Annotated in this window: 65 protein-coding genes and 1 other RNA gene (2 of these 66 running past the window's edge); 59 read left to right on the plus strand and 7 right to left on the minus strand. The window is 34.9% G+C overall.

Annotation, left to right across the window (positions count from 1 at the left end; all coding sequences use genetic code 11):
• From sleB to AQ616_RS06445, 36 genes are all read left to right on the plus strand, one after another.
• Window positions 1-17 carry the end of a spore cortex-lytic enzyme gene (gene sleB, locus AQ616_RS06275; protein WP_017796922.1) on the plus strand. The gene continues 808 nt to the left of window position 1, outside the view, so only the last 17 of its 825 coding nucleotides appear in the window; its start codon lies off the left edge, out of view; the stop codon is at window positions 15-17.
• Between the two features lie 15 nt (window positions 18-32).
• On the plus strand, window positions 33-1,376 hold the full coding sequence (gene ypeB, locus AQ616_RS06280; RefSeq protein ID WP_017796921.1) for a germination protein YpeB: 1,344 nt from the start codon (window positions 33-35) through the stop codon (window positions 1,374-1,376).
• 350 nt (window positions 1,377-1,726) lie between these two features.
• Complete coding sequence (locus AQ616_RS06285) at window positions 1,727-2,392, plus strand: flagellar brake protein (protein ID WP_069685298.1); 666 nt, start codon at window positions 1,727-1,729, stop codon at window positions 2,390-2,392.
• Window positions 2,393-2,483: 91 nt separating this feature from the next.
• A complete protein-coding gene (gene cmk, locus AQ616_RS06290) occupies window positions 2,484-3,176 on the plus strand; it encodes a (d)CMP kinase (protein WP_017796919.1) in 693 nt (230 codons plus the stop codon).
• 12 nt (window positions 3,177-3,188) lie between these two features.
• On the plus strand, window positions 3,189-3,770 hold the full coding sequence (locus tag AQ616_RS06295; RefSeq protein WP_017796918.1) for a lysophospholipid acyltransferase family protein: 582 nt from the start codon (window positions 3,189-3,191) through the stop codon (window positions 3,768-3,770).
• 118 nt (window positions 3,771-3,888) lie between these two features.
• Window positions 3,889-5,019, plus strand: a complete 1,131-nt coding sequence (gene rpsA / locus AQ616_RS06300; RefSeq protein ID WP_069685299.1) for a 30S ribosomal protein S1 — start codon at window positions 3,889-3,891, stop codon at window positions 5,017-5,019.
• A gap of 162 nt (window positions 5,020-5,181) precedes the next feature.
• A complete protein-coding gene (locus tag AQ616_RS06305; protein ID WP_017796916.1) occupies window positions 5,182-6,078 on the plus strand; it encodes a YIEGIA family protein in 897 nt (298 codons plus the stop codon).
• A complete protein-coding gene (locus AQ616_RS06310; protein ID WP_240490471.1) occupies window positions 6,075-6,266 on the plus strand; it encodes a capping complex subunit for YIEGIA in 192 nt (63 codons plus the stop codon). Before AQ616_RS06305 ends, AQ616_RS06310 begins: the two co-directional genes overlap by 4 nt.
• Before the next feature lie 85 nt (window positions 6,267-6,351).
• Window positions 6,352-7,662, plus strand: a complete 1,311-nt coding sequence (gene der, locus AQ616_RS06315) for a ribosome biogenesis GTPase Der (RefSeq protein ID WP_017796914.1) — start codon at window positions 6,352-6,354, stop codon at window positions 7,660-7,662.
• 19 nt (window positions 7,663-7,681) lie between these two features.
• Entirely contained in the window at window positions 7,682-8,716 is a 1,035-nt protein-coding gene (locus tag AQ616_RS06320) for an NAD(P)H-dependent glycerol-3-phosphate dehydrogenase (protein WP_017796913.1), read from the plus strand.
• A gap of 58 nt (window positions 8,717-8,774) precedes the next feature.
• Window positions 8,775-9,035, plus strand: a complete 261-nt coding sequence (locus AQ616_RS06325; RefSeq protein WP_017796912.1) for a stage VI sporulation protein F — start codon at window positions 8,775-8,777, stop codon at window positions 9,033-9,035.
• Window positions 9,036-9,301: 266 nt separating this feature from the next.
• Window positions 9,302-9,481, plus strand: coding sequence for a DUF2768 domain-containing protein (locus tag AQ616_RS19165; RefSeq protein WP_424474894.1), 180 nt, complete (start codon window positions 9,302-9,304; stop codon window positions 9,479-9,481).
• 19 nt (window positions 9,482-9,500) lie between these two features.
• Entirely contained in the window at window positions 9,501-10,229 is a 729-nt protein-coding gene (locus AQ616_RS06330) for a hypothetical protein (RefSeq protein ID WP_069685300.1), read from the plus strand.
• 183 nt (window positions 10,230-10,412) lie between these two features.
• Complete coding sequence (spoIVA, locus tag AQ616_RS06335) at window positions 10,413-11,891, plus strand: stage IV sporulation protein A (RefSeq protein ID WP_017796910.1); 1,479 nt, start codon at window positions 10,413-10,415, stop codon at window positions 11,889-11,891.
• A 358-nt stretch (window positions 11,892-12,249) separates the two neighbouring features.
• Window positions 12,250-12,522, plus strand: a complete 273-nt coding sequence (locus AQ616_RS06340) for an HU family DNA-binding protein (RefSeq protein WP_010650679.1) — start codon at window positions 12,250-12,252, stop codon at window positions 12,520-12,522.
• 100 nt (window positions 12,523-12,622) lie between these two features.
• Entirely contained in the window at window positions 12,623-12,847 is a 225-nt protein-coding gene (mtrB, locus tag AQ616_RS06345) for a trp RNA-binding attenuation protein MtrB (RefSeq protein WP_017796909.1), read from the plus strand.
• Between the two features lie 103 nt (window positions 12,848-12,950).
• Entirely contained in the window at window positions 12,951-13,676 is a 726-nt protein-coding gene (locus AQ616_RS06350) for a heptaprenyl diphosphate synthase component 1 (protein WP_240490476.1), read from the plus strand.
• A 14-nt stretch (window positions 13,677-13,690) separates the two neighbouring features.
• Window positions 13,691-14,407, plus strand: a complete 717-nt coding sequence (gene menG, locus AQ616_RS06355) for a demethylmenaquinone methyltransferase (protein WP_069685302.1) — start codon at window positions 13,691-13,693, stop codon at window positions 14,405-14,407.
• A gap of 37 nt (window positions 14,408-14,444) precedes the next feature.
• Complete coding sequence (gene hepT / locus AQ616_RS06360; protein WP_069685303.1) at window positions 14,445-15,416, plus strand: heptaprenyl diphosphate synthase component II; 972 nt, start codon at window positions 14,445-14,447, stop codon at window positions 15,414-15,416.
• A 77-nt stretch (window positions 15,417-15,493) separates the two neighbouring features.
• On the plus strand, window positions 15,494-15,940 hold the full coding sequence (ndk, locus tag AQ616_RS06365) for a nucleoside-diphosphate kinase (protein ID WP_017796905.1): 447 nt from the start codon (window positions 15,494-15,496) through the stop codon (window positions 15,938-15,940).
• 100 nt (window positions 15,941-16,040) lie between these two features.
• A complete protein-coding gene (locus AQ616_RS06370; RefSeq protein WP_017796904.1) occupies window positions 16,041-16,826 on the plus strand; it encodes a CheR family methyltransferase in 786 nt (261 codons plus the stop codon).
• Between the two features lie 97 nt (window positions 16,827-16,923).
• Entirely contained in the window at window positions 16,924-18,093 is a 1,170-nt protein-coding gene (gene aroC, locus AQ616_RS06375; RefSeq protein WP_017796903.1) for a chorismate synthase, read from the plus strand.
• A gap of 2 nt (window positions 18,094-18,095) precedes the next feature.
• On the plus strand, window positions 18,096-19,175 hold the full coding sequence (gene aroB, locus AQ616_RS06380) for a 3-dehydroquinate synthase (protein ID WP_017796902.1): 1,080 nt from the start codon (window positions 18,096-18,098) through the stop codon (window positions 19,173-19,175).
• A complete protein-coding gene (gene aroH / locus AQ616_RS06385; protein ID WP_017796901.1) occupies window positions 19,172-19,549 on the plus strand; it encodes a chorismate mutase in 378 nt (125 codons plus the stop codon). Before aroB ends, aroH begins: the two co-directional genes overlap by 4 nt.
• A gap of 2 nt (window positions 19,550-19,551) precedes the next feature.
• On the plus strand, window positions 19,552-20,646 hold the full coding sequence (hisC, locus tag AQ616_RS06390) for a histidinol-phosphate transaminase (protein ID WP_069685304.1): 1,095 nt from the start codon (window positions 19,552-19,554) through the stop codon (window positions 20,644-20,646).
• 8 nt (window positions 20,647-20,654) lie between these two features.
• Window positions 20,655-21,758, plus strand: a complete 1,104-nt coding sequence (locus AQ616_RS06395) for a prephenate dehydrogenase (RefSeq protein ID WP_017796899.1) — start codon at window positions 20,655-20,657, stop codon at window positions 21,756-21,758.
• 19 nt (window positions 21,759-21,777) lie between these two features.
• Window positions 21,778-23,067, plus strand: a complete 1,290-nt coding sequence (gene aroA / locus AQ616_RS06400) for a 3-phosphoshikimate 1-carboxyvinyltransferase (RefSeq protein WP_069685305.1) — start codon at window positions 21,778-21,780, stop codon at window positions 23,065-23,067.
• A 285-nt stretch (window positions 23,068-23,352) separates the two neighbouring features.
• Window positions 23,353-24,642 (plus strand): tetratricopeptide repeat protein, encoded by a 1,290-nt coding sequence (locus tag AQ616_RS06405; protein WP_017796897.1) that lies wholly within the window; start codon window positions 23,353-23,355, stop codon window positions 24,640-24,642.
• 372 nt (window positions 24,643-25,014) lie between these two features.
• Window positions 25,015-25,569 (plus strand): ReoY family proteolytic degradation factor, encoded by a 555-nt coding sequence (locus tag AQ616_RS06410; protein ID WP_017796896.1) that lies wholly within the window; start codon window positions 25,015-25,017, stop codon window positions 25,567-25,569.
• A gap of 145 nt (window positions 25,570-25,714) precedes the next feature.
• The gene (locus AQ616_RS06415) at window positions 25,715-26,173 is read left to right on the plus strand and encodes a YpiF family protein (RefSeq protein WP_069685306.1); all 459 of its coding nucleotides are present in this window, start codon (window positions 25,715-25,717) and stop codon (window positions 26,171-26,173) included.
• A gap of 156 nt (window positions 26,174-26,329) precedes the next feature.
• A complete protein-coding gene (locus tag AQ616_RS06420; protein ID WP_017796894.1) occupies window positions 26,330-26,842 on the plus strand; it encodes a QcrA and Rieske domain-containing protein in 513 nt (170 codons plus the stop codon).
• A 6-nt stretch (window positions 26,843-26,848) separates the two neighbouring features.
• A complete protein-coding gene (qcrB, locus tag AQ616_RS06425; RefSeq protein WP_017796893.1) occupies window positions 26,849-27,523 on the plus strand; it encodes a menaquinol-cytochrome c reductase cytochrome b subunit in 675 nt (224 codons plus the stop codon).
• Window positions 27,524-27,538: 15 nt separating this feature from the next.
• On the plus strand, window positions 27,539-28,312 hold the full coding sequence (locus AQ616_RS06430; protein ID WP_017796892.1) for a menaquinol-cytochrome c reductase cytochrome b/c subunit: 774 nt from the start codon (window positions 27,539-27,541) through the stop codon (window positions 28,310-28,312).
• Between the two features lie 69 nt (window positions 28,313-28,381).
• A complete protein-coding gene (lhaT, locus tag AQ616_RS06435) occupies window positions 28,382-28,957 on the plus strand; it encodes a lipoprotein heptaprenylglyceryl N-acetyltransferase LhaT (RefSeq protein ID WP_069685307.1) in 576 nt (191 codons plus the stop codon).
• Window positions 28,958-29,018: 61 nt separating this feature from the next.
• On the plus strand, window positions 29,019-29,285 hold the full coding sequence (locus AQ616_RS06440; RefSeq protein WP_017796890.1) for a sporulation protein YpjB: 267 nt from the start codon (window positions 29,019-29,021) through the stop codon (window positions 29,283-29,285).
• A gap of 55 nt (window positions 29,286-29,340) precedes the next feature.
• Window positions 29,341-30,021: a zinc metallopeptidase gene (locus tag AQ616_RS06445; RefSeq protein WP_017796889.1), complete on the plus strand. Its 681-nt coding sequence runs from the start codon at window positions 29,341-29,343 to the stop codon at window positions 30,019-30,021.
• Between the two features lie 50 nt (window positions 30,022-30,071).
• Here the strand turns inward: AQ616_RS06445 and AQ616_RS06450 are convergent, their stop codons facing one another.
• A complete protein-coding gene (locus AQ616_RS06450) occupies window positions 30,072-30,941 on the minus strand; it encodes a YitT family protein (RefSeq protein WP_069685308.1) in 870 nt (289 codons plus the stop codon).
• A 164-nt stretch (window positions 30,942-31,105) separates the two neighbouring features.
• On the opposite strand from AQ616_RS06450, the gene AQ616_RS06455 reads away from it, so the two are divergent.
• The 13 genes from AQ616_RS06455 (at window position 31,106) to nth (ending at window position 44,168) form a co-directional block, all read left to right on the plus strand.
• Entirely contained in the window at window positions 31,106-31,447 is a 342-nt protein-coding gene (locus tag AQ616_RS06455; RefSeq protein ID WP_017796887.1) for a nucleotide pyrophosphohydrolase, read from the plus strand.
• A gap of 3 nt (window positions 31,448-31,450) precedes the next feature.
• A complete protein-coding gene (dapB, locus tag AQ616_RS06460) occupies window positions 31,451-32,248 on the plus strand; it encodes a 4-hydroxy-tetrahydrodipicolinate reductase (protein ID WP_069685309.1) in 798 nt (265 codons plus the stop codon).
• 23 nt (window positions 32,249-32,271) lie between these two features.
• Window positions 32,272-32,694 (plus strand): methylglyoxal synthase, encoded by a 423-nt coding sequence (mgsA, locus tag AQ616_RS06465; protein WP_017796885.1) that lies wholly within the window; start codon window positions 32,272-32,274, stop codon window positions 32,692-32,694.
• A complete protein-coding gene (bshA, locus tag AQ616_RS06470; RefSeq protein ID WP_017796884.1) occupies window positions 32,691-33,821 on the plus strand; it encodes an N-acetyl-alpha-D-glucosaminyl L-malate synthase BshA in 1,131 nt (376 codons plus the stop codon). The genes mgsA and bshA overlap by 4 nt, the downstream gene beginning before the upstream one ends.
• A gap of 15 nt (window positions 33,822-33,836) precedes the next feature.
• Window positions 33,837-35,039 carry a CCA tRNA nucleotidyltransferase gene (locus AQ616_RS06475; protein WP_084822436.1) on the plus strand — a complete coding sequence of 401 codons (1,203 nt, stop codon included), beginning with the start codon at window positions 33,837-33,839 and terminating at the stop codon, window positions 35,037-35,039.
• Window positions 35,015-36,001, plus strand: a complete 987-nt coding sequence (locus AQ616_RS06480; protein ID WP_077596466.1) for a biotin--[acetyl-CoA-carboxylase] ligase — start codon at window positions 35,015-35,017, stop codon at window positions 35,999-36,001. Before AQ616_RS06475 ends, AQ616_RS06480 begins: the two co-directional genes overlap by 25 nt.
• Window positions 36,002-36,261: 260 nt before the next feature.
• Window positions 36,262-36,645, plus strand: a complete 384-nt coding sequence (gene panD / locus AQ616_RS06485; RefSeq protein WP_017796881.1) for an aspartate 1-decarboxylase — start codon at window positions 36,262-36,264, stop codon at window positions 36,643-36,645.
• A 66-nt stretch (window positions 36,646-36,711) separates the two neighbouring features.
• Window positions 36,712-39,531, plus strand: coding sequence for an ATP-dependent DNA helicase DinG (gene dinG, locus AQ616_RS06490; protein WP_069685311.1), 2,820 nt, complete (start codon window positions 36,712-36,714; stop codon window positions 39,529-39,531).
• Window positions 39,532-39,722: 191 nt separating this feature from the next.
• Window positions 39,723-40,238, plus strand: coding sequence for a hypothetical protein (locus tag AQ616_RS06495; RefSeq protein ID WP_069685312.1), 516 nt, complete (start codon window positions 39,723-39,725; stop codon window positions 40,236-40,238).
• Between the two features lie 17 nt (window positions 40,239-40,255).
• Window positions 40,256-41,440, plus strand: a complete 1,185-nt coding sequence (locus AQ616_RS06500) for a pyridoxal phosphate-dependent aminotransferase (RefSeq protein ID WP_017796878.1) — start codon at window positions 40,256-40,258, stop codon at window positions 41,438-41,440.
• A gap of 13 nt (window positions 41,441-41,453) precedes the next feature.
• On the plus strand, window positions 41,454-42,746 hold the full coding sequence (gene asnS / locus AQ616_RS06505) for an asparagine--tRNA ligase (protein WP_017796877.1): 1,293 nt from the start codon (window positions 41,454-41,456) through the stop codon (window positions 42,744-42,746).
• Between the two features lie 90 nt (window positions 42,747-42,836).
• Window positions 42,837-43,514, plus strand: coding sequence for a DnaD domain-containing protein (locus tag AQ616_RS06510; protein ID WP_017796876.1), 678 nt, complete (start codon window positions 42,837-42,839; stop codon window positions 43,512-43,514).
• Window positions 43,515-43,517: 3 nt separating this feature from the next.
• Window positions 43,518-44,168, plus strand: coding sequence for an endonuclease III (nth, locus tag AQ616_RS06515; RefSeq protein ID WP_017796875.1), 651 nt, complete (start codon window positions 43,518-43,520; stop codon window positions 44,166-44,168).
• A gap of 60 nt (window positions 44,169-44,228) precedes the next feature.
• Here nth and AQ616_RS06520 read toward each other — a convergent pair whose 3' ends face one another.
• Both AQ616_RS06520 and recU read right to left on the minus strand, forming a co-directional pair.
• Window positions 44,229-47,003 carry a transglycosylase domain-containing protein gene (locus AQ616_RS06520; protein ID WP_069685313.1) on the minus strand — a complete coding sequence of 925 codons (2,775 nt, stop codon included), beginning with the start codon at window positions 47,001-47,003 and terminating at the stop codon, window positions 44,229-44,231.
• A gap of 18 nt (window positions 47,004-47,021) precedes the next feature.
• Window positions 47,022-47,612 carry a Holliday junction resolvase RecU gene (gene recU / locus AQ616_RS06525; protein WP_069685314.1) on the minus strand — a complete coding sequence of 197 codons (591 nt, stop codon included), beginning with the start codon at window positions 47,610-47,612 and terminating at the stop codon, window positions 47,022-47,024.
• Window positions 47,613-47,699: 87 nt separating this feature from the next.
• On the opposite strand from recU, the gene AQ616_RS06530 reads away from it, so the two are divergent.
• From AQ616_RS06530 to AQ616_RS06570, 9 genes are all read left to right on the plus strand, one after another.
• The gene (locus AQ616_RS06530) at window positions 47,700-48,647 is read left to right on the plus strand and encodes a DUF2515 domain-containing protein (protein ID WP_017796872.1); all 948 of its coding nucleotides are present in this window, start codon (window positions 47,700-47,702) and stop codon (window positions 48,645-48,647) included.
• A 430-nt stretch (window positions 48,648-49,077) separates the two neighbouring features.
• Entirely contained in the window at window positions 49,078-49,290 is a 213-nt protein-coding gene (locus AQ616_RS06535; RefSeq protein ID WP_240490472.1) for a hypothetical protein, read from the plus strand.
• A 56-nt stretch (window positions 49,291-49,346) separates the two neighbouring features.
• The gene (locus tag AQ616_RS06540; RefSeq protein WP_017796869.1) at window positions 49,347-49,700 is read left to right on the plus strand and encodes a YppE family protein; all 354 of its coding nucleotides are present in this window, start codon (window positions 49,347-49,349) and stop codon (window positions 49,698-49,700) included.
• Window positions 49,701-49,765: 65 nt separating this feature from the next.
• A complete protein-coding gene (locus AQ616_RS06545; protein ID WP_017796868.1) occupies window positions 49,766-50,170 on the plus strand; it encodes a cytidine deaminase in 405 nt (134 codons plus the stop codon).
• Window positions 50,171-50,348: 178 nt separating this feature from the next.
• On the plus strand, window positions 50,349-50,669 hold the full coding sequence (gene gpsB / locus AQ616_RS06550) for a cell division regulator GpsB (protein WP_017796867.1): 321 nt from the start codon (window positions 50,349-50,351) through the stop codon (window positions 50,667-50,669).
• Window positions 50,670-50,731: 62 nt separating this feature from the next.
• Window positions 50,732-51,116: RNase P RNA component class B (gene rnpB, locus AQ616_RS06555), an RNA gene on the plus strand.
• A 152-nt stretch (window positions 51,117-51,268) separates the two neighbouring features.
• Window positions 51,269-52,396 carry a THUMP domain-containing class I SAM-dependent RNA methyltransferase gene (locus tag AQ616_RS06560; RefSeq protein WP_069685315.1) on the plus strand — a complete coding sequence of 376 codons (1,128 nt, stop codon included), beginning with the start codon at window positions 51,269-51,271 and terminating at the stop codon, window positions 52,394-52,396.
• Between the two features lie 161 nt (window positions 52,397-52,557).
• A complete protein-coding gene (locus AQ616_RS06565) occupies window positions 52,558-53,649 on the plus strand; it encodes a type III polyketide synthase (protein ID WP_069685316.1) in 1,092 nt (363 codons plus the stop codon).
• Window positions 53,646-54,158 carry an isoprenylcysteine carboxyl methyltransferase family protein gene (locus AQ616_RS06570; protein WP_017796864.1) on the plus strand — a complete coding sequence of 171 codons (513 nt, stop codon included), beginning with the start codon at window positions 53,646-53,648 and terminating at the stop codon, window positions 54,156-54,158. Before AQ616_RS06565 ends, AQ616_RS06570 begins: the two co-directional genes overlap by 4 nt.
• 393 nt (window positions 54,159-54,551) lie before the next feature.
• Here the strand turns inward: AQ616_RS06570 and AQ616_RS06575 are convergent, their stop codons facing one another.
• The 4 genes from AQ616_RS06575 to AQ616_RS06585 form a co-directional block, all read right to left on the minus strand.
• Window positions 54,552-56,240 (minus strand): b(o/a)3-type cytochrome-c oxidase subunit 1, encoded by a 1,689-nt coding sequence (locus AQ616_RS06575; RefSeq protein ID WP_017796863.1) that lies wholly within the window; start codon window positions 56,238-56,240, stop codon window positions 54,552-54,554.
• Window positions 56,240-56,743, minus strand: coding sequence for a cytochrome c oxidase subunit II (locus AQ616_RS06580; RefSeq protein WP_017796862.1), 504 nt, complete (start codon window positions 56,741-56,743; stop codon window positions 56,240-56,242). Before AQ616_RS06580 ends, AQ616_RS06575 begins: the two co-directional genes overlap by 1 nt.
• Window positions 56,744-56,761: 18 nt before the next feature.
• Window positions 56,762-56,896, minus strand: a complete 135-nt coding sequence (locus AQ616_RS19170; protein WP_017796861.1) for a cytochrome c oxidase subunit 2A — start codon at window positions 56,894-56,896, stop codon at window positions 56,762-56,764.
• 276 nt (window positions 56,897-57,172) lie between these two features.
• Complete coding sequence (locus tag AQ616_RS06585; RefSeq protein ID WP_011066143.1) at window positions 57,173-57,373, minus strand: cold-shock protein; 201 nt, start codon at window positions 57,371-57,373, stop codon at window positions 57,173-57,175.
• Window positions 57,374-57,667: 294 nt separating this feature from the next.
• On the opposite strand from AQ616_RS06585, the gene AQ616_RS06590 reads away from it, so the two are divergent.
• Window positions 57,668-57,671, plus strand: the 5' end (the start) of a protein-coding gene (locus AQ616_RS06590) for an HD domain-containing protein (RefSeq protein WP_017796860.1). Its footprint extends 599 nt past the window's final position; 4 of the gene's 603 nt are visible here — the first part of the coding sequence; the start codon lies at window positions 57,668-57,670; the stop codon falls past the right edge of the window.

Consider the following 57,671-nt stretch of genomic DNA (forward strand, 5'->3'; position numbering starts at 1 on the left):
ATATATTTTGTAAATAGGAAGGTGTGAGAATTATGTTTCGCTGGATCGCAATAGGTGTTCTTAGTGTAGCAGTAATTGGAACAGCGGTATGGGGGTATAACGAATATAGTGAAAAAAATGAAATAAAAATACAAGCGGAAAATGAATACCAACGTTCATTTCATGAGTTAACCTATCATATGGATTTATTAAACGATGAGATTGGAACTGCACTAGCGATGAATTCGAAAGAACGTTTATCGCCTCAATTCGTGGATATTTGGAGATTAACATCACAAGCACATTCGAATGTAGGTCAATTACCCTTAGGGTTATTACCTTTTCATAAAACTGAACAATTTTTATCAGATATAGGTGAATTCACTTATCAAACTGCAGTTCGAAATTTAGATGATAATCCATTAACGGAAGAAGAAACCCAGAAATTAAAAGACTATTACGCTCAGTCTGGACAAATTAAAGACGAATTAAGACAAGTTCAACATGCTGCTTTAGATGAAGGGTTAAGTTGGATGGACGTTGAACTCGCGTTATCAGATGAGAACGCACAACAAGATAATACAATTGTTAATGGATTTCAAACTGTAGAAAAATCGGTTGAAGGGTTTGGACAGGGTGCTCCAGAAAATTCAACGATAAGTACGAAAACGCAAGATCATGCTTATAAAAATTTGACAGGACCTGAAGTCACAGAAAATGAAGCATTACAAAGAGCTATGGAAATATTTGAAATTGAAGATAAAGAATTACTTGCGATTTCTGAAAGCGGTGATGGTGCTGATACACCATTTTATAGTATTTCCTATAATACAGAGGAAGAACATGGATATATGGACATGGCAATAAAAGGTGGGCATCCGCTAAATTTATTAGTTAGTCGTGAAATGGGAGAAAAACAAGTCAGTTTAAATGAAGGATCAGAAAAAGCAAAGGAATATTTAAAGTCGTTTGGACTTGAGAACATGACTTTATTCCAAAGTAGTGAATATGACCATATTGGTGTGTATTCATTCTTATATAACGATAATGGTGTTCGAGTATATTCTGATGCTGTTGAGGTAAAAATCGGATTAGATAACGGAGACTTACTAGGACTGACTACTAATAGTTATTTTATGAATCACACCGATAGAGAAATACCCGAACCAAAAATTTCAGAAGATGAAGCAAGAGATGATGTGAATAGTACCGTAGATATTCAAGAAAGTCACTTAGCAGTTATTGATAATGATGCTGGTGAGGAGATATTAACTTATGAATTTCTCGGTGTCATGGACGATGAGACTTATCGAATTTTCATAAATGCAGAAAATGGTCAAGAAGAACTAGTGGAAAAATTAGACGGTAAGGAAGTAAATTATAACTCAGTTTTATAAGTTTTATAAGGGAAGGTTTAAAAAACCTTCCCCTTTTTTAATATCTATGAAATCATAAAATGATGTGCCTGAGAATAACGAATTAAACTAAATAACCTACGATAAAGAAGACTTGCCGATTGTCTTTATAAGGCTTGTCGCGCTTATACCCTTGTGGTGAAGGTCATCATGGGCTCCTCACCTCACCGTTATTCCTTTATCTCAATGGAAATGGAAACTCGACCATTGTCGAACCACTCTTAAAAACAGGGGCGCAATCGTTACTGTGCCAAACGGGCGCTTGCGCCTTTGTTCCTATTTTGTCATAATAAGTATAAAGTATTATTTTAATCTCATATCGGGGGTACTTTATGCTACAAATAGGGCAGAAAATTCAATTAGAAATTAAAAATAGTGATAGAAACAAAACAGATATCTATCTGTGTACAATCATTGATGAAACGGAAGAAAGCTATATTATAAATTATCCTGTACATAAAGAAACTTTGAAAACCACATTCTTTAACGTGGGTACTTATTTTTCTGCTGTCTATGTGGGTGAGGATGATGCAATTTATCGATTTCCAACAAAAATCACATCTAGAAAAAAGGCGAAAATCCCATCATTATATATAACAAAACCTAATGAAGAACAATGGAGTAGAATTCAACGACGTGAATATGTGCGTGTAGATGCTACCATCGATATTGCAGTCCATAGTGTTCTTCAGCAATTTGAGCCATTTACAACAACAACATTAGATATTAGTGGCGGCGGTGTGGCTATCCTAGCTCCGAAAGAAGTAGAACTTGTACTAAGTGAAATGGTCGATATATGGATGCCTCTTGAAAGGAAATATCAAAATAAGATCCACTATGCGTACGCTCAAGCAGAAATTGTTACCATCCGTGAACTTAATATCAGAATGAATGTCGTATCATTACATTTTCATTCCATCACCCAAAAAGATCGACAAGAGATAATTCGTTATTGTTTTGATAAAGAACGTGAAAAAAGGTTGAAAGAGAGAAATTAATTCGACCACAAAAAATAGAATATGTTATGATTATCATGAAGAAAGATAACTTGGCAAAAGCCAAGTTTTTTATTGTAGGAGTTGAACAAGATTGGAACAAATAATTACAGTTGCTATTGACGGACCCGCAGCAGCAGGAAAAAGTACTGTGGCAAAAATGATCGCAAATCAATTAGGATTTATTTATGTTGACACGGGTGCCATGTATCGTGCTTTAACCTATCAGTCTTTACAGGAGGGTGTAGATCCCAAAAATGAAGAGAGAGTATTAACTATATTAATGAATTCTATTATAGAATTAAAACAGACTGAAAATGGACAACGAGTGTTTGTAAATAACAAAGATGTCTCTGAAGAAATTCGTTATCCAGATGTAACTTCACAAGTATCTTTTGTGGCGCAGCATCCATCTATCCGTAAAGAGATGGTATCTCGACAACAAAAACTCGCAAATAACCGCAGTGTAGTAATGGATGGAAGAGATATAGGTACACATGTATTACCAGATGCAGAAGTTAAAATCTTTTTAGTTGCATCTGTGGAAGAAAGAGCAAAGAGACGTCATGAAGAAAATATTAAAAAGGGTATCCCCTCAGATATTCAGTCATTAAAAAAAGAAATTAGTGATCGAGATCAAATAGATTCAAATCGTGAAGTATCACCATTAATCAAAGCTAAAGATGCAATAGAAGTCGACACAACTTCACTTTCGATTACAGAAGTAAAAGATCAAATCTTACAAGAGATTTCTAAATACAATACTAAAAATAGTAAGGGTATATAGAGGGGGAGAAAGATGCTTTATAAATTTGCTAGATCTATTATAGCAATCATTTTTTACCCGCTTTATCGTATTAAAGTGATTGGCAAGGAGAACATCCCTAAGTCTGGTCCTGTTATTATTTGTTCAAATCACATTTCTAATTTTGACCCACCTGTTGTTGGTATCACCTCCAGCCGTGATATATCGTTTATGGCAAAAGGAGAGCTCTTCGATAAACCTTTCTTAGGAAAACTGTTACTAGGTATAAAGGCTTTTCCAGTTCGTAGAGGACTAGCAGATCGTAACGCATTGCGTAACGGACTTAAAATCCTTGAAGAAGGGCATACACTTGGTCTCTTTCCAGAAGGTACTAGAAGTAAAACTGGAGAATTAGGAAAACCACTTTCAGGTGTTGGATTTTTTGCTTTACGTTCAGAGGCTGTCGTCGTTCCTTGTGTAATAATTGGTAAATACAAACCATTTTCTAAAACAACAGTAGCCTACGGAGAACCAATGGATGTAAATACCTACCGTGAACAAAAAGCCTCTGCAAAAGACATGTCAGAGGCAATTATGGAAGAAATCAGAAATTTGTATGATATTCACAAAAATTAATTGTCTTTACTTGACAAATAATTGTAATTATTAGAAGTTATAAATAGAAACTAGAATTTATCTTTCTTACTATTCCCTTATAAATGGATAGTTGAAGTGTACCTAGGAGGCTATGGAAATGAGTGAAGAAAGTAAAAATCTACAAACATTTGAAGTAGGAAGTACCGTAACAGGAACTGTCGTAAAATTAGAAGATAAACAAGTTCTTGTAGATATCGGTTATAAAACAGAAGGAATTCTACCGATTGGCGAACTGTCTAGTATGCACGTTGAAGCAACAACAGATGTACTTTCAGAAGGGGATACGGTTTCATTAAAAGTGAAAAAGATAGATGATGATGAAATCATTCTATCAAAAAGAGCAGTAGATTCTGAAACGGCCTGGGAAGATTTAGAACAAAAATATAACTCAGGTGAAGCATTCGATACTACTGTAAAAGAAGTTGTAAAAGGCGGATTAGTTGTTGATGTAGGTGTTCGCGGCTTTATACCTGCTTCTTTAGTAGAAACTTATTATGTTGAAGATTTTAGTGACTATCTAAATAAGTCATTGAAAGTAAAAATCGCAGACTTAGATCGTTCACAAAATCGGGTGATTTTATCCCACCGTGCCATTGTGGAAGAGGAAGAAAAATCAAGAAAGAATGATGTTCTACAATCACTTGAGCCTGGACAAGTTATTGAAGGGACGGTACAACGTATTACAAACTTCGGTGCGTTTGTTGACCTTGGTGGAGTAGACGGATTGGTTCATATTTCTCAACTTGCACATGAACATGTAGAAAAGACTTCTGATGTTGTTTCTGAAGGGGACAAAATTAAAGTAGAAGTATTGTCAGTTGATCTAGATAATGAACGAATCTCTTTATCTCATAAAAACACATTACCGGGACCATGGGCTAATGTAGAGAAACAAATTAAAGCAGGATCTACAATTGAAGGTACAGTGAAACGCTTAGTAAGTTTTGGTGCGTTTGTTGAGTTACTTCCTGGCGTAGAAGGATTAGTACACATTTCTCAAATCGCCAACCGTCATATCGGAACACCACAAGAAGTTCTTGAAATTGGACAAAAAGTTCAAGTAAAAGTATTGGATGTTAGTGAAGAAGATCAACGAATTAGCTTAAGCATAAAAGAATTAGAAGAAGAACAAGAAGCTAAAGAATTCAAGCAATATGAGAAAGATGACGATCAATCTGGTTTTCAACTAGGAGATTTTATTGGCGATAAGCTCGATAAATATAAATAAATCATCTTACCTATAAAATGCTAAGGAAGAAATTATATTCCTTGGCATTTTATTTGTTTACACACACTATCATCGTGTCATTTTAAGTTTTGTTTCCATGTACTAAGATTTATAAAGTGAGCCATACTAAAAGATACAGTTTTTAAAGATGAGGTGGCTTTCATGGAAATCGATGCATATTTAAATGCAATACTTTTCGGAGTCGTAACTGGTACTGTCGCAAGGTTACTTACTTTACGTTCGGATTACCGTCAATATCCCACATACTTACACGGTCGCATTATCCACTTATCGCTTGGATTTATAGCTGCTTCTTTAGGAGCTCTAGCAATTCCAGCTTTACTGGAAATGCAATTTACTGCCGTGACATTTTTGACTGTTGCAGCTACACAATTCAGAGACGTTCGTAACATGGAAAGAAATACGCTTACGGAATTAGATGGATTTGAATTGGTATCAAGAGGCAATACATATATTGAAGGGATAGCAATTTCATTTGAAAGCAGAAATTATCTAGTTATGTTTACAGCTTTCTTTACTACCCTCGCATATATTGCTTGGGGATGGTTTCCTGCATCCGTTGTAGCAATATTATCGTTTATTGTCGGGCTAAGTCTCATGAGTGGATCAACTTTAAAAGATATAGTAGATATTGAACAATCGGAGATATCTTTTGATGGTGCTGGTTTATACGTAGACAATATTTATATTATGAATATTGGTCTACCAGAAAGACAGGAAGAAATATTAGAACACGGAATGGGATTTATCTTAAAACCAAAAAACATAAATATTATTACTACTATTGCTAATCTTGGTCAACGTCAAGCAATATTACATGATGTATCTGTTTCATTAGGTGTGTTTCGTGATTCAGGCACTCCTGCATTAACTCCACTCATAAAACGAGATTTAGCTGATGGCCGTTTAGGAGTATTTATTCTTCCGCTTGTAAAAGATGCAGAAAAGGCAAAAAAAGTAATAGGCGCAGTACCTGTATTAGAGAGTGCCGTTCGAATGCCTTCTGAATCAAAACCAATAAGGAGGAATAAAACATGAATATGGAATTAGAAAAAACTGTCTTAGCAGTAATTACGTCTAATCAATCTAAAGTAGCAGGCGGTGCACCGATATTTATATGTGAAAAAGGGGAGGAACTAGAATTGTTTGCAGCTAATTTAGAGGCGATAATTGACGGAATAGCACATCGATTAAGTGATGAAGTCTACATTATTGTAAAACACTAAATATAGAATTTAATTGTTTATCTTACCTTATTTTGCTAGAATGTATAAAGGCAAATAGACAAAAGAGAGAGGATGTTCCTTAAAGATGAGGAAATCTGTAGTCGCGATTGTTGGTAGACCAAACGTAGGAAAGTCAACCATCTTTAATCGCTTAGTAGGAGAAAGAATTTCAATTGTAGAAGATATCCCTGGTGTAACAAGGGATCGAATATATGCGAATGCAGAATGGCTTAATCATACCTTTAATATCATTGATACTGGTGGTATTGAAATAGGGGATGAACCATTACTTGTGCAAATGAGACAGCAAGCTGAAATTGCAATTGATGAAGCAGATGTTATTGTATTTTTACTAAATGGAAAAGAAGGTATTACAGCTGCAGACGATGAAGTAGCTAAATTATTGTTTAAATCTAATAAACCTATTGTGGTAGGCGTAAACAAAATGGATAATCCACAAATGCATGAAACAATTTATGAATATTATTCATTGGGATTTGGACAACCGTTTCCAATTTCAGGAACACATGGCCTTGGGTTAGGTGACTTGCTTGATGAAGTTGTTGGTCATTTTCCAAATGAAGCAGAAGAAGAAAAAGATGAGGATACGATATACTTTAGTTTAATCGGAAGACCAAATGTAGGTAAATCTTCTCTTGTAAATGCATTACTAAATGAAGATCGAGTGATTGTCAGCGAAATAGAGGGAACAACTCGTGATGCCATAGATACCAAGTTACATCGAGATGATCAAGATTTTGTAATTATCGATACGGCAGGTATGCGTAAACGCGGGAAAGTGTATGAATCTACAGAAAAATATAGTGTATTACGTGCCTTACGTGCTATTGAACGATCTGATGTTGTTTTAGTATTAATTGATGCCGAGACAGGTATACGAGAACAAGATAAACGTATAGCTGGATATGCACATGATGCGGGTAGAGCAATTGTAATCGTTGTTAATAAATGGGATACGGTAGAATCAAATGAAAAAGCAATGAAAGAATTTGAAAAAAATATTCGAGCACATTTTCAATATTTAGATTATGCTCCAGTTGTATTTTTATCAGCGAAAACCAAAAAGCGTATGCATACATTAATTCCAGCAATTAAGGTAGCTAGCGAAAGCCATACGAAACGTATTCCAACCAATGTATTAAATGATGTGATCATGGATGCTATAGCTATGAATCCTACTCCTACACTAAAAGGAAAACGCTTGAAGGTACTCTATGCAACACAGGTTGCTGTACAACCTCCAAGTTTTGTTGTTTTTGTAAACGATCCAGAATTAATGCACTTTTCATACGAAAGATTTTTAGAGAATAAAATTCGTGATGCATTTGGATTTGTGGGTACACCTATTAAATTATTCGCAAGAAGACGCCAATAAATTAGGGAGAGATGAGCACATGAAAAAAGTTGCTGTACTAGGTGCTGGAAGTTGGGGAACCGCACTTGCAATCGTATTGGCTGACAATGGCCATGAAGTTCGATTATGGGCACATCGGAAAGAACATGCCGAAACAATTAATGACACTCATCGAAATAATAAATATCTAGATGTGGATATTCCAAAGGAGATTACCGCTTTTAGCGATATGCATCAAACCGTTTCTGGAGTAGATGCAGTTGTAATTGTTGTCCCAACGAAAGCGATTCGAGAAGTATGTAGTGAATTGAATAAATGGATTGATCCAAAAACAACGGTTATTCATGCGACAAAAGGTATAGAACCTGTTAGTTTAAAAAGGGTCTCTCAGATGATAGAGGAAGAGATGGATATACATTATGAAGATGTTGTTGTATTATCTGGTCCAAGTCATGCTGAAGAAGTCGCATTAAGACATCCAACTACAGTTACTACTTCATCTATTAATCTAGAAAAAGCGAAACATGCACAAGATCTCTTCTCAAGTGATTCATTCCGTGTTTATACAAGCGATGATATTCTAGGTATAGAATTAGGTGGCGCACTAAAGAACATTATTGCACTAGGTGCAGGAATATCTGATGGCTTAGGTTATGGTGATAACGCGAAAGCAGCTCTAATTACAAGAGGCCTGGCTGAAATTGCTCGGTTGGGTACATCATTAGGGGCAAATCCGTTAAGTTTCCTAGGGTTATCCGGCGTTGGAGATCTAATAGTTACTTGTACTAGTGTGCACAGTCGTAATTGGCGTGCAGGAAATCTATTGGGCAAAGGAAACCAGCTTGATGAAGTACTTGAGCAGATGGGCATGGTAGTTGAAGGTGTACGTACTGTTAAAGCTGCTCATCAATTTGCGAAAGATCAAAATGTTGAAATGCCAATTACAAGTGGTATTCATCAGGTTATATTTGAAAATAAAGATCCAAAAGATGTGGTTGAACAACTGATGAACAGAGGGAAACGAGACGAAATGGATGATTTAGCAGTACTACTAAAGGAAAGATATTCCGAATAACACGTAATTTACCTCCTTGCATATAATATGATGAATGAAATCGCAAGGAGGAAAAAATGTGAATAATTTTCAAAAAGGCTTATTTGATAAATTACAGAAGAATGCAAACATTAACCCTGAAGATGTTTATAAAGTTGCAGACTCTGTAAAGCATGCTAATTTTAAAGATGAACAAACTGTACGTAATTTAGTAAAACAGCTATCTCAAATGGCAAATAAACCCCTCTCAAAAGAAAGAGAAGATAAAATTGTGCAATCCATTGTGAATAATAATATGCCAAGTGATATGAATAGTTTAAATAAACTTTTCAAAAAATAGCAAGGCATAGGCAATTGAGTATACGAAATCACATTTATATGCATAAGATAAATCGCACAAGCATTCAAGGATAGAGTTGCTAAGGAAACTTATTTAGTCATCCCGTGGTAGAGTCACCCCCTTTATCACGGGATTCCTTATGTTTAATTCCGTCACATAATATTAGTAAAATTCACTCGTTCTAACGGATGATTATGTTATAATGACACCTATGTAAAGGATATTTATAGTTAGTCGAGGTGAAATCGTTGTCAATTTCAATGTTTATGATGTATGTTTCATTTGCAGGAATGTTTTTATTAATTCTCGCAATGGGACTGATTGTGTGGAGCAGAAGTAAACTTCGTGGCTGGGTACAGGTGGTAGTATCATTACTTGCTTACCTCTGTCTAATTTGTGGGGGATTTATTATCCTGTATGTCGTATTTAGTGGACCTACACGATAATGATAAGGAGTTTTAAATTATGGAAAAACGTACATATTTGTTAATACCAATTATTTTACTTACTTTCTTACTTACTGGTTGTCTTTATCCGCAAAGTGAGAAGTCCGAGAACCAAATACCATATGAAGAGCAATTACAGACCGTTCAACAATCCGTAAATAGTTATAAAGAAGGTGAAAATGGTCTTGTTCCAATTCAAACAAAGGATAATGATACTCCAGAATTTGAAAAATATTTAATTGATTTTAGTCAACTTCGTGAAAAGGGATATCTTTCAGAGCCTCCTGGAAATTCTTTTGAAAAGGGAGGCGTATATCAATATACCTTATTAAATCCCGAAGATGATCCAACAGTAAAGTTAATTGATTTACGAATTACAGAAGAAATACGCCGTGTTAATGTTCAATTGGACTTTTATAGACAGGAAAATTACTATCCAGCTTTTGGGAAAAAAATTACGGACAAGTTTTACACCATTGATTATAATAAATTAGGTCTTGAAGAAGCACCAACAGTTACTAGTCCTTTTTCGCAAGAAGAGTTACCAATTATTATGGATTTAGACGGGAATCTTTTTGTTGATTATTCTTATGACTTAAACAACGCTATTCAAGAATATAATCATGCATATTCCGAAGGTGATGATATTCGGTACTTACTAACCGATCACTCTCCATTTGTTCCTGCATATTCTGTTCCGTATACCATAAAAGATAATCAAGTTATTTTTTCAGATGAGATGGAATAAAAAAACCCTTGTAGCAATATATATTGTTGCAAGGGTTTTTTTAACGATGATGTACCTGTATGGAAAAATATATTAAAAATATTGCCAATCAAGGCATATTTTAATAGGACAACATCATAGAATCATAATGTCAATATATTGCGGGTGGTTTATATTAAAGTACGGAGATCGGGAGGGGATCTTTTGGAAAAAACGGATATTTTCAAAGACATTTCAAAACGGACTAACGGTGATATCTATTTAGGAATAGTTGGAGCAGTCCGTACAGGTAAGTCAACTTTTATTAAAAAGTTTATGGAGCTCGTAGTATTACCTAATATTGAAAGTGAAAGTGATCGTGCACGAGCGCATGATGAACTACCACAAAGCGCAGCAGGAAAAACCATTATGACAACTGAACCGAAATTTATACCGAACCAAGCTGTGCAAGTAAAAGTAGATGAAGGTCTGGATGTAAATGTAAGGCTTGTTGACTGTGTAGGATACGCAGTAGAAGGTGCAAAAGGATTTGAAGATGAGAATGGTCCGAGAATGATTCATACGCCATGGTACGAAGATCCAATACCTTTTCATGATGCAGCAGAAATCGGTACGCGAAAAGTAATTCAAGAACACTCCACTATCGGAGTTGTTGTTACAACTGATGGAACAATTGGTGAAATTGAAAGACATGACTATGAAGACGCTGAAACAAGAGTAGTAGAAGAATTAAAAGAAGTCGGAAAACCATTTATCATGGTGGTCAACTCTACTCAACCTCGAAGTCAAGATACAGAGTTATTAAGACAAGAGTTAGTTGAAAAACATGATATACCCGTATTGGCAATGAGTATTGAATCGATGACTGAGCATGATGTATACAATGTGCTCAGAGAAGCACTATTTGAATTCCCAGTACTTGAAGTGAATGTTAATTTACCTAGCTGGGTAATGGTGTTAAATGAACGTCACTGGTTGCGTCAAAATTATCAAGATGCTATTCAAACGACTGTGAAGGATATTAAACGATTAAGAGATGTAGACCATATCGTTGGTAACTTCACAGATTATGACTATATAGAACAGGCAAGCCTAGCAGGTATGGAAATGGGTGAAGGTATCGCAGAAATTGACCTTCATGCTCCAGATTATTTATACGACGAAGTATTAAAAGAAATTGTGGGAGAAGAGATTCGGGGAAAAGATCATTTGCTGGAACTTATGCAGGATTTTGCTTATGCGAAAAGAGAATATGATCAAGTAGCAGGGGCATTGCAAATGGTGAAGCAAACTGGATATGGAATTGCAGCCCCAACATTAGAGGATATGCAATTAGATGAGCCTGAAATCATTAGACAAGGATCAAGGTTTGGGGTGCGTCTAAAAGCAGTAGCACCGTCAATCCATATGATTCGTGTAGAAGTAGAATCAGAATTCGCGCCGATTATTGGGACAGAAAAACAAAGCGAAGAACTTGTCAGATATTTAATGCAAGATTTTGAAGAAGATCCACTATCAATTTGGGAGTCGGATATTTTTGGAAGGTCATTAAGTTCAATAGTAAGAGAAGGAATTCAAGCTAAAATCTCTCTAATGCCTGAAAATGCAAGATATAAATTAAAAGATACGTTAGAAAGAATCATAAACGAAGGTTCTGGTGGATTAATCGCCATTATTTTATAGCAGCTTATACATAGCTGCTATATTTTTTTTGTGTTTTTTAATAAAAAATAGAATAACGGCAGGAAATATTTTATTTTTGTCGTATATGTATAGTGAAATATGACAATGCTTTGTGTATACTGGGTTGGAGGGATTTTCCAAAACAATACTATATTTTATACGTATATAGGTAAAAATAGGTAAAAATCCCAATAAATATTGAAGAAATCGATACTTTTTGTTGAATTTTATTCCAAACTCAGTTAATATAAGCCTTGTCATCACTTGTTAGGGATGACTTACTTGTAAGCAGACAATGAATCCGACATATTAATATGTCGATTTGTCGAAATGAACATCCTGGGAGGAGGTGAATGTCATGAACAAAACAGACTTAGTGAATGCTGTTGCTGAAAAAAGTGAGCTTTCTAAAAAAGACGCAACAAAAGCTGTAGATGCAGTATTTGAATCTGTCATGGATTCACTGAAAAACGGTGAAAAAGTACAGTTAATTGGTTTTGGTAACTTTGAAGTACGCGAACGTTCTGCTCGTAAAGGACGTAATCCGCAAACAGGAGAAGAAATCGAAATTCCTGCAAGCAAAGTTCCAGCTTTCAAACCAGGTAAAGCCCTTAAAGACAGTGTAAAATAATAATTTTACATAGGGTGACTACAAAGGGGTACGTTTTTAGCGTACCCCTTTTATTTATTTTCATGAATGTTTTATTAAAAAATACTAAAGGAGATTTATAATGGCAGACCGTACGGATAAGGCTGAATATTTTATCATAAAAGCCCTTGAGAATGGAGTAAATGTTATTGGTTTAACAAGAGGACATGATACTCGTTTTCACCATACAGAAAAACTGGATCAAGGAGAAGTAATGATTGCTCAATTTACTGAACATACATCAGCTATCAAAGTAAGAGGTAAAGCATTAATACAAACCAGTCATGGTGAGATGACAAATGAATAATTTCTAATTGTTGGAATTTAGAAGCTACATATATTCAATCGTTTTTATAAATGTAGAAATGTGCTATAATAGCTAAAGCAATTGAATGGCTGAAAGGGTCCAGGTGATATTCTTGACTACATTTATTACAAGAAATCAGAGCTATAGAGAGCTTCTAGATGAAAAATTAAAATATGGATATATTCATAAACATATACAACAACCACTTATTGATGAAGCAAAATGGGGGTTATTGCAGTTCCTCGTTGAACAAGATAGATCATTGACTCCGATGCAACGCGAGAGATATCTTATTACTACGATGCTCGTACAGATCGCCTTGGACACCCATGATCTTGTTCCTATAAAAAAAGTTGCTGAAACAGAACAGGAAACACTGTCGAAGCAATTACAAGTGCTTTCTGGTGATTATTATAGCGGATTATATTATTTTCTATTGTCAGAAGTAGGAGAAATAGAGTTTATTCAGACATTAGCAAATGCAATACGCGAGATTAATGAATTAAAAATGGCATTATATTACAAGGATTCTCCTACATTGCATGAATGGATTGATTTAACCAAAAAGATAAATTCGATGTTAATTGTTCATGTAACGCAATTTTTATATGATGATACGGCAAATGAATTAATTACAGATTGGCTTATCATACAACGACTAGAATTAGAAAAAGAATATAATAATTCAGTAATAGGGGAAACAGCGATTAATAATTATAAAAAAAATGTAAGTAATCTTGTTCAAACATTATCAAATCAAACTGCATTTATCACTCATTATATTCAAGATCAACAAAACGATAATGTGAATATTTCGACTAGAATTTAGAGGAAGTGTGTTTTATGGGGAAACCATCATCAAAAGAAGAGCGTGTACATCATGTTTTTGAAAATATATATTCCAACTATGATTCAATGAATTCGATAATATCTTTTCAACGCCACAAAGCTTGGCGTAAAGATACAATGAAACGAATGAATGTTCAAGCAGGAGAAACTGCTCTAGATGTATGTTGTGGTACAGGAGATTGGGCTGTTTCGCTTGCAGAAGCGGTTGGACAAACAGGTGAAGTAATTGGCCTTGATTTTAGTCAAAACATGCTTTCAATTGCAAAACAAAAAAAACAAGACATGCAATTAAATCAGTTAGAACTTATTCATGGTAATGCGATGGAATTACCATATGAAGAAAATAGTTTTGATTATGTTACAATTGGATTTGGACTACGCAATGTACCAGATTATATGACTGTTTTAAAAGAAATGTATCGAGTTGTTAAGCCTGGTGGTAAAGTGGTATGTATTGAAACTTCTCAACCTACCTTAATTGGTTATCGACAAGCATATTACTTTTATTTCAAATTTATCATGCCGATATTGGGTAAATTAATTGCCAAAAGTTATAAAGAATATTCTTGGTTACAAGAATCAGCAAAAGATTTCCCTGGTAAAAAGAAATTAAAAGAAATGTTTTTAAATGCTGGTTTTGAAAGAGTAGAAGTGAAAAGTTATACAGGTGGAGTTGCTGCAATGCATATGGGCTTTAAAGCAGCTCAATAGTACGTAGAATTGTTAAAGGTAAAATAAGGTGACTTACATGAAACTACCAAAAATTTATGGCTTTTTAAAGAAGGATATGGAAAGTATAGAATCTGCATTGCAGGATAGTATACAGGCAAATCATCCCGTGTTACGTGATGCATCAACTGAATTATTACATGCAGGAGGAAAGCGAATTCGTCCTGTTTTTGTTTTGTTATCTTCTCAATTAGGGAATTATGACCTTTCTAAGATTAGCAAGGTTGCAGTTACATTAGAACTAATACATATGGCTACTCTCGTCCATGATGATGTGATCGATGAAGCAGAACTAAGAAGAGGGAAACCGACAACAGCTTCTATATATGGTAATCGAGTCGCTATGTATACTGGGGACTATATTCTTGCAAGAGCATTAGAAGAAATAACGGATATTCCAGACTCGCGTGTACATCAATTATTATCCAAAACGTTAGTAGAAGTTTCTATAGGTGAGATTGAACAAATTGAATATAAATTTAATTGGGAACAAAACTTGCGTGATTATCTACGACGTATAAAAAGGAAAACTGCTCTATTAATAGCTAGTAGTTGTAAGTTAGGAGCTATTGTCGGAGGTTTAAATGATTATCAAGCTAATAAGCTTTACCAATATGGCTATTACATAGGAATGTCTTATCAAATTATAGATGATATTTTAGATTTCACATCTACTTCAAAAGAGCTAGGTAAGCCTGCTGGTAATGATTTACTACAAGGAAATATAACACTTCCAGTTTTATATGCTATGGAAGATAAGACCTTCAAACAATCACTTTTTGATGTGTTTACAAAAAATGGTCATGTTACAACGAATGAAATGAAGATGCTAATTCAACAATTAAAACGTACGGATGCAATTAAAAGAAGTTATGCTGTAAGTGATATGTATTTATCTAAAGCATTAACAGCATTAGATGAATTACCATCTTCCCGTGCAAAGAAAACACTCCAAGATATTGCTACCTATATTGGAAAAAGAAGATCTTAAGTAATTGTTATTTTTAAGAAAATTTGATATTATTTTATAGGTTGCTTATTTTAAATACATAAGTTGGGGTGATTTTTATGGAGAAAACATTTTTAATGGTAAAACCAGATGGAGTTCAACGGAACTTAATTGGTGAAATTGTAAAAAGGTTTGAAACAAAGGGGTACAAGCTTGCTGGCGCAAAATTAATGCAGGTGTCTAATCAATTAGCTGAAACACATTACAATGAACACAAAGATCGTCCTTTCTTTGGTGAATTAGTTGATTTCATTACTTCTGGACCAGTATTTGCTATGGTTTGGGAAGGTGAAAATGTAATCGCAACAGCTCGAAAAATAATGGGTAAAACTAACCCGTTAGAAGCAGACCCGAGTACTATTCGTGGTGATTTCGGGATCAGTGTAGGAAAGAATATTATTCATGGCTCTGATTCTTCAGAAAGCGCTGAGAGAGAAATATCTCTTTTCTTCTCAGAAAATGAAATCGTTTCCTACGAAAAACAAGCAAATAATTGGATTTATTAATAGTGAAAGCGGAAACAATTGCTGTTTTCACTTGGTTTATGACCTCCGTTAAAATAAACGGAGGTTTTTATATACATTTTGTTGATTCGGAGTGAAATGAATGGATGATTATAAAAATTTTTTAGAAAAAGTTCACCAAACTCTAGGTTTAGACCTAGCTTTATATAAAGAAACACAGATGAAACGGAGGATAACAACCTTAAGAGACAAACGAGGATTTACCAGTTACATTCAATATTTGCAAGCTTGTTTGAAAGACGAAACACTACTAAAAGAATTTACGGATCGTTTAACAATCAATGTCTCTGAGTTTTATCGTAATCCTAAACGTTGGGAAGTATTACAGCAAAATATCTTTCCTAAATTGATATCCCAAAAACCAAAAATAAAAATTTGGAGTGCCGCTTGCTCAACAGGTGAAGAGCCTTATAGTTTAGCAATTCTACTGCTTGAACATTTTCCCAAACAAGACTTTGAAATAATTGCCACGGATATTGATGAAAATGTTCTAAAAAGCGCAAAACAAGGAATGTATCAAAAACAGTCTCTGAAAGAGTTACCTGATAGACTTAAAAATAAGTACTTTGAAAGAACAGGTACAATATATTCGATTAACCCAGAAATAAAACAACATATTACTTTTAAAAGACATAATTTATTAGCCGACGCGTACCCACAAAATGTCGACCTTATTGTTTGCAGGAATGTATTAATATATTTTACTGATAAAGCGAAGAACAGCATTTATCAAGGATTTAGTAATTCTCTGTCAGCTAATGGAATATTGTTTGTAGGTAGCACAGAGCAAATTTTCACCCCTCAACAGTATGGTTTTGAACTAGAAGAGACATTTTTCTATAAAAAGAAACAAACAATCTCCTCATAAGAAATTAAAATAAATGATGTCAAAGACTACCCTTTATAAACTTATCTATGATATAGTAATTAGAAAACTTTCAACTATTTAAGAAGGAGAATGTAAATTGCGATACATAACGTCTGGTGAATCTCATGGAAAACAATTAACAACGATTATCGAAGGACTTCCTTCACAATTACCGATTACTGCAGAAGATATTAATGCTTCTCTACGTCGAAGGCAGGGTGGACACGGTAGAGGGAAGCGTATGCAAATAGAAAAAGATACTGTAGATATTGTAAGTGGTGTGCGTCATGGTTATACTTTAGGATCTCCACTATCACTAGTAATACGCAATGATGATTTTAAACATTGGACTGATATTATGGGCGAAGAACCCATGGAAGATCCGTCAAAGATGCGTCGTGTAGTTACTAAACCAAGACCTGGACATGCAGATTTAAACGGTGCACTTAAATATGGACATAGAGATATGAGGAATGTATTAGAACGTTCTTCTGCAAGGGAAACAGCTGCCCGTGTTGCTGCTGGTGCTGTTGCTAAAACACTATTAAAAGAGCTAGGAATTGAAGTTGCCGGTTATGTTAAAGAGATAGCAGGAATTGAAGCTAGTGATCTACGAGATTTAAATGCACAGGAGCGTGCAGATAAGGCAAATCGTTCACCAGTAATGGTTCTTGATGCTGCTGTTGAGGAACAAATGACAAGTGCAATCGATCAAGCTAAAAAAGAAGGAGATTCCATTGGTGGTGTCTGTGAAGTATATGTAGAAGGGATGCCAGCAGGAGTTGGATCCTACGTTCATTATGATCGAAAGTTAGATAGTAGATTAGCAGGAAGTGTCGTAAGCATTAATGCGTTTAAAGGTGTCGAATTCGGAATCGGATTTGAGGCGGCGAAACGAAATGGAAGTGAAGTTCATGATGAAATAGCATGGGATGAAGCACTTGGATACTACCGTACTACGAATCGATTAGGTGGCTTTGAAGGTGGTATGACTACTGGAATGCCAATTGTTGTTCGAGGGGTAATGAAACCAATCCCAACATTAATGAAGAGGCCACTAACTAGTGTTGATATTGAAACAAAAGAACCTTTTAAAGCTACTGTAGAGCGATCGGATGCATGTGCTGTTCCTGCAGCATCAGTAGTTATGGAACATGTAGTAGCATTTGAATTAGCAAAAGCTCTTACCGAACAATTTTCTAGCGATCGTTTTCCACAATTAAAAAAAGCAATTGATGATTACAGAGAAGAAATTAGGTGTTTCTAAAAATGGAAGAAATGACAGTGAAATCAAACCATTCCTCATATCCAATTTATATTGGTCAAGGACTACGATATCAAATAAGAGCATATATAAATAAAAATTATACAAATATATTTATTATTACGGATGACCAAGTAGGAAGTCGCTATCTTGAAGATGTCCTACACGGATTTCCAACTGAAGAAAACATCTGTCATTTCACCATTCCTTCTGGAGAAAATTCAAAAAGTATCGAGAAGTTTTATAGTTTGCAAACAGAAGCCCTCAAGAATGGGCTAGACCGTCAGTCATTAATCATTGCTTTAGGTGGAGGAGTTGTAGGTGACCTAGCTGGTTTTGTTGCTGCAACGTTTATGCGTGGCATTGATTATATTCAAGTTCCTACTACAATTCTCGCACATGATAGCAGTGTAGGAGGAAAAGTCGCAATTAATCATCATTTTGGAAAAAACTTAATCGGAAGTTTTTTCTCACCTGTTGCCGTAATTTATGATGTGGAAACTTTGTCAACACTACCACTTCATGAAATTAGAAGTGGTTATGCTGAAATTATAAAAGAAGGCTTAATTGCAAACCAAAAAATGTTTTTATCTCTGTTAGATCATTCATTAGCATCAATTAAACCACAACAGCTTGAAATATATTTGAAAGCAGGAATTCAAGTAAAAGCAAGAATTGTAGAACAAGATGAGAAAGAAGCGAATATAAGAAAGTTTCTCAATCTAGGACATACACTAGGTCATGCATTAGAAACTATACACGGTTATGGAAAAATTACTCATGGTGAAGCAGTAGCAAATGGTTTATTATTTGCACTTCATGTCAGTGAACTAGAATTTCAAGTACAGCTACCTTTTTACCAATTGTATCAATGGTTGAAAGATAATAATTACCCTATTCTTTCCATTTCTAAAGAAGAAATCATAGAGTTAATGGAGCTTATGAAAAATGATAAAAAATCAATTGGCGGCAAAATACAGATGGTACTTTTAAAAGAAGTGGAAAATCCCGTAACTGTGTCAATAGAAAATACATTGATGAAACACTATATACAGACCTATTTAGAAAGGATGGAGAAACTGTGACGAGAGGTGTACGAGGAGCAACAACAATACAAGAAAATAATGCAGAAGAAATCGTCTTACAAACAAAAAATCTTGTTAAAGATATGGTAGACCAGAATAATATTAGATCTAATGATGTGTCACATGTGTTTATTTCTGTGACAAAAGATGTAACAGCTGGATTTCCTGCAAAAGCATTAAGGCAAATAGACGACAGTTGGAAATATGTACCTGTAATGTGTATGACCGAGATCGATGTTCCAAATAGTTTAACAAAATGTATTAGAGTGATGATGGTAATTCGAACGGATACACCTCAACAAAAAATCCATCATGTGTTTCATAATAATGCTGTGAAACTTCGACCAGATTTGCTACAAAAGGAAGGCGAATAGATATGCAAGGTAAAGACATCTTAAAACAGTTGAGCCCTTACAAGCAAGGTAAACAAACAAAAGATATTCAAATAGACTATCAACTTGATTATATTGTTAAATTGGCATCGAACGAAAATCCATATGGATATTCTAAACAGGTTTCTGAAGCGTTAAAAGCAGAAAATTTCGATTTTCATATTTATCCTGATGGTTACACCTCTGATTTACGTACTGCGTTAACTAAAAAATTAAAAATTGATGAAACAGAAATTATCTTTGGTAGTGGTTCTGAAGAAATTATTCAATTATTATGTCGCTCCTTTATTGTTCCTGGATCGAATGTGGTCATGGCTACTCCAACATTTCCACAGTATAAACATTACTCGCTTATTGAGGGTGCAGAAATTAAAGAAATCCCAACAGACGAGGAAGGTTATCATCAGTTGGATAAGATGCTAGCTACGATAGATGATCACACTGCAATTGTTTGGCTATGTACACCCAATAATCCGACAGGATCTGCGTTCTCAAAAGATGCGTTTACTTCCTTCTTAGATCAATGCCCAAAAGAAGTGCTTGTCGTCTTAGATGAAGCATACTATGAATATTTACAACCCGATAAAGAATTAAATGCATTACAATTGCGTCATACCTATAGTAATGTGATTGTACTCCGCACGTTTTCAAAAGCATATGGATTAGCTGGATTGCGTATTGGTTACGGTATAGCTAATGCAAGCATTATTGAAACTTTAGATAAGGTTCGCGGTCCTTTTAACACAAATGCAGTAGCACAGAAAGCCGCTTCATATGCACTAGAAGACCAAAAATTCATTCAACATACAAATCAAGAAAATTATAAAAACCTAATAGAATTCCAACGTTTTTTAGAAAAATTAGGGTGGGGTTATTACGATTCCGAAGCAAACTTCCTATTAGTTAAAACACCGACTAGTGGGGTGAAAGTCTATGAATATTTAATTCGATTTGGTTTTATCGTCCGACCAGGAGAACTATTAGGTATACCAAAAACCATTCGAGTAACGATTGGTAAAGAAAAAGATATGAAAAAATTACAAAAAGTGTTAGAACAATTTGATCATGAACTAGGATAGGTGTATGCATGAAACAACAAACGATATTGATAGCAGGATTAGGTTTAATTGGAGGCTCTATAGCAAGAGCAATCAGAAATTTTTCAGACCATAAATTAATTGGTTTTGATGTGGATGAATCAACTTTAAAATATGCTAAAGAAACTGGAATCATTTCTTATTACGATACTAACTTGCAACATGTTGCCCAAAGGGCAGATATAATAATTTTAGCCGCACCAATAACAGAAACAATTAACATGATTCAAAAACTAGATCAAGTCGAATTTCCAAAACAAGTAATTGTGACAGACACCGCTTCTGTAAAAGGGGCAATTTTAACTGCAGCACAACAAATCAATAACCCAAACATTACATTTATTGGTGGACATCCGATGGCTGGTTCCCACAAACGGGGAGTTGAAGCTTCTAAAGCTCATCTTTTTGAAAATGCTATTTATGTATTGTCCCCTCTAGATTATGAAGCGGAAGAACAAATAGAAGTAATTAAATCGGTACTCGCAACAACTAAATGCAAATTCTTAGTTTTAAAACCAGAAGAGCATGACGAAATGACAGGAGTTATTTCTCATTTCCCGCATCTAATTGCATCTTCACTTGTACACCAAGCAAAAAAGTGGGAACGAACGCATGCCTACTTACCAAATCTTGCCGCAGGGGGATTTCGAGATATAACTAGAATTGCGTCCAGTAATCCTCAGATGTGGCAGGATATCTTTCACCATAATCAATCGAAAATGTCCTACTTTCTAGAAGACTGGATTGAAGAGATGAGTCATTTGAAATTATTAATAGAGACAAATGAGAAAAATGAAATACTGAATTATTTAGATAGTGCAAAAAAATATCGAGATGGCCTGTCCAAAAAAGAACAAGGCGCTATTCCATCTTTTTACGATGTATATGTAGATATTCACGACCAATCAGGTGCTATTGCTAAAGTTGTACAAATATTAGCGGATGAGAATTTCAGCATAAAAAACATCGAAATTTTAGAAGTACGTGAAGGAATAACAGGAGTGTTAAGGCTAAGTTTTCATACCCAAAAAGAACAAATAGAAAGTTCTAAAAAGCTCACTTCATTAGGATACGAGACAATGATACAAAATTAGGAAAAAAGGAGTTGTCGAGATGAACCCACTAACATTACAACCAATCTCTGGTTCTCTTCATGGATTAATAAAAGTACCTGGGGATAAATCGATATCTCATCGTTCGATCATTTTTGGTTCTATTGCAACAGGAACAACAACTGTAACCAATTTTCTAGACGGGGAAGATTGTATGCGGACAATTAATGCGTTCAAAGAAATGGGTGTAACAATTCAAAAAAATGGTTCAAACATTACGATCGAAGGTACTGGTTTAAGTGGACTAATAGAACCAAAAAAGGAATTAGACTTTGGAAACTCAGGGACAACGACTCGATTAATGTTAGGGTTACTAGCTGGACTTCCGTTTAAAACTACAATATATGGTGATGCATCACTTTCTAAAAGACCGATGAGTCGGGTTGTTGATCCATTACGCTTAATGGGAGCGAGGATTGATGGTGTACAGCAAGGAAATTATTTACCTCTAACGATAAAAGGTACAACATTAAAATCTATTGAGTATGATTTACCTGTAAAAAGTGCTCAAGTAAAGTCGGCATTACTTTTAGCTGGATTACATTCAGAGAATAAAACAGTAGTTCGAGAAAAATCACCAACTCGAAATCATACGGAAACAATGTTACAAGCATTTGGAGCAAATATAAAGACAGATGGTCATACAATATCTATTTCTAAAACTACTGATCTTCAAGGTTGTCATGTAGAAGTACCTGGTGATATTTCTTCTGCTGCATTTTTCATTGTTGCAGCGTGTATGGTACCTAGAAGTGAAATAATATTAAAAGATGTTGGACTTAATGAAACTAGAACTGGAATCATCGACGTTGTTCTTCAAATGGGAGCTAAGCTGACCATTCAGAATGAGCGTATTGTTGGAGGCGAAAAAATAGGTGATATTCTTATAAACGGTTCACAATTAAGTGGGGTTACTATTGAAGGGGACACGATTCCTCGCCTTATTGATGAAATACCAATTCTAGCATTATTAGCAACTCAAGCAGATGGGACAACAATTATTAAAGATGCACAAGAGTTAAAAGTGAAAGAAACAGATCGATTGCTTGCAGTTTCTGAGAATCTTTCCAAACTTGGAGCGGATGTTACGCCTACTGAAGATGGGATGATTATTAAAGGAAATACAAAACTAAAAGGTGGAAGTTTCAAATCCTATGACGATCATCGAATCGCCATGATGGGAATTATCGCATCATTAGTTACAGAAGAAACCGTAGTCGTAGATAATATTGATTGTATCAATATTTCTTACCCTAATTTTGTCAATGATTTACAGTCTATATCAAAGTAAGCTTTATTAACCTTCATGTAACGATCAATGTATTACCCGTACTATAAGACGATGAGGTTAAGCTAAGCCAAACAAAATAAATTAAGAATTTATCATCTTTATATTTCCGATTTTGTTCAATTAATATTCAGTGGGTGTACGAAAAGGCTCGCTGATATAATTTTCACTTCAAGTTGATTAACCCTGCCATGAAGAGATGTTTTATCTTTTTCAGCTGGGTTTTTCTTATATAAGCGCGTGATTTGAAGGATGAGATTGTTTTCTGTATGATTAAACTTGATAGATATGAATGAAGATAGAAAGGGTGTTCCAATGAATACCATTCAAGAGGCAATGAAGTTAGCAGAGAACAACGAGACCGAACAAGCAATTGCAAGGTTAAAAGAATATGAAAAGATTGCCAGTGATGATGAACTCTATACAATATCAGAGTTGTATTTACAGTGGGGATTTTTAATAGAAGCTAGAATTATCCTAGAGAAATTATTAGAAAAATATCCAGAAGAAACAGATTTAAAATTATCTTTATCAGATATATTTATTGAATCGCAAGAAGATGAGTTAGCAATTACGATTTTGAATGAGATTGATAACGATGACCCTGGATATATTCAAGCTTTAGTACAATTAGCCGATTTATATCAAGCACAGGGCCTATTTGAAGTATCTGAGCAAAAATTATTTGAAGCAAAACAACTAGCTCCAAACGAATTGATTATTGATTTTGCCTTGGGAGAGTTATTTTTCTCAATAGGAGAATATCTAAAAGCAATTACGTATTATGAGAAAGTAGTTCAAAAACAAACCAGTGTTGGGCACGTTAATATTGAAGATCGATTAGGCGAGGCACTGGCAGCAGTAGGTGAATATGAAAAAGCTTTAACTTATTTTAAAGAGGAAGAAAACCCAGATCCAGATAAACTATTTAAACATGGCATAACTGCCCATCAAGCAGATAGAAATGATATTGCTATGAAAGCTTGGGAGCATGTAATTGAAATCGATAGTGACTATCATACCGTATACGAACAACTCGCTAACGTGTATGTGGAAGAGGGCATGTTAGAGGAAGCATATAAGATGGTGAAAAAGGGTATTGAAAGAGACGAATATCAAAAAGAATTATTCTTTACAGCAGGTGATATTGCCCATCAGCTTGGCTATAACAATGAAAGTGAAAATTATATAAGACAAGCTATAGCTTTAGAACCCGACTATAAAGAAGCTATTTTATTTATGATTGAACTATTGAAATCACGAGAAGCGTATGAAGATATTGTTGAATTAATTACATCCATTAAACAAGCAGGGGCTGATGATCCACTCTATGAATGGGAACTTGCCAAAGCAAATGTTGAATTAGAATTGTTTGAAGATGCATTAAACAGCTATCAAGAAGCATATAATAGCTTACAACAAGATAGCGACTTTTTAAAAGAATATGGTTATTTCTTAACAGAAGAAGGGCGTATACAAGAAGCAATTCGCATATTTGAGAATTATATTGCGGAAGAACCAATGGATGAAGATGTTGTTTCTTATGTAGAGCGTCTAAAACTTGATGTAGAACAATGAGCTTTTTTCACGGAACAATCGTCTATAGGACTCCTACCTCACAGAACACATGTGCAACAACATTGTGGTAAGAGATTAGAGACGATAATACCCTGACTAGTTCATCGAAACGATGTAAGGGCAACAAAAAGTAATAGTCAAAAGACGGGTGAAGTTTAGAATAAGCGTAGAGGAAAAAATATGGAGACTCGTGATAGCGACTTAGGTGAGTCCTCGATGTGAGTAACTGGAGGTACACCAGGCACGTTGGGTAAGTGGAGTATATTTTTATTTCTGCAGTGATTTTTCTAAACCCATTCATTCGTAGTTATTTTGATTAATACTTTTGTCCAAACCTCGTTACTTTATTTAAATGTGGAGAGGGGAGAGGGAATGCTGTCGCCAGTTACTGCCAAGGATAAGAAGAGTTTTATTCAGTGGTTTCTTAATCATTACCGGTTAAAGAAACGAGAAAGTGTGTGGATTTTAAATTACTTAGTTAACCATAGTGATTTATTGGCGAATGTTCATTTTGTTAGAGATGTGAAATATTGTCCAAGAGGTATTATGATGACCAGTCATTGTTCGGATGAGGTACCATTTCGTTTTTATAAGAATCACTTAGTGACAACGGATGCAGAGAAATCGTTTCACGATATTCGTTTAAATCAAAATGAACCACTCTATGTACAGCTGAACTTTCGAAAATCAAATCAACACTCATACTATGCTTCTGTGTTAGAAGAAAATCCTTTTATTCCCGAGGATTATTACTTAACAACAGATGACAAAGAAACCGCAAATAATTTACTTGATCACTTATTATTCGAACAGAAGAGAAACAAAATTATTTTTGATATTGATAAAGCATTAGACAACGGCGATAAAGAACTATTTAATAAACTCTCCAAAAAATTAGAAAAATTGTCATCAAATCGTCAAAAGTAACATAGAGAATTTGCCGAACGAAATTTATTTTTTTGTTCGGCTTTTTAATGATTCTTTACTCATTTAAACAATTGCAAAACGATAACAATTTCCATTGAAAAATGATACAATACTACGTAGAAGCAGTAAGGGGAGTGGACAGTACATGAAATGGACGAAAGAAGATATTAATACATATGGTGGTGCGAAAGAGTTTGTCGATACGTTGATAATTCCGTTAAGCCCATTCCAGATAGTGAACACATCTGAATCAAAAAAACTTTCTAGTCAATATGAAGAGATGAATATATTAGTAAAGGAACTGGAAAAAGAATTAATGGGAAGAGTATTATTAACTCCAAACTATACCTATTTAAAAACAACTGATAAAAAAGCAGAAGTACAACGTATTAATGAATGGACAAGCCATGTGAAGGAATTACCATTCGAACATGTCATATTTATAACTTTTGATCCCAGTTGGAGAAAAGAATCACAGAATTTAGATGGAGAGGTAGTATGGTTACCTGCTATTCAACTAGATTCTTCTAATTCAAATGAAATACAGCGCATAATTCGAGAGCAAGTCGGGCAAACTGTAGAACTGATAAGATCATTCTGGTAACCGGTTGTCAAAAAATATCACAATATTAAACGAATTGTTGCATATGCCTTCGATTATATATTGACCGGATTATAAGATTGCGCTATCATTGGTATTGTCCTAGTAATCTGAATTAATCTATGATGTCCGTGATTATTGTAAAGAGGGGGGAAAAACATGAGTGATGAAAAACAGCAAGTATCCCGTAGACAGTTTTTAAACTATACACTTACTGGTGTAGGGGGTTTTATGGCAGCTGGGTTGCTTATATCTCCAGTAAGAATGGCAATTGATCCCGTCTTAAAAAGTACTGAAGGCGGAGACATGGCAAACGTTGGTTTAGCTGTCGATGATATCACAGAAGATCCGCAACGGATTGACTGGACTGTTGATCAAGTAGACGGTTGGTATGAATCAGAAGTCAATCGCTCAGCATGGGTTTATCGAAATGAAAATGATGAAATTGTTGCCTTTTCCCCAGTTTGTAAACATTTAGGTTGTGTTGTTTCCTGGGAAGGTAGTGAAAGTTATCCAAACGAATTCTTCTGTCCTTGCCACAACGGTCGTTATTACAAAGATGGGACAAACGTTCCTGGTACACCACCGTTACAACCTTTAGATGTTTATGAGCAGGAAGTAAGGGATGGAATGTTATTCCTAGGCGAAGTAAAAGCATACGGGGAGGCGTAATGAACAATGTTACAAAAGATTTATGATTGGATCGACGATCGCATTGATATTACGCCAATATGGCGCGATATTGCAGATCACGAAGTGCCAGAGCATGTTAATCCTGCACATCATTTTTCCGCATTTGTCTATTGTTTCGGTGGATTAACATTTTTCGTTGTAGTCATTCAAATTTTATCTGGTATGTTCCTTACAATGTATTATGTTCCAGATATTGAGAATGCATGGAAATCTGTTTATTACTTGCAAACAGAAGTTGCACATGGACAAATTGTTCGCGGAATGCACCATTGGGGTGCCAGTGTTGTTATCGTAATGCTATTACTACATACTTTACGTGTGTTTTTCCAAGGTGCGTACAAAAAGCCACGTGAACTTAACTGGATAGTCGGAGTGCTTATATTCTTTATAATGTTAGGTTTAGGGTTTACAGGTTACTTATTACCATGGGATAACAAAGCATACTTCGCAACTCAAGTTGGTCTAGAAATTGCAGAACAAGTACCGTTTATTGGAGAACAATTAAAAACATTGCTAGCTGGAGATGCAACAATTGTAGGAGCGCAAACATTAACAAGATTCTTTGCGATTCACGTGTTCTTCTTACCAGGTGCATTATTTGCACTATTGGCAGTTCACTTTATTCTCATCCGTAGACAAGGTATTTCCGGACCACTATAAAAAGGAGGGCAACCAATGCATAAGGGTAAAGGTATGAAATTCGTTGGAGATTCTCGTATTTCCGCGGAAAGAAAACCAAATGTACCGAAAGATTATTCGGAGTATCCTGGTAGAACTGAAGCGTTTTGGCCCAACTTTTTATTAAAAGAATGGTTGGCTGGAGCAGTATTTCTAGTTGGTTTCTTGTGTTTAACACTTGCACATCCATCTCCTCTAGAAGGAGTGGCTGATCCGACTGATGCTGCATATATACCTCTACCAGATTGGTACTTTTTATTCTTGTACGAGTTACTGAAATATGAATTTGCTAGTGGAGATTGGACGTTAATGGGTATTATTGTTTTACCTGGTATCGCGTTTGGTGCATTATTACTTGCTCCATTTCTTGATAAAGGACCAGGAAGACGCCCACACCAAAGACCAATTGCAGTTGGTATGATGCTTTTAGCATTAGCTTCTGTTATTTGGTTAACGTATACTTCTGCTGCTGTAGTTGATTGGGAAGGTCGTGCTGAAGCAAACAAACCTGTTCCAGAATCTGAAGTTTCCATTGATACGGAACATCCTGGCTATGCCGCATATGAAAATAGCTGTTTGTCTTGTCATGGAGGAGAACTTGAAGGTGGTGCAGGACCAGCGTTAGTTGGTATTGACTATTCTAAAGAAGAGATTATGACAATCGCTACTGATGGTATTGGATCAATGCCTGCTGATCAGTTCCAGGGCTCTGAAGAAGAGTTGGATCAATTAGCTGAATTTATTATTTCAGTAAATGAAGAAGCAGAATAAATTATAGAAAAACACCTTTGCCTTCCATGGGTAAAGGTGTTTTTCACATAAAAGAGAGGCATTATTATCATGATTCGATACATACTACAAGACAAAAAATTTATAACTATATTGCTTATTATCAATTTATTCGGAACCATTTATGGTTATTATTGGTATGGCTGGCAACTAGAAATAACACCGCCTATTTTTATTCCATTCGTACCAGATAGCCCAACCGCAAGTTTATTTTTCACGGTATTTCTTCTTTTCTTCTTAGTGGGGAGAAATATTCCTTATATTGAGGCTTTAGCTATTACATCGTTATTTAAATACGGTATTTGGGCAGTGGTGATGAATCTTCTCACACTTTATGTTGATGGATATTTACATCCTTCAGGATATATGCTAATGGCATCTCATTTAGGTATGGCAATTCAAGGGCTGTTGTATGCACCTTTTTATAAAATAAAACTGAAACACCTTGCATTAGCAAGTATTGTAGTATTGCATAACGATATTATTGACTACGTATTTGGTCACATGCCAATGTATGGTAGCCTCTTATCGTATTCTAATGAAATAGGCTATTTTACGTTTTGGCTAAGCATTTTTACCATTGGGATCACCTATTGGTTAACTATTTATCAAAGACAGAAGAACTGACATATGAACCATCATCTCATCATACACTGGAATAACAAGAAAAATGGATGAGGTGATCTCTATGGGGGACAGAAAGCGACGACTTATCCGATTGATGACTACAGTGTTCATAGGGATTTTCTTTTTTGATGTTCACTCTGTTGCAGCAAGTAGTTTATCTTCAAATTCAATTATATCGAATGGGATATTACTTTCCCCCTTTACTTTAGGGGTTCTAATTGTTGGAGGATGTATTATTGGTACATTATCTTATGTAAGTTGGAGAAAATATAAAGCGGAAGTAAAAGCCTCAAAGAAAGCTCGTAAAAACGACAAATCAGTTGACTAACGAAAGGAACCTGACTAAAATTGACCTTAAGAGATAATATATGGAGGAATGAAACATGGGATTAGGAGCATATTTAATTTACATTGCTTTGTTAATGATCATACCAATGCTTGCCCAAGCGAAGGTTAAAAGCACTTATACAAAATATTCGAAGAAACCAACATCCTCTGGTATGACCGGAGCAGATGTTGCTCGTAAGATTTTAGATGATAATGGACTATATGATGTACAAATTGGCAGAGTAAAAGGTACGTTAACGGACCATTATGATCCACGTAAGAAAATCGTTAATTTATCTGAAGGAATTTACAGTGGTCGTTCAATGGCATCTTCGGCTGTAGCAGCACATGAGGTTGGACACGCTATTCAGGATCAACAAGAATATGCATTTTTAAAGTTTAGAAGTGCATTAGTACCTGTAGCGAACTTCGGGTCAAATATTTCCATGTTTTTAATTATCGCAGGTATCATATTTAGTGCGACTAATTTATTACTATTTGGAATTATTTTCTTTGCAGCAGCAGTATTATTCCAACTAGTAACTTTACCTGTAGAGTTTGACGCATCTAATCGAGCAATGACCCAAATGATTTCAGCTGGCGTTATCCGTAACGATGAAGAGCGTGAAACGAAGAAGGTATTAAATGCTGCAGCAATGACTTATGTAGCAGCTGCACTTGTAGCTGTAGCAGAATTAGTCAGATTTATTCTTATCTATGCGGCAAATCGTGAATAGTAATGTTTTAAACACCCATCAGCATATCCGATGGGTGTTTTGTTGTTAATTTAGATTTCAATTGGTTTTTTGTTTTCGTCTAACGTAAACCCTTCACCCATCACATCATGAACAGTAGTCAGTGATACGAACGCATGTGGATCAGCTTGTTCAATAATTGATTTTAAGCGAACGATTTCATTTCGGGCTACAACACAGTAAAGTACATTTCTTTTTTCTTTAGAAAAACTTCCTTGACCGTTTAAAATCGTAACTCCTCGATCCATTTTCTCCATGATTTCTTTAGCTATTACTTGATTATGATTCGATATAATCATCGCACCTCGTGCAGAATAAGCACCTTCCTGAATAAAGTCAATTACTCTTGCTCCGATATAGACGGCTACAAGCGTGTACATTCCTTGAGCTAGATCAAGAATAACAAAAATCGATGTAACAATGACAACTAAGTCAAAGACAAACATTGCTTTACCGATACTCCAGCCTATATATTTATTTACAATTCGAGCAATAATATCTACTCCACCTGTAGTACCACCATACCGAAAAATAACTCCAAGCCCAATACCAATAAATACTCCAGCGAATAAAGCTACTAACGTCATGTCATTTTCCAAATAAATTGGAAAGGGATTTAATTGAAATAGCCAAAGAAAGAAAGAAACAGCAAATGTACCAATGACAGTATACATAAATGTATTTCTCCCTAATAATTTCCACCCAATAAAAAACACTGGGATATTGAGTACTAAATTACTAATAGCTGGATCTATCTCCCACAAGAAATATAAAAGCAACGTAATACCTGTAAAACCACCTTCACCAAGATTGTGTTGCATATTAAAATGTACAACTCCAAATGAGAATATTGCTGCACCGAGTAATATAAAACCTATATTTTTAAATTTCAATCCGAACATAACCTATCCTCCTTAAGCTGATTTTTCGAAAAATACAAAACCATTCTTAATTATAGACAAATTCTAGACAACAAACAATCAAATCTTAAAACCCTATTATTTGTCAAAACGGTGTCTTTTAGCTACCATTAAAGGGTAGTATGGAAGATGGAGGCGAGTTTTTAATGACAAAACGCGTACATAAAGTTGAAGACATTCAATCACTTACCGACGAGTATATATCTCAATTTAAAGAAGGCTATTTTTCACCATTAGCATTAATGGCTAGGCTAAGTGAAGAAACTGGAGAACTTGCGAGAGAAATTAATCATTATTACGGTGAAAAACCCAAAAAACATACGGAAAATGTAAAAACCGTAGAAGAAGAAGTCGGTGATATTCTATTTGTACTCGCTTGCTTCGCAAATTCACTTGATTTTCAATTATCGGATGCATTTCAACAATCCATAGAAAAATTTGAAACTCGAGATAAAAATCGTTGGACGAGAAAAGAAGAAGGAGAATAAAACATGGCAATTAATATAATCTTAGCTGGACCTAGAGGAAGAATGGGATATGAAGCTGTACAAATGATTACAAATGAGGAATCTTTTCGGCTAGTCGCTTGTTTAGATCATAAACATGATGGATTAACTTTAGGTGAGCTAGAACAATTCCGAGATGATCTTCAAGTTCCTATTTACACAGATTTTGATACGTGCTTAAAGCAGCATCAAGCAGATGTTTTTGTTGATTTAACAATCCCTGAAGTAGGTTATAAACATACCAAAACAGCACTACAATATAAAGTACGACCAGTAGTAGGTACAACAGGCTTTACGGATGAACAATTATCTGAGCTTAAAGAACTTGCTAAAGAACAGAAACGAGGGTGTATCATTGCTCCGAATTTTGCAATAGGAGCTATATTAATGATGAAATTTTCTAAAATGGCAGCGAAATACTTCCCAGATGTAGAAATAATAGAAAAACATCATGATCAAAAATTAGATGCACCATCAGGTACTGCTAAAAAAACAGCAGAATTAATTCAAGACGTACGAGAAAGTAAAAAACAAGGTCATCCAAATGAAGAAGAGACATTACCAGGTGCTCGAGGTGCGGATATGAACGGCATGCGTATTCATAGTATGCGTCTACCGGGATTAGTAGCACATCAAGAAGTTATTTTTGGTGGTGCTGGTCAAACATTAACAATCAGTCATGACTCCATGAATCGTGCTTCGTTTATGGATGGTATAAAGGAATGTGTCAATCAAGTTATGGATTTAGAAGAACTTGTATATGGTTTGGAGAACTTATTGTAAGCTTATAACGAGGGGGATAAGGCATGAATATAGCTTTAATTGCACATGATGAAAAGAAAGAAGACATGATTCAATTTACTACTGCATACACGCATGTGTTATCAAAACATAGCTTATATGCTACTGGTACAACTGGCTTAAAAATATCAAATGCTACAGGTTTAAAGATCCACCGTTTTCAATCTGGACCACTTGGTGGAGACCAGCAAATTGGAGCTATGATTGCTAACGGAAAGATGGATATGATTATCTTTTTCCGCGATCCACTTACTGCACAACCGCATGAACCTGATGTAAGTGCATTAATGCGTTTATGTGATGTACATCAGATACCATTAGTAACGAATATTGCAGGTGCAGAGATCTTTATTCATGGTCTCAGCAGAGGCGATTTGAAATGGAGAGAGATCATCAAAGAGAGACAAGAGAAAGAAGGGACACTGTGAAGAAGATAGGCATCACTTGTTATCCAACTGTCGGTGGGTCAGGTGTAATTGCTACAGAACTAGGAAAGCTATTAGCTGAAAAAGGGCATGAGATACATTTTATTACTTCAAGTGTTCCTTTTCGATTAGATAAAGTATACCCAAAAGTATATTATCATCAAGTAGAAATGAGCCACTATCCAGTTTTTCAATACCCACCATATGATCTTACACTTGCTGCTAAAATGGCAGAAGTTATCGACCGTGAAAAACTTGATATTTTGCATGTACATTATGCGATGCCTCATGCTATTTGTGCCATCTTAGCTAAAGATATAGCGAAACACCCTGTCAAAATCGTAACGACTCTCCATGGTACGGATATAACTGTATTAGCAATCGATAACGCATTTACATCAATTATTCGTCATGGAATTGAACATTCAGACGCTGTTACTGCAGTATCTCATAGCTTAGTTCAACAAACGAATGAGATGTTAGATATAGATAAATCCATAGAAGTTATTCATAATTTTATAAATGAGCAGCAGTATCATCCAAAAAACATGCAAAATTTAAAGTATCAATTTGGAATAGAAGAGGATACAAAAGTACTCATTCATATTTCTAATTTTCGTAAAGTAAAACGAGTACAAGATGTAATTTATACGTACGAAAAAGTTCAAAAAAACATTAACAGCCAATTACTACTTATCGGAGATGGACCTGAATATGGAGATATGGTCCGTTTAGTAAATGAACTTGGTCTTCAAGATAAAGTACAATTTTTAGGGAAACAGAATAATATCAGTGATATATTGTCCATGGCAGACCTTATGTTGTTAATGTCTGAAAAAGAAAGCTTTGGTTTAGTGTTATTAGAAGCAATGGCATGCGGAGTTCCAAGTATTGGAACAAACATTGGTGGAATACCAGAAGTACTTACTCATGAAGAAACTGGATTCATAGTTGATTTAGGAGATAGTAAAAGTGCTGCAAAATATGCAACAGACCTATTAATGGATAATAATAAATGGAATGTATTCTCAGAAAATGCATTACAACATGTAAAAAAATACTTTGCATCAGAGACGATTGTAAATCAATATGAAGCCTTATATGATACACTTTTACAAGAAAACAAATAAGGCAGAGGTGGAAATATGATATCAGAACCTTTCCTAAAAGCTTCACCAATATTATCAACATTAGTTTCAAATGGCCATGAAGGATATTTTGTAGGTGGATGCGTTCGCGATCTACTTTTACAAAAAGAAATTCATGATATTGATATTGCTACTTCTGCTACTCCTAATGAAGTTATGAAACTTTTTAATAAGGTCATACCAGTTGGTATCGAACATGGTACAGTCATTGTTCGACATGAAGGAGAATCGTATGAAGTCACAACTTATAGACAAGATGGGGAATATACCGATCATCGTCGACCAAATGACGTGCGTTTTGTTACGAATTTAGCGGAGGATTTACGTCGACGTGATTTTACCATAAATGCATTGGCAATGGATAGAAAAGGGCGTATAACGGATTTATTTCATGGTCAAGAAGATTTAGAAAAGAAGTTAATTCGTACTGTCGGAAATCCAGAAGAGCGATTTCAAGAAGATGCATTACGAATTCTTCGTGCGGTTCGTTTTTCAAGTCAGTTGGGTTGTACGATACAAAAGGATACTTTAGAAGCGATGTATGCAATACGGTCACAAATTCAACATCTTGCAATAGAAAGGATAACCGTAGAGCTTACAAAGTTATTTCAAGGACAACATGTTGCTAAGGCAATTCAATATATTATAGATTTACGTCTGGATGAGCAGCTTCCGATATTTCAAGCAGGGTATAGTAATATTTTTAAAGATATGAAAGATAAAATCATTCCGCTTCAATCATTTGCAGAAGTGATTGCAATATTCCATCTATTAGAACCAACGATAAAAATTCATGATTGGACAAGGAATTATAAGTGCTCCAACAATATTAAGAATGATGCCTTGAAACTAATTAACGCTTATCATTTTTATCAGTCTAATGGATTAAACAATTGGCTTCTCTATATTCTTCCAAAGAAACTATGGGCTGGATGGATGCGTACGGTCTTCGTTATAGATAACACTACTATTCAACACGAATTATTACAAGAAATAAGCGCATCACTTCCTATCCAGCAGCGATCACAATTGGATTTAGATGGAAATGATCTAATGGATTGGTTTCCACATCGCGCAAAAGGGAAGTGGATAAAAAATATATTAGAAGAGGTCGAATATTTAGTAGTAACGATGCAATTAGTTAATGAGAAAAAATTAATAAAGGAATGGGTATTATGCAATCGACAAGAGCCAAATTAATAGAGATACTATCTAATAATCATGAAGTTTATGCATCTGGGCAACGCCTTTCTGAACTACTAAATATATCACGCAACGCTGTTTGGAAACATATGAAAGAATTGGAAAAAGATGGATATGTGATTGAAGCTAAGCCGAGAAAAGGTTATCGCATTATCCAATCCCCCAATAAAATCAGTACAAATACGATACGATGGGGCTTAGAAACAGATTGGTTAGGTAAAGAAATCATCCATAAAACATCTGTAGGTTCTACACAACTTGTCGGTCACGAAGCAGCACAGAATGGAGCATCACACGGAACGATTATAATAGCTGATCAACAAACAGCTGGAAGAGGTAGGGTTCAAAAAAATTGGGACTCTAATGGAGACGGACTATGGATGACAATAGTTCTGCGCCCAAACATCCCTCCAAATCGTGCGTCAGAATTGACGTTACTCACTGCAGTGGCTATTACAAATGCAATTCAGCAAATGACAAATATCGATCCATTAATTAAATGGCCGAACGATATTTTAATTAATCAGAAAAAATTATGTGGAATATTAACAGAAATGCAAGCTGAACAAGATCAGGTTCAATATATTCTTATTGGGATTGGATTAAATGTGAATCAGTCAAGGCAACATTGGGATAAACAATTACAAAATATAGCCACGTCTTTATTCCAAGAGACGGGACACACCTTTGAAAAACATACACTTTTACAGCAGATTTTATTACAATTTGAACGTACGTATAACAATTATGTAAAACATGGATTTCATTATATTAAACAGCAGTGGGAAAAACATGCTTTTAAGATTGGCTCAGAAATCGAAATCACTACATTTCATGAACAATGGGTAGGTAAGTTTCTAGGAATTTCAGATGAAGGTGCTCTATTAGTAGAGTCTTCAGAAGGGAGCCCAATAAAGTTATATTCTGCTGACATCAAATGGTTTTCACGATCAAACTAATCAGATTCATGAATTCTTAACTATGAGGTCATGAAGTCTCTGTTGATTAAAAATAGTAACACAACTTGTTATTGACGGTGATAGAAATCCTGCTATCATTGAAAAAGAGGAAAATGTGCTTGAACATAATACAATTCTCATGATAACTCGATTTTATATTTTACCAGGATTATTGAAAGTAATTCTAGTTAAATATTATTATTTGGAAAATGGTTGAAAATAGGTAAAGATTTTGAACGTTTAGAACAGGAGATGGAATCATGTATCGTACGATGATGAAAAGTAAGATTCATCGAGCAGTTGTAACAGAAGCAAACCTAAATTATGTAGGTAGTATCACAATTGATGAAGCTATCCTACAACAAGTTGATATTCTACCTAATGAAAAGGTACAAATCGTAAATAATAATAATGGTGCCCGATTAGAGACTTATGTTATAGCTGGAGAAAAAAATAGTGGAACGATCTGTCTAAATGGAGCAGCTGCAAGACTTGTCCAACCGGGAGACACTGTAATTATCATTGCATATGCACTTTTATCACAAGAAGAACTTAAAACTTTTCATCCGAAAGTTGCAATTATGGACGAGACAAACCGTGTGAAGCAAATGATAGAACAAGAACCTCCAATGACGGTACTGTAATGTCATAGAGACACTTATCCGTTTTCCTATTTTTAATTCTGTGGAAGAAAGGGAGGTGAAATGTATATGAATCGTTTTGTAGTAATCGATCTAGAAACAACTGGACACGCCCCATCAAAAAATGACAAGATCATTGAAATAGGTATGGTAATTATTGAAGACAATGAAATTATTGATACTGAAACAACTTTCTTTAATCCAGATCAGCCAATTCCACCATTTATTACTAATTTGACAGGTATTTCTGATGAAGATGTTGTCGATGCTCCTGTATTTAAGGAAAAAGCTTCGACAATAAAATCGCTACTGGAAGATAGTTACATCATTGCACATAACGTAAATTTCGATTTAGGTTTCCTAAATGCTGAACTTAAAGAAAATGGAATGGATCGTCTGCATAATCAAGTATTAGATACAGTTGAATTATCAAGAATTTTATTCCCGACAGCCCCTGGATATAAATTGAGTCAATTATCGGATCATTTTAACTTACAGCATGATGATCCACACAGAGCGTTGTCTGATGCATATGTAACGGCGAAATTATTTCAAAAGCTTATTGATAAAATAAATCAATTACCATATGAAACAATTGAACAGTGGCTAAAATTAGAAGGTACTTTCATTTCTGATATCAAAGAAATTTTACTGAACAGGTTGGACGAATTAGCTTTTTCTACTGATAATCATCCATCTATTCAAACTTTTCAAGGTTTAGCGTTTCATATGAAAGATGTTGATGTAAAACAAGTACATAATGTCCAAACTTCCTTTGGTACATACTTAGATACAATTTATGAAGATGGTGGTAAACTATCCCAGCATCTCCCAATGTATGAAAAACGGTCTGGTCAACAAGAAATGTCAGAAACCATTTATGATGCATTTACCTCCAAAAGACATGCACTAATTGAGGCAGGAACAGGTACTGGAAAATCATTAGCATATCTTTTACCAGCTGTATACTATGCTGTAAAACAAAAACAAAAGGTAATTATTAGTACTCATACTACCCAGCTGCAATCCCAGCTGTTAGATGAGGAGATTCCGCTCATACATGCAATAAGCGATATTCCATTTCAGGCAACACTATTAAAAGGGAAAAACCATTATATTAGTTTGGAAAAATTCTCTATTGAGCTTTATGAGCAAGGTCAAGACAATTATGATGTAGCACTTACAAAAGCAATGTTATTAATATGGATTACGGAGACGGGAACCGGTGATATAGATGAAGTACAATTACCGACTAGTGGATATATATTCTTCAGAAAAATATCCGCGGATACAGAAAAGTCGATTAACCCTCAGTCTCCTTGGTTCCAATATTCTTATTACCAACAAGCAAGAAGAAAAGCTCAACGAGCAAATATAATAATTACAAACCATGCTTTATTATGTACCGATATGTTTAATGATTATGCTTTTCTTCCTTCTTATGAACGAGTAATCATTGACGAAGCACATCATTTTGAAGAACAAGCAGCACATCATTATGGTTTAAAAATGGACTACATGAGTATGCAATTTACATGTAATCAAATGGGCTCCTCCGAGGAAGATAAGCTTTTTGGTAATTATGTACAAGCTTATCAATTATCTAATGGTGATATTCCATTACATGAATGGAATGAAACGTTAAAAAATGCAAAACAAGAGATTGAAGATCTTTTCCAAGCTATATATCATTATGTTTCTCAACAACATTTGAGTAACCAAGCTTTAAGTGATGTAGGTAGGATACAGTATCGGATGGATATGGAGAAGGAAACTGGTGAATCGTGGCAAGTAATATTAGATATGTCATCTCGATTAAGTTTATACTTTCGAGATCTAATTCATATTCTTTTTATGGTTGAAGAAAGAATTAGCCAAGAAGATCAATCGGAAAAAAATCACCGAGAAGAATTATTACAAATGGTCGAATGGTTACAGAGGTATATAGATGGATTAGAGCTAATGTTTTTTTCAGATGGAGAAGTGGAACAAATTAAATGGATTGAAATAGATAAAAAAGGTCAAAATCACTCTGTATTTTTGTATAGCGAACCAGCTAATGTTGCCGAACTTTTAGAAAACGAATTTTTCCATGAAAAAGAAAGTGTTGTGATGACTAGCGCCACACTAACGATGAATCAATCATTCTCGTTTATGCAGAAACGATTAGGTCTATCATTACATTCATGCATTACAGAACAAATTAAATCACCATTTGCTTATGATCAACAAGTTCAAATGTTTGTGCCAAATGATTTCCCGAACATCAAGTACGGAAATATAGATGATTTTGTCTATGCGACAGCAGAAGCAATTATTTCTTTAGCTGAGATAACATCTGGTCGAATGCTTGTATTGTTTACTTCATATGAGATGTTAAGAAAAGCGTATTATGTTTTAAAAGAAACGATGGAGACGGACAAATATATGTTGATTGGGCAAGGAATTACTAGTGGTAGTAGAGCACGCTTAAAGAAAAACTTCCAATCCTTTGACCAAGCGATTCTTTTAGGCACAAGTTCTTTTTGGGAAGGTGTAGATATACCAGGGGATGATTTATCATCTTTAGTAATTGTTAGATTGCCTTTTCAACCACCAAACCATCCCGTAGTTGAAGCAAAATCAGCTATTTTGAAGAAGCAGCAACAAAATCCGTTTATGGAACTCTCTCTGCCAAATGCAGTTATTAAATTTAAACAGGGATTTGGCAGATTAATACGTTCCTCAACCGATAGGGGGATTGTCTTTGTTTGCGATGCTCGAATTGTTAATGCAAGATACGGAAAATATTTTACAGAATCAATACCCAAAGTACCAATGCATTATGATTCTACACAAAAACTAATCGATAAAGCGGAGCAATGGTTTAAAAAAAATGATGCCTTATAACAAGGCATCAGCACAATAATTAAAGAACAATCGAATTGGTCGGTAAAATTTTTACATCAAATCAGCAATCACCTTTTTGACGTGTTATTATTATTTACAGATGATTTTTTGCTATGTATAGTAAAAAAAAGAAATATACTCTTAGTATATTTTAAAAATACTTCAATTAGAATGGGATCGGATGGAAATTTATGACGAATACAAAACGTAAATGGTTTATATATTCGCTTGTTGGTATAGGTATTATTCTAATTTCATTACTTGCCTATTGTATATATTTATATCAAGTCATTAATGATAGTAGAACATCAGAAATGGATACAACAAAAACACAGCTATTAGAACAAACTTCTTATGTGGATATCCATTCCATTGAATCTTTTCATGGAACGAACAGTTATCATGTTTTAGAAGCAATGAATGATGCAGGTGAAGATAAACTGGTCTTTTATCCATTAGAAGGTGAGCAACGACAATTAACCGTTTTTGATATGGAAGATATGCTATCTAAAAATACATTAATTGAGACCTGGCAGTCTTCATGTGGTTCTTGTAAATTAGTAAATGTAACTCCTGCATTAGTGGAGGGAGAAGCTTACTGGGAAATTACATATCATGATAATGAAAATAATTATGTGATGAATTATCATTCCATTACAGATGGATCTTTACAGGAACAATTTAAATATCCGAAGATGTTTTATTAGTGAGAGGAGAAAAAAATATGGAATTAGCACAAAGAGTTCAAACATTAACACCATCATCTACATTAGCGATAACTGCTAAAGCAAAAGATTTAAAAAAACAAGGATTTGATGTAATTGGCTTAGGAGCAGGTGAGCCAGATTTTAATACACCAGCATATATTATAGATGGTGCTCAGCAAGCAATGAACAATGGTCTAACAAAGTATACTCCTGCTGGGGGTATTGCAGAGTTAAAACTAGCAATCATTGACAAGTTTCAACAAGATAACGGCCTTACTTATAATGATAAGCAAATTATCGTAACCAATGGGGCAAAACATGCTTTATATACACTTTTTCAAGTGATTTTAAATAAGGAAGACGAAGTGATTATACCATCACCATATTGGGTTAGTTATCCTGAACAAGTAAAACTCGCTGAGGGAAACCCAGTAATTTTACCTGCTGATGAGAACAATGATTTTAAAATAACACCAAAGCAATTAGAAGAGGCTATTACTTCAAAAACCAAAGCAGTAATTATTAATTCACCATCTAACCCAACGGGATTAATGTATTCAAAAGGAGAATTAGAAGCGCTCGGTGAAGTATGCCTTAAACATAATATCATTATTGTTTCAGACGAAATTTATGAGAAGTTGATTTATACATCAAAAGAACATGTATCTATAGCTTCTATATCTGATGAATTATATAATCAAACCATTATTATAAATGGTGTTTCTAAATCACATGCAATGACTGGTTGGAGAATTGGATATGCTGCAGGTAATGAAACAATTATCAAAGCAATGACCAATCTTGCTTCCCATTCAACATCAAATCCTACATCGATTGCACAATATGGAGCATTAGCGGCTTATACGAAAGATCCAGGTAATATATCGTTAGAATATAAGAAAATATTCGCTGAACGATTAGATGCTTTTTATAAATTAATCCAAGATATTCCTGGAATGGAATGCATCAAACCAGAAGGCGCATTTTATCTGTTTCCTAATGCAAAAAAAGCAGCTGAAATGAATGGTTTTGCAACTGTAGATGAATGGGTAGCTGCACTCTTAGAAGAAGAAAAAGTTGCATTAGTACCGGGTTCTGGATTTGGATCACCAGATAATGTACGTTTATCCTATGCATTATCTATTGAAGAACTTACAGAAGCAGCTAATCGAATTCATCGATTCGTTCTAAATCATAAATAACGGAGGACTTACCATGAAAATTACAATAGCACAGGCACCACAATATGTAGAAAAAGAGGTAACCATTGGTGCATGGTTATCTAACAAACGATCTAGCGGAAAAATTGCTTTTTTACAATTACGTGATGGAACAGGATTTATGCAAGGAGTGGTAGTAAAAAGTGATGTACCTGAAGATGTATTTTCAACATCAAAAAACATTACACAAGAATCATCTCTTTACGTGACTGGTAAGATTGTTGAAGATACACGATCTGACTTTGGATATGAAATGCAAGTTTCTAATGTTGAATTGATTCATGAAGCTAATGACTATCCAATCACGCCTAAAGAACATGGAACGGAATTTTTAATGGATCATCGCCACCTATGGCTACGTTCCAAAAAACAACATGCTGTAATGAAAATTAGAAATGAAATTATTCGTTCTACGTATGAGTATTTTAATGAAGAAGGATTTGTAAAAGTAGATCCACCGATTCTTACTGGATCTTCTGCAGAGGGAACTACAGAGTTATTTCATACAAAGTACTTTGATGAAGAAGCATACCTTTCACAAAGTGGGCAACTGTACATGGAAGCAGCTGCAATGGCGTTAGGAAAAGTATTTTCATTCGGACCAACTTTCCGAGCAGAAAAATCAAAAACTAGAAGACATCTTATCGAATTTTGGATGATTGAACCTGAGATGGCATTTGTTGAACATGAAGATAGCTTAAAAATACAAGAAAACTATGTTAGCCATATTGTTCAATCTGTATTAACAAATTGCAAATTGGAGCTATCTGTTCTTGAAAGAGATCTATCTAAATTAGAGAAGATAAAAGCTCCATTTCCTAGAATTTCATATGATGAAGCAATTGATATGTTAAAAGAAAAAGGCTTTGATGATATTGAATGGGGAGAGGACTTTGGCGCACCGCATGAAACTGCAATTGCGGAAAGCTATGATATGCCAGTATTTATAACTAATTACCCGAAAGATATCAAAGCTTTTTATATGAAACCAGATCCTAATCGATCAGATGTTGTTTTATGTGCTGATCTAATTGCCCCAGAAGGTTACGGTGAAATTATAGGTGGTTCTCAACGAATTGATGATTTAGAACTAATGGAACAGCGTTACGAAGAACATGGATTAACTGGACCCGCTTATCAGTGGTACTTAGAACTACGTAAGTATGGAAGTGTACCACACTCTGGATTTGGATTAGGATTAGAGCGTACAGTAGCATGGTTATCTGGAGTGGAACATGTTCGTGAAACAATCCCATTCCCACGTCTACTAAATCGTCTATATCCTTAATATAAAGGAACCGATCCCTTGCATTTTTCGCGAGGGATTTTTCTTTCTAAACTATGTGTACATGCTATACTATTATTGAGGTGCTTACTAATGAAAAAGAGAAATTTACAATTACATGAGATTGTAAAAAATCAACTTAGTATTCCTGCGAAACTTCTTACCGACTATCATCTATTAGGTCTTCACGAAGCAGAAGTAATGTTGATTTTACAATTACTACGATTTTCAGAAAAAAATAATGATTTTCCAACCCCGTCAGAATTGGCACATTTCGTTAGTTTTGATGAAAAACAATGTGCTCAAATTTTACGTAAATTACTTCAACAAGGTTTATTAACGATAGAGAAAAATGAACAAGTCGAACCTTATAGCGAATCTTATTCTCTAGAACCCTTATGGGAAAAGTTATACACAACAAAGCAAGAAAATAGTGAATCAGAAGATCCGATTGGTACTATTTTTATTCTTTTTGAACAAGAATTTGGTAGACCGTTATCTCCATTTGAAATTGAGACTATTAACACTTGGATAGATGATGATGATATAGAACCATCATTAATTAAAGCTGGATTAAGAGAATCCGTATTAATGGGGAAACTTAATTTTAAATATATAGACCGGATCTTAAGAGAGTGGAAGAGAAAAGGGATTCATTCTGTACAGGATGCACGAAAAGCAAGTCAACCATTTCACCAAAATCAACAATCGTCAACACCCAATCAAAAAAGAGATACATCGTTTTATTATAATTGGCTAGAGGGGGAATAAGCTGTGCTAAATCAAAAACAAATACGACAATGTCTAGATGTTATGGCGGAGATGTTCCCTGATGCTAAAGGTGAACTGGAACATTCTAACCCATTTGAACTTGTAATTGCTGTTCTTTTGTCTGCTCAATGTACGGATAAACTAGTTAATAAAGTAACTGCGGATCTTTTCCAAAAATATAAAACACCGGAAGATTATTTATCTGTAGAATTAAGTGAGTTAGAGAATGATATTCGTTCCATTGGACTATATCGTTCTAAAGCAAAAAATATTCAAAAGCTTTGTCAAATGTTATTAGATGAATATAATGGAGAAGTTCCTTCATCAAAAGAGGATCTTGTTAAATTAGCAGGCGTTGGTAGAAAGACAGCAAATGTCGTTGCATCGATTGCATTTAATGAGCCATCTATAGCAGTAGATACACATGTAGAGCGTGTATCCAAACGCCTTGGTATATGTAAATGGAAAGATAGCGTTCTTGAAGTAGAAAATACTTTAATGAGAAAAGTTCCACGAGATGAATGGAGCGTGACACATCATCGAATGATATTTTTTGGCAGATATCATTGCAAAGCAAGGAATCCGCAATGCCCAGAATGCCCGCTTCTTGAATTATGTAGAGAAGGAAAGAAAAGAATGAAGAAACTAGCATGAGAATGATTAATAATATAAAAAGACGCAGCGAATATTAATGCTGCGTCTTTTTTATATTATTTAATTTTGATCTCCCGGGTCTTCATCATCAGGTTCACCATCTTCGTCCTCACGATTTCCTTCACCTTGATCAGGGTTACCTTCATCTTCATTTCCCTCATCATTACCATTACCTTCATCATTACCATTACCTTCGTCACTTCCATTATCTCCTTCATTACCTCCAGATTCATCTGGTACAGTAGCGGAAGTAGATTGAGGAGGTCCAGTTATTCCACTATCTTCGGTACTAACTGGTGTCACTTCAATGGTATACTCTCCAGGACTCGCACCCGTTACTTCTAATCCTTGAGATTGAACAGTTTGTGTCTGACCATTTACACTCACTTCAAATGATGCTGATGGTCCATCATAGCTCCAACTTACATCGATCACTCCATCTCCTACATATTGAGCAGATAATCCACTAACTGATGGGAGTTCATCAATTTCTTCTTCATCATCACCGGGAACCGTAAGGGAAGTTGTAGCCGGTTCACTTGTCATATTATCTTTAGATGCTGTTACTTCAATAACGTACTCAGCACCAGCTTCAACTTCAGAGATTTCCATTGATGTATCCTCAGTAGAGGAAAGGTTTTGCATATCTCCACCATCTACACTTGCACGAACATCGAAGCTAACATCCTCATCAGAATCATAATCCCAAGTTACATCAATCGTGTTTGAATCTTCGTTGTAAGTAGCATTTAACCCACTTACCGCATCCAATTGATCAAATTTCTCTGATACACTTGTTGGTTCTGTTCCTTTTACAAATAATTCCGTTAGCGTCTGCTCACTAGGTGTATAATCACTAGCAAGAGCAGGGGGATTAGAACCTTTTTCCACTTTTACTTCGACAACGGAATCTGGTTTCTCAAAGTTGGCAGTATCGTTACCTTCTGAGATATGTGCCATCGTTTGGCGGAACATTTCTCGAGATAAACTCGTGTCTGTTAAGGCTACTCGGCTTACGCCTCCGTCTTCATTTACACGTTGACCTCCCGTCCAAGCAGCAATCGTGTAGTCTGTAGTATAACCAACAAACCAGGCATCTGGACTTCCATCAGCGCCATCTAATGTGGTTGTTCCTGTTTTACCAGCTATATCAAGTCCAGGGATTTGAACAGAAGACCCAGTTCCATCTTCTACTACCGAACGCATCATATCAGTAACCATATATGCTGTGGAATCTTCCATGACCGGTTCAGCTTCAGGTGTCAAATCGATGGTACGACCATCCGGAAACTCTACTTTCGTTACTGCATAAGGTTCATTGTAAATTCCTTCATTACCAAATGCGCGGTACGCACCAGCCATCTTCATTGGATTAGAACTATTTCCTGTTCCTCCGATTACATCTCTTACATCTAAATTGTTTTCAAAGGTCTGACCTAAATTCTCCGCAAAGTTTTGCGCATTTTCATATCCAACAGATTCGATTGTTTTAGCAGCTGGAACATTTAGAGACATTTGTACTGCATACCTTGCTGATACCCAACCATGATATTGACCATAGTTTTGAATAGGAGTAGAGCCAGCTATTTCAAAGGGTCCGTCATCATTAATTTGATGGTAAGTAGACATTTGATTATATTCAATCGCCGGTCCATAAGCTAGAAGTGGTTTAGCTACAGAACCAATTTGCATTTTCCCTTGAGTTGCATAGTTAAAGCCACTAACATCACCAGTATCCACTCTTCCACCAATTGCTTCAATTGCACCAGATTGTGTATCAAGCACTACGATAGCGCCTTGTGTATCTTCTGGATAATTAATCGAATTTCCATCATTCGCTAAGAGAGATTCAACATGCTCTTGAGCATCTGGATCAATTGTTGTATGAATTGTTAACCCATCGGTATCAATATTTGCGTCTTCTACTTTTTCTTCTACTTCTTTTCTTACTTGTTGAATAAATGCCTCATAAGGCGTCGGATCTGGTTTTGATTCATTTAATAGGGAAGTAACTTCCACTTGTCTTGCTTCTTCAGCTTCCTCCTCGGTAATTTTTCCGTGACGAACCATTAGAGTAAGTACGGTATTCATTCGCTCTTCAGTTAGTTCCGGATTTTCGAACGGATTATAAGCTGACGGGCGTTGTGGTAATCCTGCTAGTATTGCAGCTTCAGGTAATGTTAAATCGTTAAGATCCGTTTTACCAAAGTATGTTTCCGCTGCGTTCGCAACACCATAAGCTTGTGAGCCATAGAATATACTATTTAAGTACATTTCCATAATTTCTTCTTTTGTATATTCGCGCTCTAACTTAAGAGCTAACCACATTTCTTGTACTTTTATACTTACTTTCTTTTCAGGTGTTAAGAATGCTCGTTCAACAACCTGTTGAGTGATCGTACTTGCACCTTGAGAACCGAACCCATCGGTAACGTTGGCTAGTATTGCACCGCCAACCCTTCGTGGATCGACACCAGCATGATCAAAAAATCTTGCATCTTCCGTAGCTGTTACTGCATCAATTAGCACATCTGGAAGATCTTCATAAGATACTTGTGTTCTACGTTCTTCTGCACTTAATTCTGCAAATTGTTCACCATTCTTATCTAGTAAAGTAGAAGAGAATGGAACGGTAAGTTTTTCTTCGTCAATGTCCGGAGCTGTAGCAATCCAATATGCACCAACCCCCATACCAATTACAAACATTGCTAACATAATGAATAAAAATATTTTTAATACCTTTTTCCAAGTTGGCTTATTTGATTTTCTTGATTTCTTTGATTTCTTCTGTTGTTGTCTTCTTGCTGTTCTACTTTGGCCTTTATTCTCTGCCATTAGTTTCTACCTCCGTAATTAAAAATAAAGCTTATCTACAGCAGTTAAATAATCTACTCTTTTCTGATAATGGAATGGAATAAGCTGACTTTGATTTTTAATCATATCATAAGGAATTGATTTTTTTCCGCCACTTTGCTTTAGATTCCAAAATGTTAAAAGTGCTCTAGCATCCAATAAGTATGTCTCATCATGAGCTGTAAATCGTATTAACATAAAACAAATACCCTGTTGATCAATAACTTTTTGCATATGATTGATTTGATGTTCATGTATATTAGCTAATGGAAATGATGTTTTATTCTTTGTTTCTTTTGCTTCAAAGTCAATATGTTTACCCTTATAAACACCATTATAATCAGTAGTAGAGGCTTGTTTAAAATAAGCTTCTGTAATTACTGCTGCGCTTCTTTTCGGATAATGTACATTAACAATCTGAACGGGTGTTGGTTTTTTGTGTATAACTGCTTGGTTCGTTTCCAAGTAAAATTCATTTGTTACATTAATATCATCCTCTAAGGACATTCCTCTATTGCTAAACATACGATTATCCTTTTTTCGAACAACATTGTTGATTGCCAATCTTTGTTGACCGTTCGGATAATTCAATAAAATCCCTCCTCGCTTCTTTTGCATGATATTAAGAAAAGAAGCAAAAGATAATTCATAACTCTTTTAGAAAGTATGTGGTAATTGATGAGCAAACTACAACATTCTTTCCTCATCCATTATATAACAAATTCAACAGCAGCACATAATCTAGACAACATTTCTAGAACGAAAGCTTATCAGTCCTACTACGAAAAACACCCAGAAATACTATGGACTCTAATCGCTACTGTTGTATCTCGAAATGCAGGATATAATATGACCGATCTAACTTTATCAACATATAAGAAAATGCTAGGTAAAGAGGAAAGAGAGTATTTATTTCAAACTTATGAACGTGCAAATTGGACAATATTCTCTGATGCATATCCTCAATTACTAGTATATGAATTATCGAAAGAGTTTCAAACGCCTTTATTTCCTTTATTAGTACATTTTCAAGTTTCAAGGTTTATGATTAGAGAGTGGCATTATTTTTGGAAAACAAACGATAAAGAAAGATTAATGCTCGCTCTTATTATTAATGAACAGAATGTTATCGAACATCCATTAATAACAAAATCAAAATATAAGAAAGAAGTTTTTCATCGCCTGCCTTATCACATAATCAATGTTTTATGGATGAACGCCGTATTGATTCCTGCGATGCACCAACCATCTTATGGGGTATTCATTCATCATTTTACCTCCTTAAATCGGCGAATTAAAACAGGTAGACAAATTGCGACGATTTTAAGTGATCCAATAATTTACAGAAATACTTTAGACTTTATTAGAACGATTGAACCAACCGGATCTCGATTTGAATATGAAAGGTTTCGCAAAAGAAAATTTACAAGTGAAGTTAGTTTACCATATCGACAGCTTTATCCAATTGTTCAGCATCAAGATAGTATTCGAAAAGACTGGTCAAAAAGGAAGGGTGTACACAAAAAATGGTTAACTCCTTTACCAGATTCCCAATATTCACCTATTGAAAACCAGTTTAACTTTAAACGGAAATTATTATACCTCTATGGAAAACTTCATATATAAGAAATTAGTGCGTAATAAAAATAGGTCATCACCATGAAGTAATTAAAAGCATGCTTAAGAAATATACGCTGCTTATCATTGGGCGACAAGTCATTCACGTATATTTCTTAAGCTTATACAACTAATATGCGGTTTTTAAGCAATACTTCTCATCTTTTTAATTAAGTAGACGGACGATTCGGTCCATCTAATTTTTTATCACCAGTTTGTGGTGCTTTTTTTAAATGTTTGTCGGTTTTTTGTTCTTTTTTAGATTTACGCAATGAAAGACACCTCCTTTTATATTAGTTTGTCTAATCTTGGTCATTTGATGAGTTTAATCACTAGTTTTGTATCAATACTTCTAGTTTTGTCGATAGAGAAGGGAGAAGAGCCAAGAATAAAGAATTAATATTTATAATAAAGGAGAGGTGTTGAGATAATGCATGCTATGAAGAAAATAAATTCCATGTCCAATAGAGGATACAGTAAACAGGAAACCGAGGCAAAGATGAACGAACTTCAAGCACAATTATCGTATATGCATCACAAATTAAAAGTCCAGGTGGATAGGGAAGTATGGTTACAATTTCAATCTGAAATCACTCAAATTGAACATACAAAAGCATTTATTGAAAACATTTGTAGCAACGATAAGGGATGAGATTATTCTTCATTCATGATAGAGTATGATTAGATAACAAGGTAAGGGGATATATCATGAATGTAAAAGAAATAACCATACAATTAAAAAAAGATCTGGAAAAACTAAAATATAAATATCAGACTTCTGAACCCCCGGAAGACAGAAAAGATAGAGATTACTTCCAAATGGTAAAGGAGGAGACCACTCCAGTTTATCAATTAATTGCTCAATGGGAAGAGAAAGCTCTTATATTGGTAAAGGAAAGAAAAGCGAATGTTCATCCCAACCAAGTTGTTTCGACAAGAGAAAATATGGAACTTCTTTTAATGCATAGTTACTATATGGATACAAGAAAGAAGCGCTATATGGAGTTATATCGTTCGATATTATATGTGTTTGACCTATTATTAGACGATTTGGAACAGTAAAAGACCTTTACAGTTTTCTCAAAATAATCTATAATAACGAACACTACTAATAAAGGATGAAGTGGATGAACAAGAATCAATTATTAGACGCTGCTCTGGAGGCGATGGATAGTGCGTATGTACCGTATTCGGCTTTTCCAGTGGGAGCAGCATTGTTAACAAAATCAGGCAAGCTTTATACAGGTTGTAATATTGAAAATGCAGCATATCCTGTTACATGTTGTGCAGAACGAGTGGCTATATTTAAAGCGATTTCTGAAGGAGAGACGCAATTTGAAGAAATGGCTGTAGCGGCCAATACAAATAGGCCTGTTCCTCCTTGTGGTTCTTGTCGACAAGTAATGAGTGAATTTTTTACTTCGTCAATGAAGATCCATTTAACGAATTTAAATAAAGAAGTAAAAACGTTGACAACAGATGAATTATTACCTTTTTCTTTTCAACCAGATGATTTAGAGAATAATCAATAGGGATTCCTCTGTTATTCCTATGGAGAATTTTTAATTTTAAGAAGGAGACTGGCAAACAGTTTCTTTTTTTGTGTTATAATAATAAGTAAAAGTTCTAATTCAGTAGATATTCAGTAAATATAATGACAAGGAAAGCTATCAATTAAAAATTGTTTGTAATGATTTAAGAGGTGATTATATGAGTGTTAATCGTATTCAATTAAGTGGAAAAGATATTTTAGAAAAGGACTTCAAAACCGGTATCAGAGGATATTCACAAGAAGAAGTAGACGAATTTTTAGATATCATCATTCAAGATTATGATAATTTCAAACAAGAGATTGACCGATTAAAAGCAGAAAACGAAAAACTGAAACAGAATACACCTGCTGTAGAGCAATCTCGTACAAGATCGCAACAACCACCAACTTCCCAAGTCAATTATGATGTGTTAAAGCGTCTTTCTAATTTGGAAAAAGCTGTGTTTGGCAAGCGTTATACGGAGCAGGAAGAATCCTAAATGGAAATAATTTTATATTGATTTATTGAAAGAGCCATGATAAGATATTACAAGTCAATTAATTGCTCATGTAATCGCTGCATCATTTTGGATGTAGAGGAAAGTCCATGCTCACACGAGCTGCGATGCTCGTAGTGTTCGTGCTTGACGAAGTCATAAGTCAAGGTAGCTATAATGCTAACGGCAGATATGATACCCTAAGTTATCTATTGATAATATGGATTCATTCTTGAAAGTGCCACAGTGACGTAGCTAGATTGGAAACATTCTAGGTGGAACGCGGTAAACCCCACGAGTGAGCAACCCAAATTAATGGTAGGGGCATCCTTTAGTAGGGAAATAGAACCGAAAAAGGGACAGATTATCGTCTGTAGATAGATGATTACAACCGGCGTACAAGGTTGACCACCGATTGTAGTACAATGGTACAGAACATGGCTTATCGAGCATTTAATGGTCACGTAATATATATAATAAAACTACCCTTGTATGAAAGTTGTTTGTACAAGGGTTTTTTATATGAATTTAGGTTATCTTGGTTGCTCAAATGAAAATATGTTACACTTATACTACTTTTGAACGGAAAGGAATTATCCCGTATGAAACAAGTTAGATTATTGGCAACAACTGCAATGGGTTTAGAATCAATTGTTGCAGATGAAGTTAGAAATTTAGGTTATGATGTGCAAGTTGAGAATGGAAAAGTGCTCTTTGACGCTCCTATTCAAGCGATTCCTCGTTGTAATTTATGGCTCCGTTCAGCTGATCGGGTGAAAATAATTGTAGGAGAATTTGAAGCCTATTCTTTTGATGAACTGTTTGAAAATACAAAAGCGTTACCTTGGGAAAATTATATTTCAGAAGATGGACAAGTTCCTGTTTCTGGGAAATCAGTAAAATCAAAACTATATAGCGTTCCAGATTGTCAAGCTATAGTAAAAAAAGCAATTGTGGAGCGTTTAAAACGTAAGTATGGTCTCATAAATAAATTAACGGAGACCGGAGCCTTATTTAAGACTGAAGTATCCATTCTGAAAGATAAAGTAACACTAACAATAGATACATCCGGAACTGGTTTACATAAAAGAGGTTATCGAGTAGGACAAGGGGAAGCTCCATTAAAAGAAACATTGGCTGCTGCTCTTGTTCAACTAACCAATTGGAAGCCAGAATTTCCGTTAATTGATCCATTTTGTGGATCAGGTACATTATTAATAGAAGCTGCTTTAATTGGACAGAATATCGCACCAGGTTTTAATCGTGAATTTGCTGCTGAAGATTGGGGATGGATTCGTCAAAGACATTGGGATCAAGCCTTTCAGGAAGCAGAAGATTATGCTAAGTATGATCAACCTTTAAATATTGTTGGAAGTGATATCGACCATCGTATGATTGAAACATCTAAAGCTAATGCATTAGAAGCTGGACTAGGAGAATTAATTACTTGGAAACAAATGCAAGTGAAGGATATGTCCATAAAAAAGCCAAATGGTTACATTATTACAAATCCTCCATATGGACAACGGCTTAGTGACAAAGCAGAAGTAGAGAAAATGTATCGTGATCTCGGGGAAATAATGAATCAACAACCTTCTTGGAGTGTATACACCATTACAGCATTTGATAAATTTGAACAAGCATATGGAAAAAAAGCAACAAAAAAAAGAAAACTATTTAATGGTTTTATTCAAACCAACTATTACCAATACTTTGGAAGAAAAGAATAAATAACCGAAACCTCCTGCATAGTAGTTGTCCTTCTTAGTAGAATTTTTAATTCTTCCTTTTGAGGCATGACCTTAAGGAGGTTTTTCTTAGGTCTAGTATGAATCATTTTGTAATGGGAATACTGTTTGAAGAAAAATTCCTATGAAACAAGGTGAATATAATGACATACATAAGTTCCGTTGGAATAGGCGTACCACCACACAGCATTCCTCAACAGGATGTGAAACATATTGTTAAGCAACTATTTTCATATTCTGAAAAACAAATTGAACGACTACTTCCTGTGTTTGATCATGCAGCTGTAGAGGAAAGGCAGTTTGTTGTGGACTCATCTTGGTTTTTTGATGATCATAGCTTTGAAGAAAGAAATCATATTTATCAAACAGAATCGATAAAGCATTGTTTAGATGCAATAGATACATGCTTATCAGATACTGATTTTTTACATCAACCGATTCCTTATGAAGCGGTTGATATGATTGTTTTTGTTTCCAGTACAGGAATTGCGACGCCTTCATTAGATGTAAGTTGTATTAATGAGCGTCCATTTAGAGAGAACATACAGCGTATGCCTTTATGGGGATTAGGTTGCGCAGGTGGAGCGATAGGATTAAGTAATGCAATGGATTGGTCAAAAGCTCATCCAGATAAGATTGCCTTAATCGTTTGCTGTGAGTTATGCAGCCTGACATTTCAAAAACAAGATAGTAAAAAAAGCAATATGGTTGGTACCGCATTGTTTGGTGATGGAGCAAGTGCATTGCTTCTCATGGGAGAAAATTCACAATACTGTAATCATTTAAAAGGGACAAAATTACAATTACATGAACAGAGTTCCTTATTAAAGAAACACAGTGAAGATATTATGGGGTGGAATGTAAGAGATACAGGTTTTGAAGTCATATTTAAAAAAAGCATCCCAGCATTAGTACATTCTTTTTGGAAGAAACATATCGCTGAATTTCTCCAAACTATTCAATATACAAGTGAAGATATACAATCCTTTATTGCTCATCCTGGTGGAAGAAAGGTAATGGAGGCAATGGAAGAAGTAGTTCCATGCACTTCGGAGAAACTACATTATTCCTATGAGGTATTAAAAAAGCATGGAAATATGTCATCTGTTACTGTATTTTATGTCATTCGTGAATGGATGAAGAAAGGAATAGAAGAAGGGGAGCGGAGTATAATAAGTGCATTAGGCCCCGGATTTAGTTCTGAATTATTATTTGCGGAGTGGAAAAACGTATGAAAATCTTCTTAAGTATATTGTTTTTATTTATTATTCTGCAACGACTTATTGAACTAATAATTGCAAAAAGAAATGAACAATGGATGCTAGCAAAGGGTGGAGTTGAAATAGAGCCGCAGCAGCATAAGTGGTTTATCATGGTTCATGGGTTGTTTTTTATAAGTATCATAACAGAATTAAGTTTAAATAACGCATCAATTCCAGCACTTTTCCCATTATGGTTTGGTTTATTTATAACTACGCAATTTATTCGAGTATGGAGTATTACCTCCTTAGGAAAGTACTGGAATACCAAAATTATTATTTTACCAGGTAGTACATTGGTGAAGCGTGGTCCTTATAAATATATTAAACATCCAAACTATCTAATTGTTGGGATTGAATTATTTGTTATCCCTATGATGTTTGGGGCATATTGGACAGCGATTATATTTCCATTCTTCCATCTCATTTTAATGAGTATGCGAATTCCAGCTGAAGAAAAAGCACTTACAAGTTTAAACGATTAACCTATTAAATAAAAAACTGTGACTATCATAAGTTAAGGTGAATTGCTAAGGGAATATACTTTGCAGATCGTATATTCCCTTAGCGATTTATCCTACTGTAATTGAATCAGTTTCATAATTGCTAAGTTTTTTTAAAACGTATGTTAGTAATAGTATTGTTATTAACATTTGGATTGTAGGATATTCTTGGCTTTGATTGTAATGGAAGACAGCGTCTGCTGCAGGAAGAGCACGGGCTGAAAATCCACTAGGAAAAGGGGGACTTCTTTTCCTAGTTAGTTGAAGATGTGCCTGCGGAAAGCGCCGTCTGCAATGGAAATCAAACAATACAACATTCGGATTTTATACCAAATATATAAATATTGAAATTGATTCAATTACTTTTTCTGTAAATTAATTACCGATTATAGCATCAAATGGTGGTGAACCAGGTGGTGAGTTTTGAATAATATCAATTACAGGTATGGTATAAGCGAATAGAATTAATGCTATAGTTATACCTATCCATAATTTCCAATTCTCCATCCATTTTGGTGTAATTGGTGCATAATCCTCTATTTCAGCTATCGGAAATTCTTCTTTTCCTTCTGGTGCAATAAATGCAAGATGAATAAAAATATATACCATAAGAAGGATTCCAATAAAAAGTATAGTACCACCAACCGCTTGAGCCATTTGATATGCGCCCCATTCAACTGCTTGCTCGGATCCACCGTACTCTGAATAGGAAGATCTTCTCGGACCGCCTAATAAACCCTGGATATGCATAGCTCCAGACATAATCGTCATACCTATTGCCCAAACTACGGTTTGGTAAATGCCTAAACGATGAATTTTTCTTGTTAATTTCCTACCTGTTAAATGAGGAATTAACCAGTAAGCTATCCCAAAAAACGTAAGTAGAACAGTCGTAGCTACAGTTAAATGAAAGTGTCCTGTTACCCAAATCGTGTTATGGACTAATGTGTTCATTTGGTGGGAGGCATTAATAATTCCGCCAATTCCACCAGGGATAAATGCAAGCATACCTACAAATGGAGCAAAGAAGCGGACATCATGCCAAGGTAAATTTTTAAACCAACTAAATAAACCAAGATATCCTTTTTTTCTGCCAGTGATTTCAAATGTAGCGAACATCGAGAATGCTGTCATTAAACTAGGAATAATAACCATAAATGTTAATACAACTTGGATAAACTTCCATGTAGGGTCTATACCAGGTTCTGTTAATTGGTGATGAAAACCAACTGGGATTGAAAAGAATAAAAACAAAATAAAGGATAGCCTAGCTAAAGAATCACTAAATAGTTTACCTCCAATAATCTTCGGTATAATGGCATACCAAGCCATATAAGCGGGTAATAACCAGAAGTATACTAAAGGATGACCAAAGTACCAAAATAACGTTCTACTTAACAAGACATTAATGGTTTCTGCATAACCTAATGACCATGGAATAAATTGAACTAATACCGCGACAGCCACACCTAAAGATGCAATAACCCACATAATCATATTGATTGTAACCATAAAAGCAAGGAGAGGTGAATTTTGATTTGAGTTTTGTTTTTTCCATACAAATAGCTGCCTCCAATTTACGATTGCTGCAATCCAGGTCCCCACGACAACAAGAGCTAAACCAATATAGAAGAGGGGATGTGCTTTTAATGGTGCGTAAAATGTATAGAGCACATTTGCTTTACCTATGAGAATTGTAACAGCAGTCAAAGATGTACCAATAGTCATTACCCAAAAAGCTAGCCAAGCAGATTTACGCTGTTTTTCAGAAATGCCTACTGTTTTTCCCATTAAAGCAAACTGAAATCCAATAATAAAAAAGGTAGTTAATACTAAAGCAAGCACAACACCATGGAAAGTAAGAATTTGATAATAACCAATTCCAAATGGAAGTGTAAATTCACCTGTTCGTACTAATACTTGTAATAGCCCCATTAGGCCACCTAAAAATAGGGATATAATTGCTACATAAATAAATGATAAGTATAACTTAGAATCTTTTTTGGTAATCTTTATAGGATCAGTTGATATTTCTTCAAATGTTAGTAAGTTAGCAAGAGCCATTATTCATACACCTCCACAGTCGTAAACATCATATGATGTCCAACACCGCAATACTCATTACATAACAAGGTAAATTCTCCAACTTTATTCATTTGAACTTCCATGCTGCTAACGTAACCTGGTTCTACCATCATGTTTACATTCGTACCAGCAATATTAAATCCATGTATTACATCTGTAGTGACTACTTGAAATAAAACAGAAGCCCCTTTAGGAATCTTAATATGATTTACAGAATTTCCATCCTCATCTACTCCAAGGTCATAATTAAAAGCACTTGCAACAACATTAACAATATAATGATCGGTATCCACTTTGGTTAAACCAAGATTTTCTTTTTGAAAAGCTTCATTTGCTTCGATATTATTTGGATCAATCGTTAGTCCATGACTTTGTGGATGTGTACCCATATAAAAAGCTCCAAATCCTAATACAACTAAAAACATAATTAATGCACTAACTCCAAGAATTAACCACCATTTTTCTAACTTATGCAGGCGCACTTTTCTCATCCTTTCTTCTTATCTAGTCATAAAGATTGCAAACACAGATACCCAGCAAATAACGATCAGCCCACCTAAAATTAGAACGGAAGCAAATGTTCCTTTAAGGTTTGGCTCTGTTTCGTTGTTTTCTTTATGGAAAAGATTTTTCATCATCATCACCTCTTTTGAATCTATAGTTTTATCATACACAATACAAAGGTCCTATTCGTACACATCACAGACTATTCACACTTTGTTCAATAATGCACAAATAAGGCGAAGTATTGGTTTTACTAACTTTTTGGTTAAAAAAGTATATGAACGATTGATGAACAAACAGGGGATTTGATTGACAAAATGATGAGAAGAGAGAAGGGGATAAAAACTATAATTACCCACAAAAAAAGCGGAAGCTTAATTTTAAGCTTCCGCTATATATATAAGAAATTATTTTTTAACAACGTTTGCTGCTTGTGGACCACGTTCACCTTCAACAATTTCAAAGGAAACTTCTTGTCCTTCTTCTAAAGACTTAAAGCCTTCTTCTTGAATTGCTGAATAGTGTACGAATACATCATTACCTTCTTCAAGTTGGATAAATCCGTAACCTTTCTCAGCATTGAACCATTTTACTACTCCGTTTTCCATGTAAATTTCCTCCTAATACTTCCACGTAAAACGCGTGTTATTACAAAGTTGACCAACGAAATATTAAAAAAGGGCAGCTTCTATAGAAGTACGGATCATAAATCATCCACTTCTATAGAAGTTGCCCTAGGTAATTAATGATTCCGTACATCTTCTTTGCTTGTTACTAATATTAGCCTATTCAAACAAATCAGTCAAGGAAATGGGTTTAATTTTAGATGAATTAACTAAAATTTACAAATAGTAATACGAATGATAAAGTAATTTTATATTCTATTAATCTTGGAGGAAATAATGC

This window comes from Oceanobacillus sp. E9 (assembly GCF_001741975.1).
Classification (GTDB): Bacteria; Bacillota; Bacilli; order Bacillales; family Amphibacillaceae; genus Oceanobacillus; species Oceanobacillus kimchii.

Coding starts and splice junctions, on each gene's coding strand:
- ypeB (WP_017796921.1), top strand. CDS start 33: ATGTTTCGCTGGATCGCAATAGGTGTTCTTAGTGTAGCAGTAATTGGA.
- AQ616_RS06285 (WP_069685298.1), top strand. CDS start 1,727: ATGCTACAAATAGGGCAGAAAATTCAATTAGAAATTAAAAATAGTGAT.
- AQ616_RS06295 (WP_017796918.1), top strand. CDS start 3,189: ATGCTTTATAAATTTGCTAGATCTATTATAGCAATCATTTTTTACCCG.
- rpsA (WP_069685299.1), top strand. CDS start 3,889: ATGAGTGAAGAAAGTAAAAATCTACAAACATTTGAAGTAGGAAGTACC.
- AQ616_RS06305 (WP_017796916.1), top strand. CDS start 5,182: ATGGAAATCGATGCATATTTAAATGCAATACTTTTCGGAGTCGTAACT.
- AQ616_RS06310 (WP_240490471.1), top strand. CDS start 6,075: ATGAATATGGAATTAGAAAAAACTGTCTTAGCAGTAATTACGTCTAAT.
- der (WP_017796914.1), top strand. CDS start 6,352: ATGAGGAAATCTGTAGTCGCGATTGTTGGTAGACCAAACGTAGGAAAG.
- AQ616_RS06320 (WP_017796913.1), top strand. CDS start 7,682: ATGAAAAAAGTTGCTGTACTAGGTGCTGGAAGTTGGGGAACCGCACTT.
- AQ616_RS19165 (WP_424474894.1), top strand. CDS start 9,302: ATGATGTATGTTTCATTTGCAGGAATGTTTTTATTAATTCTCGCAATG.
- AQ616_RS06330 (WP_069685300.1), top strand. CDS start 9,501: ATGGAAAAACGTACATATTTGTTAATACCAATTATTTTACTTACTTTC.
- AQ616_RS06340 (WP_010650679.1), top strand. CDS start 12,250: ATGAACAAAACAGACTTAGTGAATGCTGTTGCTGAAAAAAGTGAGCTT.
- mtrB (WP_017796909.1), top strand. CDS start 12,623: ATGGCAGACCGTACGGATAAGGCTGAATATTTTATCATAAAAGCCCTT.
- menG (WP_069685302.1), top strand. CDS start 13,691: ATGGGGAAACCATCATCAAAAGAAGAGCGTGTACATCATGTTTTTGAA.
- hepT (WP_069685303.1), top strand. CDS start 14,445: ATGAAACTACCAAAAATTTATGGCTTTTTAAAGAAGGATATGGAAAGT.
- ndk (WP_017796905.1), top strand. CDS start 15,494: ATGGAGAAAACATTTTTAATGGTAAAACCAGATGGAGTTCAACGGAAC.
- AQ616_RS06370 (WP_017796904.1), top strand. CDS start 16,041: ATGGATGATTATAAAAATTTTTTAGAAAAAGTTCACCAAACTCTAGGT.
- aroB (WP_017796902.1), top strand. CDS start 18,096: ATGGAAGAAATGACAGTGAAATCAAACCATTCCTCATATCCAATTTAT.
- hisC (WP_069685304.1), top strand. CDS start 19,552: ATGCAAGGTAAAGACATCTTAAAACAGTTGAGCCCTTACAAGCAAGGT.
- AQ616_RS06395 (WP_017796899.1), top strand. CDS start 20,655: ATGAAACAACAAACGATATTGATAGCAGGATTAGGTTTAATTGGAGGC.
- aroA (WP_069685305.1), top strand. CDS start 21,778: ATGAACCCACTAACATTACAACCAATCTCTGGTTCTCTTCATGGATTA.
- AQ616_RS06405 (WP_017796897.1), top strand. CDS start 23,353: ATGAATGAAGATAGAAAGGGTGTTCCAATGAATACCATTCAAGAGGCA.
- AQ616_RS06410 (WP_017796896.1), top strand. CDS start 25,015: ATGCTGTCGCCAGTTACTGCCAAGGATAAGAAGAGTTTTATTCAGTGG.
- AQ616_RS06415 (WP_069685306.1), top strand. CDS start 25,715: ATGAAATGGACGAAAGAAGATATTAATACATATGGTGGTGCGAAAGAG.
- AQ616_RS06420 (WP_017796894.1), top strand. CDS start 26,330: ATGAGTGATGAAAAACAGCAAGTATCCCGTAGACAGTTTTTAAACTAT.
- qcrB (WP_017796893.1), top strand. CDS start 26,849: ATGTTACAAAAGATTTATGATTGGATCGACGATCGCATTGATATTACG.
- AQ616_RS06430 (WP_017796892.1), top strand. CDS start 27,539: ATGCATAAGGGTAAAGGTATGAAATTCGTTGGAGATTCTCGTATTTCC.
- lhaT (WP_069685307.1), top strand. CDS start 28,382: ATGATTCGATACATACTACAAGACAAAAAATTTATAACTATATTGCTT.
- AQ616_RS06440 (WP_017796890.1), top strand. CDS start 29,019: ATGGGGGACAGAAAGCGACGACTTATCCGATTGATGACTACAGTGTTC.
- AQ616_RS06445 (WP_017796889.1), top strand. CDS start 29,341: ATGGGATTAGGAGCATATTTAATTTACATTGCTTTGTTAATGATCATA.
- AQ616_RS06450 (WP_069685308.1), bottom strand. CDS start 30,941: ATGTTCGGATTGAAATTTAAAAATATAGGTTTTATATTACTCGGTGCA.
- AQ616_RS06455 (WP_017796887.1), top strand. CDS start 31,106: ATGACAAAACGCGTACATAAAGTTGAAGACATTCAATCACTTACCGAC.
- dapB (WP_069685309.1), top strand. CDS start 31,451: ATGGCAATTAATATAATCTTAGCTGGACCTAGAGGAAGAATGGGATAT.
- mgsA (WP_017796885.1), top strand. CDS start 32,272: ATGAATATAGCTTTAATTGCACATGATGAAAAGAAAGAAGACATGATT.
- AQ616_RS06475 (WP_084822436.1), top strand. CDS start 33,837: ATGATATCAGAACCTTTCCTAAAAGCTTCACCAATATTATCAACATTA.
- AQ616_RS06480 (WP_077596466.1), top strand. CDS start 35,015: ATGCAATCGACAAGAGCCAAATTAATAGAGATACTATCTAATAATCAT.
- panD (WP_017796881.1), top strand. CDS start 36,262: ATGTATCGTACGATGATGAAAAGTAAGATTCATCGAGCAGTTGTAACA.
- dinG (WP_069685311.1), top strand. CDS start 36,712: ATGAATCGTTTTGTAGTAATCGATCTAGAAACAACTGGACACGCCCCA.
- AQ616_RS06495 (WP_069685312.1), top strand. CDS start 39,723: ATGACGAATACAAAACGTAAATGGTTTATATATTCGCTTGTTGGTATA.
- AQ616_RS06500 (WP_017796878.1), top strand. CDS start 40,256: ATGGAATTAGCACAAAGAGTTCAAACATTAACACCATCATCTACATTA.
- asnS (WP_017796877.1), top strand. CDS start 41,454: ATGAAAATTACAATAGCACAGGCACCACAATATGTAGAAAAAGAGGTA.
- AQ616_RS06510 (WP_017796876.1), top strand. CDS start 42,837: ATGAAAAAGAGAAATTTACAATTACATGAGATTGTAAAAAATCAACTT.
- AQ616_RS06520 (WP_069685313.1), bottom strand. CDS start 47,003: ATGGCAGAGAATAAAGGCCAAAGTAGAACAGCAAGAAGACAACAACAG.
- AQ616_RS06530 (WP_017796872.1), top strand. CDS start 47,700: ATGAGCAAACTACAACATTCTTTCCTCATCCATTATATAACAAATTCA.
- AQ616_RS06535 (WP_240490472.1), top strand. CDS start 49,078: ATGAAGAAAATAAATTCCATGTCCAATAGAGGATACAGTAAACAGGAA.
- AQ616_RS06540 (WP_017796869.1), top strand. CDS start 49,347: ATGAATGTAAAAGAAATAACCATACAATTAAAAAAAGATCTGGAAAAA.
- AQ616_RS06545 (WP_017796868.1), top strand. CDS start 49,766: ATGAACAAGAATCAATTATTAGACGCTGCTCTGGAGGCGATGGATAGT.
- gpsB (WP_017796867.1), top strand. CDS start 50,349: ATGAGTGTTAATCGTATTCAATTAAGTGGAAAAGATATTTTAGAAAAG.
- AQ616_RS06560 (WP_069685315.1), top strand. CDS start 51,269: ATGAAACAAGTTAGATTATTGGCAACAACTGCAATGGGTTTAGAATCA.
- AQ616_RS06565 (WP_069685316.1), top strand. CDS start 52,558: ATGACATACATAAGTTCCGTTGGAATAGGCGTACCACCACACAGCATT.
- AQ616_RS06570 (WP_017796864.1), top strand. CDS start 53,646: ATGAAAATCTTCTTAAGTATATTGTTTTTATTTATTATTCTGCAACGA.
- AQ616_RS06575 (WP_017796863.1), bottom strand. CDS start 56,240: ATGGCTCTTGCTAACTTACTAACATTTGAAGAAATATCAACTGATCCT.
- AQ616_RS19170 (WP_017796861.1), bottom strand. CDS start 56,896: ATGAAAAATCTTTTCCATAAAGAAAACAACGAAACAGAGCCAAACCTT.
- AQ616_RS06585 (WP_011066143.1), bottom strand. CDS start 57,373: ATGGAAAACGGAGTAGTAAAATGGTTCAATGCTGAGAAAGGTTACGGA.